The following is a 56344-nucleotide window of genomic DNA, read 5'->3' on the forward strand; positions in this document are numbered from 1 at the left end:
TGTGTTTCCACACAGAAACTTTTTTATTTCCAGCGCGCTCGTTCTCTTCATCGGTCAAGGCCATGTAGTCAATCAAACCGCGCTCTTTGCCGACCTTGGCCATCATATCATCGCAGGCATCAATGCACAGCGCGCAGGTGATGCATTCCAACTGCTGACCATCGCGAATATCGATCCCTACAGGGCAGACATTCACGCAGGCATTACAGTCGATGCAATCGCCCAACTGATCTGCGCCTTCTGCCTTGCGATGCTTACCACGCGGCTCGCCGCGCCAATCGCGATAAGCGACCGTGATTGTATGCTCGTCCATCATCGCAGCCTGAATACGGGGCCACGGGCACATGTAGATGCAAACCTGCTCACGCATGAAACCGCCAAACACAAAGGTTGTCGCGGTCAAAACGGCGATGGTTGTATAGGCAACGATATGGGCCTGCCCTGTCAGCAAATCGCCAAGCAAGGTCGGTGCATCGGTAAAATAGAACACCCAAGCCCCCCCCGTTGCGACCGCAATCGCCAACCAAACCGCCCATTTAAACACCCTTAGTCTGATTTTGCGCGCATCCCATTTGGCATTCCACAAACGCACGCGTGCGTTGCGATCACCCTCGATCCACCGCTCGACAGTGAAGAACAAATCCGTCCAGACCGTTTGCGGGCAGGAATAGCCGCACCAAACCCGACCAAGGGCGGAGGTAAAGAGGAACAACCCCAATCCCGCCATAATCAACAGGCCCGCCACGAAATAAAATTCATGGGGCCAGATCTCGATCCAGAAGAAGAAAAAACGGCGGTTGGCCAAGTCGACCAAAACCGCCTGATCGGGCAGGGAGGGGCCACGATCAAACCGTATCCATGGCGTGACATAATAAATCGCCAAGGTGATAGCCATAATCACCCATTTCAAATTGCGGAAATTGCCTTTCACACGGCGGGGAAAGACAGGCTCACGCGCAGCATATAGCTTTGGCGGCTCTGAAGAGGTGGTCATAGCTGACGCATCCTTGGATGATTCGATAATAGGTCTGGTCATTGTTCGCGCGGCCAAACTAGGGCCAAAACGGTGGTGCTTCTTTGACTTGAATCAAACAATGGGCCCAAGGGTCGGTGGCTGTCATCTGCCAGATAAATCGGGCTGCGATCCTTGACTTGGGCGCGTTTCGCGCTTTCTTGTTTTCATTAAGAAACCTCTCTCCACATTGTGCAGAGAGAGGTTTGAGGAGGAAGACGTCGGCCTCGTAGGAAACGCGCGAACAGGACCGAGGCCGACGCCGCACCACATTTCGCAAGGGAAACGTGGATCTTTGTGCCCGAGGGCGGCGGTTATTCACCGCCCCCAAGCGAATGGACATAAAGCGCAACCGAACGGATCTCGGCTTCGGACAGGCGCTCATTCCAGTTTGGCATCACACCAAATCGGGCATAGCGCACAGTCTCCTCGATCTTCTCGGCTGAGCCACCATAGAGCCAGATTGCATCAGTCAGATTGGGGGCGCCCATGAAACGATCCCCTAGGCCTTGATCCCCGTGGCAGGCAGCGCAGTTATTGAGGAACACCTCCTGTCCTGCGGCAGCAAGCCCCGCATCATGCTCTTGGTTCGAGATTGCCAGAACATGATTGACGACCTGACCGATTTCTTCATCGCTGAGCATGCCTTCAAAAGCAGTCATCGCTGAATAGCGCGCATCTGGGTCTGTCTCGTTGCGGATGCCGTGGGTAACAGTGTAGTGGATATCGTCAATACTCCCACCCCATAGCCAATCATCATCCAACAGGTTCGGGTATCCTGCGGCCTGAACGCCAGCTGCGCCCGATCCGTGACATTGCGCGCACCATGTGCGGAAGGTCGCCGCGCCACCTTGGATCGCGTAATTATAAAGATCAGGTGTGGCCTGCGGGGTGATGGCCGCAAGATCGACTGTCTCAAGCTCTTGACGCAGACCTGCATTCATCGCGTCAAATTCCGCAATGTCATCGACCACATTAGCGCGGGTCGAGAACCCAAGCAAACCTGGCGTTGCCTCTTTCAACAGCGGCCATGCGGGATAGGCTACAGTATAGGCCAAGCCCCAAACGATACAGGCGTAGAATGTCCACAACCACCAACGTGGCAGGGGGTTGTTGAACTCCTTGATCCCATCCCAAGAATGGCCCGTTGTTTCAGGGTCACCCGCTTGCAAGGTTGGGTCAACGTGATATGCGTTTTTATGGTCGGTCATTGCCGTGCCTCCTTGGTCGCAGGGCTGCGTGCGGCGGGCTTGTCATCATGGCGAAAGGGGATATTTGCCGTGTCTTCGTGCAGTTTGCGGCTTCCTGGGCGGAAGGTGAAAAATACCACCGCCACGAAAGAGACAAACATAAACACAGCGCCCCAAGAGCCTGCAAAAACCCGCATCAGGGTGTAGCTGTCATCAAGCATCAGATCAGCCCTCCCTTAACGGCTTTCGTCAGGCGTAAAGGTCGAGAAATCGACCAATGTGCCCAACATTTGCAGATATGCGACCAAAGCATCCATTTCGGTCACAGCGGGATTTCCATCAAAGTCGCGCTGCTGCGCGCCTGGATAGCGGGCGACAACACCCGCATCGCCATAGGTCGTAGCTTGTTCGATGAAATCGAGCTCGGCCATTTCCAATTGCTCATCCGTGTAAGGCACACCGACCAAGCGGTGGGTTTCCATCAGATCAACAACATGCTCAGGCGAGATGACACGATCAGATAGGAACCCATAAGCGGGCATGACGGATTCAGGCACAACCGACTGCGGATCGGTTAAGTGATCCACATGCCAAGCATCCGAATAACGGCCGCCCACACGGGCCAAATCTGGCCCCGTGCGCTTAGAGCCCCACTGGAACGGATGGTCATACATGGATTCAGCCGCAAGGCTGTAGTGACCATAACGCTCCACCTCATCGCGCATTGGACGGATCATCTGGCTGTGACAGACATAGCAGCCTTCACGCACATAGATTTCGCGACCCGTCAATTCGAGCGGTGAGTAGGGACGCATCCCATCCACTTCTTCAATTGTGTTCTCAAGATAGAACAAGGGGGCGATTTCCACGATACCGCCGATGGTGACGACCAGAAAGCTGAGCGTCAGCAGAAGCGTGGCATTGGTTTCAATTTTCTTGTGACCTTCAAGAGCCATTTCTCACGCCCTCCTTATTCTGCTGGTGCCATGGCAGGGGCTTGCTGCGTAGCAGCGCCTTTGCGCACGGTCATCCAGAGGTTGTAGGCCATGATGATCGCCCCAGTGAGATACATGACCCCACCCAAGCCGCGCACCACATACATTGGGAATTTGGCCGAAACCGTGTCTGCGAAAGAGTTCACAAGGAAGCCTTGCGCATCAACTTCACGCCACATCAGACCTTCCATGATCCCCGTGACCCACATCGAAGATGCGTAGAGAACGATCCCAATGGTCGCCAACCAATAGTGCCACGACACGGCCCGCAGGGAATACAGGGCCTGACGGTTCCACAGTTTGGGCACGAGATAGTAGAGCATCCCGAAGGTGATCATCCCGTTCCACCCCAAGGCACCAGAATGCACGTGACCAATCGTCCAGTCCGTGTAATGCGACAGCGAGTTCACCGCGCGGATCGACATCATTGGGCCTTCGAATGTGGACATTCCGTAGAAGGCAACCGAGCTGACCATCATCCGCAACACAGGGTCTGTGCGCAGCTTGTCCCAAGCACCCGACAAGGTCATCAGGCCGTTGATCATACCGCCCCAAGACGGCATCCAAAGAATGATTGAGAACACCATGCCAAGGGTAGACGCCCAGTCAGGCAGCGCGGTGTAATGCAAATGGTGAGGGCCTGCCCAGATATAAAGGAAGATCAGCGCCCAGAAGTGGATGATCGACAATTTATACGAGTAGACAGGGCGCTCGGCCTGTTTTGGAATGAAGTAATACATCATCCCCAAGAAGCCCGCCGTCAGGAAGAAGCCCACAGCATTGTGGCCATACCACCATTGCGTCATTGCGTTTTGCACGCCAGAGAACACCTGAACCGAGCGCGACCCAAAGATCGACACTGGGATCGCAAGGTTATTGACCACATGCAACATGGCCACGGTCACGATAAAGGACAGCAAGAACCAGTTGGCCACGTAAATATGCGGCTCACGGCGGCTGATCAGCGTGCCAACATACACGGCCAAGAACGCCACCCAAACGATGGTCAACCATAGGTCAACATACCATTCAGGTTCCGCATATTCTTGGCTTTGGGTTGCGCCAAGCAGATAGCCTGTCGCCGCCAGAACGATGAACAGCTGATAGCCCCAAAACACGAACCAAGCCAGACCGCCGCCCCAAAGCCGTGCGGCCGTGGTGCGTTGAACAATGTAAAATGACGCGGCCAAAAGCGCGTTACCCCCAAAGGCGAAGATCACCGCCGATGTGTGCAAGGGGCGCAAGCGGCCAAAGTTACCAAAGGGCTGAGCCCAATCGAAATTCAACTGCGGAAAGGCAAGCTGAAACGCGATATATGTGCCAGCGAGAAAACCGACCACGCCCCAGAATACTGTGGCGATGGTAGCGGCGCGCACTGGCCCGTCATTATATTCGTCCAAGGCTGGAGCAAGCTGTGGCTCGCCAGTGCGGCGCAATTGCCACAAAAACACCCCCGATGCGACCAGCATGACCAAAACGGCATGCACCATATAGGCTTCATCGCGGGCATATTGCGCAGCAATCGCGGCCAAAACCGCAACCAGACCAAGGATCAATAGCTTTGCATAATCAAGCATAGATCGTCCCTTCGTATCGCTCTTGAGGTGAATCAATCACCCGTAAAGCTGTTTCCTATTGCCCCTCAAATCGCCCATGCGGGGCGATCCCTCCTTGATCCATGTCAAGCGTTTCCGCGCTTTCTTTTGACCCAAGTCAAAGGCTGATGCGCTCTGCGCGGCCTAAGCTCGGCCCGTAACGATTCATCCCAAAAGGAGATGCGCCATGTCCGTCCAAACCTGTTTTCCCACAGTGATGACCGTTCTTGATCAGCCTGAAACTGTGGACAGCACCCTTGCCCCGATCTTGCCTTTCGCTCGCGCCACTGGCGCGCATTTGCGCGCCCTCAGCCTTGGGGTGGATGCAACTCAGGCAGGGTATTTTGTGGCGGGGGCCACCGCGGCGATCATGAGCGATGAAACCTTGCAACTCGCACGCGAAGACGCGCTCGAAATCAAATCGCGGGCCGAGGCCCTACTTGAAAAGGCTGATATCTCTTTTGAGGTTGAGGCAACCATCACCCAATCCGCGGGACTAGGCAGCGTTATTTCCGCGAATGCCCATTTTGCAGATTTGGTGATCCTTCCCCTCCCTTACGGGCCGAATATGGGTAGTGAGGCCCCTATGATTGCCGAAGCGGCCCTGTTTGATGGGGCGGCACCCGTTTTGGTTGTGCCAAATGGGGTGGATATTCCAAACCCTGCCCGCCGTATTGTCATTGCGTGGAACAACAGCGCCGAGGCGCTATCGGCGGTGCGCCATGCTTTGGGGTTGTTAAAGGCAGCGGATGAGGTGGATATCCTCGTCATCGATCCCGAGCGGGGTCACATGAGCCCCGCTGAACCTGGCGCAGATTTGGCAACATGGCTGAGCCGCCACGGGGTGCATGCCAATATCAGCCTTGTGCCGCGCCGATTGGGCCGCGTGAGCGATGAAATCGCACGGCATCTGACAGACACGAACGCAGATCTCCTTGTGATGGGGGCCTACAGCCATTCACGCCTGCGCGAGGCGATTTGGGGCGGGGCCACCCGTGACCTTTTGACCGAAGCCAAGCTGCCCATTCTCATGGCGCATTGAAATCAGAGGTATAGCGCGGCTAAGGCCGCGCTTGCCCTTTGGCCCAAAACCTCTGTGGATAGGCCTGCAAGACTGCGGGCATAATCCCCCCCATTGAGCGCCATGAGGGCGGCTTGACCCGTAAGGGGAAGCAAATTTACAAAAGCGGCAAAGGCACCATCACGAGCATCAGCGGCCAAAATAACCTCCGCCCCCTGATCCCAAAAGGCGTGATCATAGTGCAAAACGACCTTTTCCAAACTGCCCATCCGCAAACGTGACAGGGAGGCTTGAACCTCTGGCGGCAAGCTTGGGGCGAACTGCACCGCACCTGATTGCAACACCCCCAATGGCAATGTGACAATCGCAGCCTGCGCAGTCAGCGTCCCTGTGTTTGATCCAGCTGCCGTGACGATCTCTACGCCGCCCGTGCCATATCTGATTTGCACAATGGGGCTTGCGAGATGCAACCGCGCCCCATCCGTCTCAAAGCCTGCCAAGCTCTGATCATAGCCGCCTGAAATCATCACATCAGGCCCACCGAATTCTTCACCCTCATCCAGCGCAAGATCGGAGAGGTTGTCATAATCATCGGCGTAATCAAGATTGGCGATGCTGTGCCAGTGCAGCCATTCTGGCATATCCACAATACGGCCTTCCCTGTTGCGGGTCACAACCCCTTCCCAATCACTGCGCAATAGGGTCAGGCCAAGCGCGTGCGCAATCTCCGTGACTGGATTGGCATGGCTGCCGTGAATCCATGACGCCCCAAGATCGGCGGCAAAGCCAAGACTGCGATCCGTTATCACCCGTCCGCCAATGCGCGCGCGCGCCTCAAAGAGATCCACCGCAATGCCATCGCGCAACAGAAGTTCAGCCGCCGCCAATCCCGCAACGCCTGCACCGATGATGGCAACATGATCCACGCCCAAATCGCGGATTTGATCCGCAGCCCGCCTGCCCGATAAAATCGCCCCATGCACTGTTGAGGGGTAATCAGGTTCGGTCGCCTCACCCGCGAACACCAACCGCTCAGCAACAGGTTGCGCCAACTGCACGCGGTCTGCCCGAGTGCCATGCAAACCTAAATGCGAATAAGACCCCCGCGCAAAAGGATCAGACCACCACGCAGTGCGCAGCACGGCACGCGGGGTAGAGGCATAAGATTTTCCAAAAAGTAATGCGGGCGCAGCCAATGCTGACACAGCCCCAACAACAAGCTGCCGCCTGCGTCTTTGCATTGCGATCCCCCCAATCTTGCGCGGCTGGCCTGCGCGCGCGTGGGATGGATTAAATCGCGCAACGCCCTAGGATGGCAAGCCCCCATCATCATCATCGCCCGTCTCATCCAACAAGGCTTCGAAATCGGGGATGATGATGCGCCGCTTGCCGTCCAATTCGATGACACCGTCCTTGCGCAGGGCGGTCATTTGGCGGCTGACTGTCTCGATGGTTAAGCCCATATAATCCGCCATCGCCTCGCGCGTGAGTGGTAAATCAAAGCTCAACGGCCCGCCCAGAGAGGGCACATTTTTAAGACTAGCATCACGCCGCGCAATGATTGTCAGGAAAGAGGCGATTTTCTCGCGCGCGGTCTTGCGGCCCAAGAGCAGCATCCACTCCCGCGCGGCATCCAACTCATCCAATGTCATTTCCAACAAGCGTTGGCTGACATGAGGTGTGGTGGCAATCAATTGTTGAAACGGATTACGGCGGAAACAGCACAGCACAATATCAGTTGCCGCATGCACATCGTAAGACACCGTGTCACGATTCGGACGACCCAAGAAATCTGAAGGCAACAAAAGACCGACCATTTGGCGGCGGCCGTCCTCCATGGTTTGGGTCATTGACGCAACACCCGAGACAACCGATGCCACAAATTCCATCGGATCGCCTGCCCAAACAATCGGCTGCCCTGCCGTAAAGCCTTTATAATACTTGATTTCTTCCAAAAGCGTTAGTTCATCAGGCTCGCATCGCGCACAAACCGCTTTGTGGCGAATAGGACAATCAGCGCAGTCCTGTTTTGGGAGGGTCAGCGGTCTGTTTGGCATGGATGCCATCCGTCAGTTTAGCTCAAGTCAGTTTGGGTTGATCTAGGTCAATCCCAGTTTGGTCGGTTCGCCTTATGGTAGTCTGATGGACAATAACACGCAACTCCGCAAACTGGGTTTGTTCGACGCCAAAGTGCCGCGCTATACCAGTTACCCGCCCGCCACGAAATTTTCGAATGACGTGACTTCGGAAAGATTCGCATCATGGATCCAAGGGTTGCCCGAAGGTGCGCGCATTTCGGCCTATATCCATGTGCCATTTTGCAGACGCCTGTGTTGGTTCTGTGCCTGCCGCACACAAGGGGTGCGCTCGGACGAGCCGATCATTGCCTATCTGGAAAGCCTAAAACAAGAAATCACCAATCTCTCTGCACTCCTCCCAAAGGGGGTGAAACTGGCGCGATTGCATTGGGGCGGCGGCACGCCTACCTTGCTGAGCCCTGCACAGATGACAGATCTCGCAAGCCATTTGCAAACTGTGCTTCCTCTTGATGAGAACTATGAATTCTCGGTTGAGATTGATCCAAACGAAATAGATGACGCGCGCCTTGATGCATTGGTGGCTGCAGGAATGAATCGCGCTTCAATCGGGGTACAAGATTTTCATTCCGAAATTCAAAACACAATTGGCCGCCTGCAAACATATGATGTGACAAAGGCAGCGGTGGATGCCATCCGCGCGCGTGGGATTACTTCGCTGAATGCAGATATTCTATTCGGCCTGCCTCATCAGGATGCAAAGCGCATCGCAGAAACTGTTCAAATGCTGCTCTCGCTAAGCCCTGACCGCGTGGCGCTTTATGGCTATGCCCATGTGCCATGGATGTCCAAGCGTCAATCCATGATCCCAACCGATGCTTTACCGACACCCGAAGAACGGCTTGCCTTGTTCGATGTCGCGCGTGAATTGTTTATGTGGGATGGATATCAGGAAATCGGGATCGACCATTTCGCCCGACCCGATGACAGCTTGGGCCGTGCCGCGCGTGAAGGTCGTCTGCGGCGCAATTTCCAGGGTTACACAGATGACACCTGCGATACGCTGATTGGGTTAGGCGCTTCGGCTATTTCGCGCTTTCCACAAGGCTATGCGCAAAACGCCTCAAGCACCGCCGAATATCAAAAAGCCGTCCGTGCAGGCGCATTGGCCACAGGGCGTGGTCATGTCTTCAAAGGAGAAGATCGGCTCAGATCCCGACTGATCGAAGCCATCATGTGCGATTTCCAAATCGACCGCGCCGAAATTTTGGGGAATTTTGAAATCGCGCCCGCAAGTCTTGAGGCCCTGCTTCAAAGCACAGCGCGACAGTTTCCCAATATGGTGTCAGTCACGCAATCTGGTTTCTTTATTCATCCAGAGGGGCGCCCCCTGACCCGCATGATCGCGCGCGCTTTTGATGCTTATGAAATGCGCAGCGAAGGACATTCTTCAGCCATCTAATGGCTCAGAACAGCCTGCAGCAGCGATTGCGTATAAGGGTGGGCGGGTGCATCAAAGACCTGCGCCGCCTCACCCATCTCGACCACATCGCCTGATTTCATCACCAAAATCCGATGCGCTAAGGCGCGCACAACACGCAGATCATGGCTGATGAACAAATAGGCCAGCCCCTTTTTTGCTTGCAGATCGCGCAACAATTCCACGATTTGAACTTGCACGGTCATATCAAGTGCCGATGTTGGTTCGTCTAGAACGACAAGCTTTGGATTAAGCACCATCGCACGCGCAATTGCGATGCGCTGTCTTTGACCGCCCGAAAATTCATGCGGGTAACGATGCATCATGGCTGGATCAAGCCCCACCTCTCGCAACATCTCAGCCACGCGCTCTTGTCGCGCGGATTTGCTTTCAGGGTGATGAATGCTCAACCCCTCGGCAATGATTTGTTCAATCGTCATGCGCGGGCTAAGCGAGCCATAAGGGTCTTGGAACACAATCTGCATATCGCGGCGCAAGGGTTTCATTGCCGCGCTTTTCAAACCTTGAATGTCTTGCCCCTCTAGACGGATCGGCCCTTGTGACGAGATCAAGCGCATCAGCGCAAGCGCAAGCGTGGTTTTACCTGACCCCGACTCGCCCACGATGCCAATTGTCTCCCCCGCGCGGATTGAGAGAGTGGCGGCGTTGACCGCCTTCACATCCCCCACTTTGCGGCGCAGCAGCCCCGCAGTGATTGGAAACCAAACACGCAAGGCGTCACATGCGATCACTTCAGGCGCATCTTTCGCCACAGGGGCAGGCGCGCCCGTGGCCTCAGCCGCCAAAAGCTTTTGGGTATAAGGATGCTGAGGCGCCCCAAAAACATCCGCTGTTTTGCCCTGCTCAACAATTTCGCCCGCTTGCATCACGCAAACCCGATCCGCGATTTTGCGCACAACGCCGAGATCATGCGTGATGAACAAAAGGCTCATCCCTTCGGATTTTTTCAATTCGGCCAAAAGATCAAGGATTTGCGCCTGAATGGTGACATCAAGCGCAGTGGTGGGCTCATCTGCGATCAAAAGATCAGGCCCGTTGGCCAAGGCCATTGCAATCATCACGCGCTGCCGTTGTCCGCCTGACAATTGATGCGGATAGGCCCCGATCCGCGCCGCAGGATCAGGGATACCAACCTTTTCCAAAAGCGCGACACTGCGCGCCCGCGCCTCTGCACCGCTCAGGCCCTGATGCAGGCTCAGCGCCTCGCCCAGTTGCTTTTCAATGGTATGAAGGGGGTTCAGCGATGTCATCGGCTCTTGAAAGATAAAGCTTATGTCATTGCCCCGAACCGCGCGCAGCCGCGCCTCAGGCGCGCCGATCAGGCCTTCGCCGCGATAGCGCACCTCGCCCGATACTTCGGCCGCATCAGGCAAAAGCGATACAGTAGAAAGCGCGGTCAAAGATTTGCCTGATCCAGACTCGCCCACCAATGCAACAGTTTCCCCTGCCTCGATGTGAAAAGACACACCGCGCACCGCCTCGATCCGCCGCCCATCTTGCTGAAAGGTGATGCGTAGATTTTCGACCGACAGCAGGCTCATTGGAACGTCTTTCTGGGGTCGAACGCATCGCGCACCCCTTCGAAAATGAACACCAACAGCGACAGCATGATCGCAAAGGCAAAAAACGCCGTGAAGGCCAGCCATGGTGCTTGCAGGTTGTTTTTGGCCTGCAAGGTCATCTCGCCCAAAGACGGGGCGGATGAGGGCAAGCCAAAACCCAAGAAATCTAGCGCAGCCAGTGAACCAATCGTGCCCGTGACGATAAAGGGCAGCATGGTCAGCGTGGCCACCATCGCATTTGGCAACACATGGCGGAACATGATCACACGATCCGAGACGCCAAGCGCACGGGCCGCGCGCACATATTCGAAATTGCGGGCGCGCAAAAACTCGGCCCTGACAACCCCGACTAGGGATGTCCAACCGAATAAGACCATCAAAAACACCAAGAGCCAGAAATCCATGGTGAAAATCGCGGCAACGATGATGATGATATAAAGGCTTGGGGTCGCGCCCCAAATTTCGATCACACGCTGGAAAATAAGATCAATCACGCCGCCAAAATAGCCCTGCACCGCCCCCGCCGCGATTCCGATCACCGAGGCCAGCGCGGTGACGATCAGCGCGAATGTCACCGAAAGACGGAACCCGTAGATCACACGCGCCAAAACATCCCGTGCGGTGTCATCCGTGCCAAGCCAATGGTTCCCATCAGGCGGCGATGGGGCCGCGCGCCCGATATCGTTGACGGTATTGTAGCTATAGGGAATGGGCGGCCAGAGGAGCCAGCCCTTTGCAACCTCTACGCCATCAAACCGCCTTGTGGTTTGAACGGTTTCAATCACGCCTTCTGGATCATCCCAACAGGCGTCTAACCCGCCCGAGATAATCAGACATTGCACTTCAATATCACGATAAACCGCCTCGGTGCGGAAATCGCCGCCAAACTCTGTCTCAGGGTAAAAGTTAAAAATAGGCGTGTAATAGCCGCCCTGATATTGCACCAAAATCGGTTTATCATTGGCAATGATTTCAGCGAATAGGCTAATCCCGTAAAGCACAAGAAAGATCATCAATGACCAAAGCGCGCGGCGGTTGGCCTTGAAATTGCGCCAACGGCGCTGGTTAAGAGGGGAGAGCGTGATCATGCGCTCACACCTCCCGCGTTTCAAAATCAATGCGCGGGTCGATCCAAACATACATCAGATCCGACAAGATCCCCACGACCAGACCAATCAGCCCAAACACAAAAAGCGTTCCGAAAATAACGGGGTAATCACGGCTCACAGCCGCCTCAAAGCCCAAACGCCCCAAACCATCGAGGGAAAAAATAGTCTCGATGATCAGTGAGCCACCAAAAAACACCGACACAAAAACCGCGGGAAAGCCCGCGATGACAATCAGCATGGCATTGCGGAACACATGCCCATAAAGCACCCGCCCCTCCGACAGCCCTTTTGCCTTGGCTGTCATGACATATTGCTTTTTGATTTCATCCAAAAAGCTGTTCTTTGTCAAAAGCGTTAGCGTGGCAAAAGCTGCAATGGTCGAGGCGAGCACAGGTAGGGTGATGTGCCAAAAATAATCCCCGATCTTACCCAAGAGGCTCAGATCTTCCCAATTGTCCGAAGTCAGACCACGCAGCGGGAAAATCTGAAAATAACTGCCCCCCGCCAACAAAACCAACAGCAAAATCGCAAACAGAAACCCAGGGATCGCATAGGCCACGATGATCAACCCGCTTGTCCAAGTATCAAAGCGGCTGCCATCGCGCACCGCCTTACGGATGCCAAGGGGGATCGAGACCAAATAGGCAATGAGGGTCGACCACAGCCCCAAGGTGATGGAGACAGGCAATTTCTCGATCACCAAATCCACCACAGAGATTGAGCGGAAATAACTGTCGCCAAAATCAAAGCGCAGATAATCCCCCATCATAAGGAAAAACCTCTCCATCGCGGGGATGTCTTCGGCCACACATTCTGGCGCACGCAACGAAGGGGTGCCCGTAAACCCATCTTCGCAAACAAGGCGCGCGAAGTTAAATTCTAGCTTCAGCTGATCCAAAAATTGCGGCGGCAAGCCGCGCGCGCCTTGGTAATCGCTGCCGACCTGCTCCATCTGCGCGCCTGCGTCACCGCCGCCGCCAGAAATGCCTGCGAATACATCCCCTTCCCCCTCAAGCTGTGCGATCACCTGCTCAATCGGCCCGCCTGGCACGAATTGCACAAGGGCGAAATTGATCACCATGATCCCCAATAATGTCGGGATCATCAGCAAAAGACGTCTGAGGATATAGCTTGCCATAAAGTTTACAACACGCCCTGTTCTTTGAGCGCGGCTTCAGCCGCGGGATCAACCCACCAGAAATCGAGGAAGCCAAGATCATAGGGCGGCAGCGTGTCGGGATAGCGATAGATGTCATAATAGGCGACCCAATGGTTGGGGTTATACCATTGCGGCACGCGGAAAACATGGGCACGCAGCAAACGGTCAAGCGCCTGCACGGCGGGGGTCAACTCCTCCTGCGTTTCAGCATCGACCACTTTTTCGATCAAGGCATCGACACCCTCATCAGCCAAACCCATGACGTTAAAGAGTGACTCATCCGCCCCAAGCGACCCAAAATATTGGCGCAACCCTGATCCCGGCTCAAAGCCCATGGGGAAGTGATCCGTGATAATGTCAAAATCCGCATCTCGTTGCCGCTGCTGCAATTGCGCAGGGTCAACGCGGGTCAAAATGGCGTTCACCCCAATCGCCTGTAGGTTTTCGACATAGGGGTTGATGATCCGATCAAACAACGGACTGGCATTCAGGAATTCCACATCCAATGTCGCGCCATTCGCGTCACGCAGCATCCCGTCATCACCAACGACCCATCCCGCCTCCTCAAGCAAGGCAGAGGCACGGCGCGCGGCGCGGCGGTCGAGACTGCGATCAGGGTCAGAGGGCGGGGTGGCAAAGGCATCTTCGGTAAAGACCCGTGCAGGCAGTTGATCCCGCAATGGATCCAGCAGCGCCAACTCAGCCTCAGATGGCAGGCCATGCGCGGCCAAATAGGTGTTTTCCCAAAAACTCGTATTCGGCGCGTAAAGCCCATAGAACAAAGTCTGGTTTGTCCATTCAAAATTGAACATCAACGCAATCGCTTCGCGCACACGCGGGTCAGCGAATTTTTCACGCCGCAAATTCATCGCAAAACTTTGACCCGAAGTGATAGACCCATCATGCAATTCTTCGCGAATAATGATCCCATCATTCAGACGCGGGAAATCATAGCCTGTGGCCCAAGTTTGGCTGCTGGATTCTTGACGGAACAGGTAATTGCCCGCCTTGAACCCCTCAAAGGCGGCAATCGCATCGCCATAATATTCAATTCGGATGCTATCGAAATTGTTCCGCCCGCGATTGATGGGCAGATCATTTCCCCAATAGTCCCGATTGCGAACATAGACCACACGTTGACCCGGATTCGCTTCGCCCAAAACATAAGGGCCAGAGCCGATGAGGGGCGTGAGGCGGCTGTCTTCAAAGGCCAAACCTGATGCCTCATGGCTCGCACGGCTGAAAACGGGCAAGCCACCCGCCGCCTCAATCCGCCCCCGCAGCGGGCTTTCGGGATTGAAGGTGAATTTGATCTCGCGCGGGCCCAAAACCTCCGCACTTTCAATGGTCATGGGCAGAGATGCACGGAAGGATGGCAAACCCTCATCGCGCAGAATTTCGTAAGAGAACAGCACATCATCCGCGGTGACAGGCGTGCCATCTGAGAATTGCACCTCTGGCCTTAGGGTGAAAATCACATAGTCACGGCTCTCAGGAAACCGCATGGTTGCGCATAAAAGACAATAAGAGGCGCCGATTTCATCCGCCGTGCCTGTCAACATGGATTCAAAGAAAATCGAGGACAAAACCGCCGAATTACCCACGCGCGTGTAAGGGTGCAGCGAGTCAAACGTGCCTGAGGGCCACGAAAAGGACATCTCCCCACCCTGTGGCGCATCTGGGTTCACATAGTCGAGATGCTCAAAATCCGCCGCGTATTTTGGTGTTCCGAAGGTGGATATGGCGTGGGTTTCGATCAAGTCTTGCGCCAATGCCTGCGTGACACCCATGCCAATTATCACGGCCCCCATCAGGCCCGTTGCCAAGGATTTCGGCACCATCCGTCTCTCGTGCATCGCAACCTCCCGACCCTTATCTCTGCGTGCGCCCATGCAGGGCGATTTGTCATTTCCCAATAACTTAGCGATCACACAGCAAAGAACCAGACCCCATGAAGTTTGCGCGCGAATCTGTGAATGAAAAAAGCCGCCCCCTGACAGGGCGGCCTTCTGAAAAATACAATCTCTCGAGACGAGCTTAGTTGCCGATGGTCGCGAGATAGGCAATCAGGTTTGCACGGTCTTCGACCTTGCGCATCCCGTTATAGGCCATGGCAGTGCCAGGTGCATATTCGCGAGGTGCTTCCAAGAAACCATTGAGGTTCTCTGGTGTCCAATCGCCTTCCAAGGCGCGGAGGCCATCCGAATAGTTGAACCCGTCAACCGAATGCTTTGCGCGGCCAACAACGCCATAAAGATAGGGGCCTACACCGTTGGCGCCTTGCTCCAGCGAATGGCAGGCCTGACACTGGCGCCACAGGCCTTCACCCGCGCCCGCATCTGCGGCGGCGTATACATCGGCAAAGGCAACCTCAACCACCTCTTCGGCAGGTTCGGCGCTACCGGCATCGGCCACTTCAATCGGATAGCCGCTAACGTGTTCTTCACCATGGCTTGCAGTGCCAACGGAATATAGCCCGTCACTGGCCCAACCAGCGAGGAGAAGTGCAAGCAGGGCTGCGCAAAGCGATGCGCCTGCTTTCGTGATGGTCATTGTATCAAACATGTCGTTCCCGTTCTCTAGCCCGAGTTGAGGGCTATCTATCTTCTTCCAACATAAGATGGCAAGGTATAGGAAGCGCGACAGAACGCCCATCTGAAAGATTTATTATGACTGCCACCGCAAACCCACGCCGCATCGCCTTTCAAGGAGAGCTTGGTGCCTATTCTCACCAAGCCTGCCGCGAAGCACGCCCCGATTGGGATGTGCTGCCCTGTGCAAGCTTTGAGGAAACGATGGATGCGGTGCGCCAAGGCGATGCTCAAGCCGCGATGGTGCCCGTAGAAAACACGACTTATGGCCGTGTGGCCGATATTCATCGTCTGTTGCCTGAAAGTGGCCTTTATATCGTGGGCGAGGCCTTTGTGCGCGTTCACATCAATCTTTTGGGTGTCAAAGGCAGCCAGATTTCTGACGTAAAAGAGGCGTGGTCGCATCTGGTTCTTTTGCCGCAATGCTCGAAATTCTTAAAAGAAAACAACATTAAAGGCTGTGTAACCACCGACAATGCCCGCGCCGCGCGCGATGTTGCTGCATGGGACGACAAAGCCAAGGCCGCGCTTGCCTCGGAACTTGCTGCTGAAATCTATGATCTCGATATTTTGGCCCGTCATATCGAGGATCAAGACAGCAACCGCACACGATTCTTGATCATGGAGCCAAAGGCCGATCTACGCCCACGCGCGGAACATATGATGACCACCTTCGTTTTTCGCGTGCGCAACATCCCTGCGGCGCTTTACAAGGCCATGGGCGGCTTTGCGACCAATGGCGTGAACATGACCAAGCTTGAAAGCTATATGGTTGGGGGATCTTTTTCGGCGACACAATTTTATGCCGATATCGAAGGGCACCCCGATGATCGCGCCGTGCAATTGGCCTTGGAAGAGTTGGAATATTTCACCAGCGAGTTGCGAATCTTAGGCAGCTATCCCGCTGATCCTAGCCGCGATTACGGGGCCTAATCCGCCCTTGCATTGCCATCGCGCCTCGCGCAAGGTTTGCGCCGACACAAGATTTGCGCGAGCGCCCCTCACATGAACCCCCTTCGCGGCATTGCCCTGAAAATCGCGTCTGTATGCGTTTTCGTGGGGATGGCATCGTTGATCAAAGCCACCTCTGACCATGTGCCGCCGGGTCAGGCCGTCTTCTTTCGATCATTTTTTGCGCTGCCTGTGATCATCGCATGGCTGTGGATGCGACATGAATTGTCAAACGGCCTGCGCACAGTCTCGCCCTTGGGTCATGTTTGGCGTGGGGTTGTGGGCACCAGTGCGATGGGGCTTGGGTTCGCGGGGCTTGGCCTTTTGCCATTGCCCGAAGTAACCGCGATTGGATATGCCGCACCAATTTTGGTGGTTGTTTTTGCCGCCATGTTCTTGGGCGAAGATGTGCGGCTTTTTCGCCTGAGCATGGTGGGTTTGGGGATGCTTGGCGTGGTGATTGTTCTCTCTCCGCGCCTCAGCCTTGGCGGCGCTGACACCACCCATGCCGAGGCGCTTGGGGCAATGATTGTTTTGATGAGCGCGGTATGCGCCGCCCTTGCACAGGTGTTTGTGCGCAAAATGGTTGCAACCGAAGCCACATCGGCCATCGTTTTTTGGTTCTCAATTACGGCGACCTTAATGTCCCTTTTGACCCTACCATGGGGGTGGGTCATCCCTGCGCCCCGCGAAGCGATGCTCTTGATCTTGGCGGGCGTTTTAGGCGGCGTGGGTCAGATTCTGCTCACCTCAAGCTATCGCGAAGCCGATGCTTCCTTGATAGCGCCGTTTGAATATAGCTCGATGCTCTTGGCGCTTGGGGTGGGCTATATCATATTTGACGAAATCCCAAGCACGACCATGTTGGTGGGTGCGGCCATCATCATCACGGCAGGCATCGCCATCATACTAAGAGAACGGCAATTGGGGATAGAGCGCGCACGCCAACGTAAGGCCATGACGCCGCAAGGCTAAACCTAGCCCAAGGAAGCGCGATATTCCGCCTCGACCTCATTGCCACGGCGCACCAAATAACCCGTCATCCGTTGCAAAACGCGGCCCCGCGCAAGTTTCAAAGATTGGATCACAAGCCGCGCACTTAACGTGGTTGGCTTCAACTCCAAGGTCGCGCTGACACGCGACATTTGCGGATTGATGCCTTGAAAGCGCAGCTCATAGATCGTCTGCATTCCCCCGATTTGGCTTTCAATCACCATCACCTCTTCGTGGATGAAATTCGTGATTTGCGAAGAAACAGGGCGCGCGCGGCCGCGCAATTTGATCTCACCTGACCAGCCTGTGCCTTTGCGGGGCTGCAACCACCCGCCTTCCCGCACGAGCTTGGCGCCGCGTCCCGTCAAATCAGCTTCGATCTGCGTAAAATCGCAAAACCACTCGAACACCAGTTCAAGCGGGGCATCAATATCTTCGGTCGCTTTGAATTTCATAGCTGATCACCCCAATGCTATACGCCGATCTTTTACGCGCTGTGAAGGCAGGGCGTCTGGCCAAAGACCACCCCAATCGCGCACCGTTTGCAGCCTATATGAACCGATCTGCGAGCCAGTTTTCCAGCAAAAACCGCGCAATTGCACCTTTGCGCGGCGAAGATATTTCTGGGTGTGACCCACAAAAGACATCCATCGCTTCTTGGCGGCTTAACCATCGCGCATCATCCAATTCATTTGGATCAACCGTGATCTTTGTGCTTGTGGCGGTGGCTAGGCAGCCGAACATCAAAGAGTTGGGGTAAGGCCAAGGTTGATTGGCAACATAGCGCACTTCGGATGTGGTGATCCCCGCCTCTTCTAACACTTCGCGGCGCACGGCGGCCTCGATTGTCTCACCAGGTTCGACAAACCCTGCGAGTGCGGAATACATCCCTTCGGGCCAACCATGCGAACGCCCCAACAAAATTTGATCGCCATAGGTCACAAGCATGATCACCACGGGATCCGTGCGCGGGAAATGCGAGGCGCCACAGGCGGGGCATTTGCGCTGCCACCCGGCCTGCACCATCTGCGAAGGGTTGCCGCATTTGGCGCAATAGAGATGCGAACTGTGCCAATTCAACAAAGCACGGGCTGTTGCTGCCAATTCCGCTGCGCGTGGAGGCAGGGTGATCATAATGCTGCGCAATTCCAAAAACACTGCGCCCTCGGGCGCATCTGGATGAGCCTGCTCGGACAGATCAACAAAGGAGTTCAAGCTGACCCCTTCTGGCAATTCAGGGTCCCAATTGCTGAGCTCTTGCGCAAAATAGGCCACCCCATCCTCGGACAGCCCCAAAAACAACCGCGCCTCCTCTGCGAGATCTCGCAAAAGCGGTGCGTCTTTTGGCAAAAAGCACAAGGACGCCAGACCCGTTTCTGCATCGCGCTGACATAGCACCTTGCCGCGCCACAGAACCAAGATATGCGCCTTTGCGATTTGCCCCAATTGCACAGGATCATCCCGCAAATGCGCCGCACGATCTAAATTCGATCCACCAAAGGTGACGGCAGAGGCAGTTGGTAAAAGGGGCATGTGATGTGATCCTTGCTTCGCGCCCGAACCTTACAGAGACGTGAACGCGGTGCAACAAGAATGGGATTGCGCAGCACTACCCTTATGGTTGTATGATGCCCCCATCATAAGGGGATGAGATTTGGCTGCGGGACGGATCATCACAAGGACGGCGCGGTCCGCGCGTCTGAAGGTCACGCTTTTTGCGACCACCGATTTACACGCTCATCTTACAGAATATGATTATTTCCACGACACCCCCGACCCCACCCGCGGGCTTGATGCTTTAGCCCCGCTGATTGCACGATTGCGTGGCGCTTTTCCCAATTCTCTACTGCTTGATAATGGGGACACATTTCAAGGAACCCCGTTGGGGGATTTGGCCGCCCGTGAGTCAGGGCCGCACCCAATCGTTGCGGCAATGAATGCGCTGCAATACGACGCGATGGGGCTTGGCAATCACGACTTCAATTATGGGCTAGACTTCACCCAAGCCATCGCCAAGGGCGCGAATTTTCCAGTGGTCCTGTCAAATGTCGAAGGTATTGCTGCACCAGCGGGCCTTGCCAAGTCCCACATGCTCACCCGCAATTTCCGAGATGAAATGGGTCGCAGCCACGAAATTAAAATCGGGCTTTTGGCCTTGGTGCCGCCACAAATTCTGCAATGGGATCGCGCCCTTTTAAAAGGCCGCGTCACAGTCACCCCCATCGCCGAGCAAGCTGCCATCACTGCGCGCGCCCTTAAATCTGACGGGGCCGATATTGTTGTGGCCCTTTGCCATAGTGGAATCGACCGCAACGGCCATGATCCTTCAGGCGAAAATGCCGCCGCCGCGGTGACGCGCATTCCTGAAATTGACGCGCTGATCTTTGGCCATACGCATCGTCTCTTCCCCGATCCAAAATCAGCCGCAGCTGAACCCCTGCCCGCCTTAGACCATTACCGCGGGCGCATTCACGGCAAACCTGCCGTTCAACCTAAATTCTGGGGCCGTGGCATTGGACTGATCCATCTCACCCTCGCACAAGATGGCGATGCGTGGCGGGCGATAGAGGGCCATGCAGCACATCACATGCTGCGCCCAAAAGCGGTCGCAAAACCACCGCAAACCCCAATTCATGACCGCGTCATAGCCCATATTCGGCGCCCTCTTGGGCAAACTGAGACTCGGCTGACCAGTTATTTTTCGATGATCACACCTTGCGCGATTGGCACGCTTTTGGCCGATGCGCAGCGCAAGGCCGCAGCCCATGCTTTGACCGAGATCGGCGCAGAAGACCTGCCCCTGCTATCGGCGGTTGCACCTTATAAGGCGGGCGGACGGGCGGGCCCTGATCATTACATCGACATCCCCGCGGGTGATTTAACGCGCAAACATGCGGCGGAAATTTGCCTTTATCCCAACAGCCTTGAGGTGGTCGAGGTGACGGGTGCCGATATTGTCGAATGGCTTGAACGCAGTGCATCGGCCTTTGTGCAGATCAGAGGGCATGGCAGGCCCGAACTTATTGACCCGCGCGCAATGAGCTATAATTTCGACACGCTCTATGGCCTGAGCTATGAGATCAACCTCGCCCAACCCGCCCGTTTTGACCCCGAAGGTGTCCTAAAAAACCCACATGCAAGACGGATTGAGAACATAACCTATCAAGATGCGCCGCTGCGTTCAGAGATGCGGTTTCATGTCGCCACCAACTCCTATCGGGCGGGCGGGGGCGGTCATTTCACCGCGCCCGCGCGCGGCATAGCAAAATTAGGGGATATGACCCCCATGCCTATCGAAGAGATCCTCTGCGCCTATCTTAGCACGCAAAGCCCCCTTGCGGTTACGCCCAAGCCAGTTTGGCGCTTTACACCCCTAAACGGCGCGAAGGCTCTATTCAGCACATCCCCTACTGCGCGGGAGGTCGGCAAAGAGCGCGATTTGAATGGTCTGGCCTATTGTGGCGTCTCGGCCCAAGGGTTCGCACAATTTGAAATCACGCTGTAGCCTGCATTTTTTCTGCAGCCCTTGCACCAAGAGCTAAGATTGACTAATTGAGGGGTTGAGAGGTTGGCGCGGACAGGCTCCTCGCCAACCCGGTCAGATCCGGAAGGAAGCAGCCGTAACGAGTCCCGCTTGGGTCGTTGTCCAGCCTCTCACCTTTCCCCTGCAAATAAGTGTCACCTGAACCCTTGCGGCGATGCCCAAAACCAACCAAGCTGTGGCTTGGGTTACGGAGTTTCGGGGAATAGGCTGCAATGAATCGCTTTCGCTGCACCGATTTGGCATTGGTCGAAACGCTGCCTATGCGTTTTTATCCAAAACTGCGCGCAGGCCATGTTTTGAACAATGCAAGCGCCAAGTTTGAGCGCCACAGCCAGCATAATCCAAAAGGTCTGATGCCGCTTGGTGCCTATTCCTACAGCCATTCCGTGTTTAATGCGGGTTGGATTGGGCGATATTGCTCGATCAGCGAAAATGTCCGCGTCATGGGGGCCAGCCATCCGCATCACTGGGTGACAACCTCGCCTGTGCAATATCAACCCCGCAGGCGGCGGATGTTTGACCTGCCCCCCTTGCCTGACTCTGCTCGGTATGATGGCGCGGCACGGCCTGTGCGCATCGGGCACGATGTTTGGATTGGCCAAGATGTGCTGCTGCGTGATGGTATATCCATCGGCAATGGCGCGGTGATTGCAGCGGGTTCTGTGGTGACACGCGATGTGGCAGATTACATGATTGTTGGCGGCAACCCCGCCCGTGTCATCCGTCCCCGTTTTGCACCTGAGATTGCAACGCGACTTCTACGCAGCGCGTGGTGGGAGAGCACCCCCGAAACATTATCTGACCTGCCTTTTGATGACCCTTTGGCGTTTTTAGATGGGTTCGAGGCAAAATCCGCCCCACCTGAAATGCCCGATGACCGGCGCACCATATGGGACTGGTCGGGGATCACACCGCCCAAAGCGTGATGACCTTAGCTGCCCCCACCATAAAGGCCATTCACAAGTGAAGCCCAAATAAAATTCCCCGCCATCGCGAAGAACAGGGCCACGCAAAAATAGAGGGTCAGCCCATGCACCAAATAGCGCATCCGCCCCAAGGCCCCTTGACGCCATAACCAAATGCCCGCGGCGGTTGCGGGCAAATGGATCAACACGAAGATCGACACCACCGATAACGGGATGGCCCGAAACCCGCCCTCAACAAGAGCGGCCCATAGATGAACCAACGCGACAAAGACGCTGGCCAAGATCAAAAACAGGAATATCAAAAGCCGTGATCTATCGCTCATCGCGTCCCCGCTTGCTTTGCGCGCAGGAAGCGGTTGCCGCGCCGCTCATCTGCGCCTAGTTTGCTATTAACCCTGCAGGCAGGACGCCGTTCTGCCAAGCAAAAACCGTCAAGAGCCGTTGGAAACCCTATGACCCAAACCACCGATCAAGCCTATCAGGTGCTTGCGCGCAAATATCGCCCCGCAAGTTTCGCCGATTTGATCGGGCAAGAGGCCATGGTGCGGACACTGAAAAACGCGTTCGCCGCAGACCGCATCGCGCAAGCCTTCATTATGACAGGCATTCGCGGCACAGGGAAAACGACCACCGCACGAATTATTGCTAAAGGCCTAAACTGCATTGGCCCTGATGGTTCGGGCAAGCCCACGACTGAACCCTGCGGGCAATGCGAACCTTGCACCTCTATTGCCGAAGGGCGCCATGTCGATGTCATGGAAATGGACGCGGCTTCACGCACTGGCGTGAATGACATCCGCGAGATTATTGAAAGCGTCAATTATCGCTCTGCCAGCGCGCGCTATAAGATTTACATAATTGACGAGGTTCACATGCTGTCGACCAGCGCGTTCAACGCGCTGCTTAAGACATTGGAAGAACCGCCTGCCCATGTGAAATTCATCTTCGCGACCACAGAGATTCGCAAAGTGCCTGTCACCGTATTGTCGCGCTGCCAGCGGTTTGATTTGCGCCGCATCGAGCCCGAGGTGATGATCACGCATTTGCGCAAAATCTCGGATCTGGAAAAAGCCGAAATCACGGACGAAGCCTTGGCCCTGATCACGCGCGCGGCGGAAGGGTCTGTGCGCGATGCGCTCAGCCTTTTGGATCAGGCAATTTCCCATGGGGCAGGCGAGACCAGCGCGGAACAAGTGCGCGCGATGCTCGGCCTTGCAGATCGCGGGCGTGTCATGGATCTGTTTGAGATGATCATGCGCGGCGATGCCAAGGGGGCATTGGATGAATTGGCCACGCAATACGCTGATGGCGCTGACCCAATGGCAGTTCTGCGGGATTTGGCCGATATCACCCATTGGCTGTCGGTTGTGAAAATCTCGCCCGAAACCGCGGAAGACCCCTCTATTTCTCCTGATGAGCGCAGCCGCGGGATGGCGCTATCGGGGGATTTGCAAATGCGCGCCTTGTCGCGGATGTGGCAGATGCTGCTGAAGTCGCTTGAGGAAGTGGCCTTTGCCCCCAATGCGATGATGGCCGCCGAAATGGCCGTTATCCGCCTGACCCATGTGGCCGAATTGCCAAGCCCCGATGATTTGATCCGTAAGCTGCAATCCACAACACCGCCCCCTGCCGCACCGCCGCGCGGGCCAGCCCCCACACAAGGCGGATCGCATGGCGCACCCGCGCGAGGCTCAAGCCTTCCAAGCAGCACAGGCGGCGCAAATGGCGCGCCACAAGCGGCCCTTTCTGAGGCCCCAGAGGCCCTACTGGCCCGATACCCAACTTTTGAACATGTGGTCGCATTGATCGAAGAGATGCGCGACATCAAACTGTTGGTTGAGGTCAAGACCACTTTGCGCTTGGCCTCCTATCGCGCGGGGCGCATTGAATTTGAACCCACCGACCGCGCGCCCGAAGATTTGGGGCCGCGCCTTGGCCAGCGCTTGACGCAATGGACAGGGACAAGATGGGTGGTTTCGGTCGTCTCCTCGGGCGGCGCACCCACCATCGAAGAGCAAGCGAATGCGGAGCGTGCCGAGCTTGAAAAAGAGACCAAAGACCATCCGCTGATGCAGGCCGTCCTCTTGGCCTTTCCACACGCCAAAATTACAGATATCCGCAGTCACACAGATATTCAGGCCCATGCTGCGGTCGAGGCCTTGCCCGAGATCGAAGATGAATGGGATCCGTTCGAAGATGATTAACCACAAAGGATGATTGATATGCTCAAAGGCCTTGGCGGTCTTGGCGATATGACCAAGATGATGAAACAGGCGCAAGAAATGCAGACCCGCATGGCGGAAATGCAAGAAAACCTGCACACAATCCGTGTCACAGGGGAAGCAGGCGCAGGCCTCGTAAAGGCCACAGCCAGCGCCAAAGGCGAATTGGTGGGTTTGGATATAGATCCCTCCATCTTTAATGGGGATGACAAGGAAGTGGTCGAAGATTTGATCTTGGCCGCCATCAAAGATGCGCAAGCAAAAGCCTCTGATCGCAGTCAGGAAGAATTGCAAAAAATCACTGCTGAGCTTGGCCTGCCAGCAGGCATGAAGCTGCCCTTCTGATTTCGATGAGCGAAGGCGCGCGCCAAATAGAGGAATTGATCGCGCTGATGGCGCGCTTGCCTGGTCTTGGGCCACGCTCGGCACGGCGTGCGGTTTTGCACCTGATCAAAAAACGCGCAGGCCTGATGACACCCTTGGCGCAATCCTTGGCCGAAGTGGCCCGTGACGCGCGAGAATGCCTCTCTTGTGGCAATATCGGAACCGATGAGGTCTGCGCGATTTGCACCGACCCCAAGCGGGGCAATGGCCAAATCTGCGTGGTCGAGGATGTCGCCGATCTTTGGGCGATGGAACGCGGCCGCGCCTTTGGCGGACGTTATCATGTCTTGGGTGGCACGCTATCGGCACTAGACGATGTTGGCCCTGACGATCTGCGTATCCCGCGCCTTATTGAGCGGGTCGCTAGAGATGGAATTGAAGAAGTGATCCTTGCGCTGAATGCCACCGTTGATGGTCAAACCACCGCCCATTACATTGCAGGCGAACTCGCCCCAATGGCGCGCGAAGGACACGTGAAAATCACATCACTGGCGCAAGGTGTGCCCATCGGGGGTGAATTGGACTATCTTGACGATGGCACGATTTCCGCGGCCTTGAGCGCGCGGAAATCCTTTTAACCTAAATCCCAAACCTAAGCGGTCGTTCTACAGGTCAGGGCATATGCATGCCTCATGCGCATCCACGCGCCCCTCGACCATATGCGCAATCCCCCACACGCATCAGGTCGAGGGAAGTGGGATCAGAGCCCGTCAATGCAGACATATTTGGTATCAAGATAATCTTCGACACCTTGGCTGCCGCCCTCTTTGCCAAGACCTGATTCCTTGACGCCGCCAAAGGGGGCCTCAACCGTGGTGATCATGCCAGAATTGATCCCGACCATGCCATATTGCAAATCTCGATCAAGGCGCATCGCGCGCGCCAAATTGGAGGTGTAGGCATAAGCCGCAAGGCCAAAGCGGGTGTTATTGGCCATATCAATCCCGTCTTGATCTGTCTCAAATTTGAACACGGGCGCAACAGGGCCAAAGATTTCTTCCTGCGCAAATTCCATGTCGGCTTTGGCCCCTGTCAAAATCGTTGGCTGAAAGAATGTGCCGCCCAATTGATCCCGCATGCCGCCTGTGGCCACAGTGGCACCTTTGGCTTTGGCGTCTTCCACAAAGCCCTCGACCTTTTTCAACGCCGCTTGATTGATCAACGGCCCTTGGGTCACGCCCGCATCCATGCCATTTCCAAGTTTCAGCGCGCGGGTTTTCTCAACCAGTTTCGCCACGAATTCATCATGCACACCAGCCTGCACAAAAACACGATTGGCGCAAACGCAGGTCTGACCAGAATTGCGAAACTTAGAGGCCATTACCCCGTCAATCGCACGATCCAGATCAGCATCGTCAAAAACGATGAATGGAGCATTCCCCCCCAATTCCATGGAGACTTTCTTGACTGTATCAGCTGACTGGCGGATCAATAATTTGCCCACATTGGTCGAGCCCGTGAAGGTCACTTTGCGCAATTCAGGGCGGGCCATCATCGCCCCACCAATGGCGGGTGCATCCCCCGTGACGATGTTAATCACCCCTTTGGGATAGCCCACATCCTCGGCCAAAGCTGCCCAAGCCAAGCCTGAATAGGGGGTTTCTTCCGAAGGCTTCGCAACAACTGTGCAGCCAACCGCCAAAGCAGGCGCAAGTTTGCGGGCCAGCATCGAGGAGGGGAAATTCCAAGGCGTAATCATGCCCACAACACCCACGGGATGCTTTGTTACCAAAATACGGCGACCATTGACGCCTGCAGGAACGATCTCGCCTTTCACACGGCGGGCCTCCTCTGCATACCACCGCAGATATTGCGCACCGATGGCAATTTCGCCCTTCGCTTCAGCCAAAGGTTTACCCATCTCGCGGGTCAACAATTCGGCCAAACTGTCTTGGTTATCCATCAACGCATCGTGCAATTTCCACAAAAGCGCCAAGCGCCCCATCAAGTCCATCGCTGCAAAAGCAGGAAAAGCTGCATGGGCTGCATCAATCGCGCGCATGGTTTCTGATTGGCCAGATTTTGGAATTTGCCCAATCACCTCGCCCGTGGCGGGGTTTGTAACATCCAAGGTCGCACCATCATCGGCGCCCACCCATGCGCCTGCGATATAATTCGCCTCGCGCATCCAGTTTTTCCAATCTGCCATGCTCCTCGCTCCTTTCTTATTCAGGCTTGCGCCCCCATCTTGCGCGCCACATCCAACATGCGCGCAGAAAATCCCCATTCATTGTCATACCACCCAAAGACGCGCAGCATCCCGCCTTTGGAGCGTTTGATCTGATCCCCTTGCACGATCAAAGACTCGGGGCGCGCCCGAAGATCAGTCGAGACAACAGGCGCCTCGGTATAGCCTAAGATCGGCCCTTTGGCTGCGCGCAGGACATCGCGCGCCGCCTCAACCGATGGTCGCTGCTCGGTGATGACCGCCAAATCGATACAAGAGACACTTGCCGTTGGCACCCGAATAGCAGAGCCAGTGATCCGCCCCGCAAGATGGGGCAGCACAAGATCAATCAACTTTTCCGCACTGGTCGTTGTGGGCACCATCGACAAGGCCGCCGCGCGGGATCGCACCAAATCCCCCATCGGCATATCCACGGTGGGTTGGCTGCCCGTATAACAATGCACTGTCGTCATCAAAGCCGTCTCGACCCCAAACGCCTCATCGAGAACCCGCATCAGGGGGGCTGTGGCATTGGTGGTGCAAGATGCGTTCGACACAATGCGCGCTTCGGGCACTAAGGCCGCATCATTCGCCCCCAAGACCAGCGTCACATCAGCATCAAGGGAGGGGCCAGAAATCAGCACCCGTGCGGCACCTGCGCGCAAACCTGCCTCGGCAATCCGCCGATCCATGGCGCGCCCTGTGCATTCCATCAGAATATCCACCCCCGCAAGGGGCAGCGCCGCCAGATCAGGCTCGCAGGTAAATGCAATCGGGCGTCCATCAATCACCAATGTGCCATCACCGCAGGTCACCTCGCCCGCGTAAGGGCCAAAGACGCTGTCATATTCGAACAGGTAAGCGCAGGTCTTGAGAGGGGCGATGTCGTTGATGGCGACAATCTCAACCTCGGGCCAACCGCCCTTAAGCCACGCGCGCAGCACGGTGCGCCCAATGCGACCAAAGCCATTTATTGCCACACGAATGGGGGCGGTCATGATGCCGAATCTCCTGATTGCTGTGAGGGGGCGAGTGATGCATGCCCACCGCGAAGGTGCAAGCATGCATCAGCGGATTGGATCAAACAGCGCCTCACGCAAAGAACAATCGCGCCCCATATCGGCAGGGCAATCACGGGGCTCTAAATCGCGGGTCAGACAAATGCGCAATTCTGCGATGCGACCTGCGCGGCAGGTGGTGACAACACCAGCGTCACTGAAATCGGGGTTGGCTTCGCGGAGCGCGTCCTCCACCACTTCGGCTGGCAGGCGGACAGGCCGATTAAGTTGGGTCAAAACCGCAGGCACAGTCACCGCCGCATAAGCGCGGCGCGATAGGGCGAAGTAATCCTCAGCAGGCAGGCCAGAACAGACCCCATGCTTACGCCATTGGTGCCACGCAAGGCCTGAGCTTCCCATGATATCAACCATGCCTGCCGTCAACGCATCACTTGGGCCGCGCGCGGGTGTTGAGCAATAACTGGGCCACCCCTCCTCATATTGTGGCCAAAGCCCGTGCAAGGTGAACCCATGGCCTGCGCCCGACTCGCATTGCGCCGCGCCACGCTCATCCCCCTCAATCGCGCACCATGTTGAATTCCAACTGAGGGCTAAGACATAAAGGTCAAACACCCCCGCCTGATCTGCCCGCGCAGGGAGTGCCGCGCCACATAGTGCAAAGGCCAAAAGCCCCGCACGCATCAATCTGCACCCCATCTCGCGTTTCCCTCTTTCCTTGCGCCAATCGCTGTCTTATATAACGGGCAACTTCCCCGAAATCGAGGAATTGCGGCCCCCGCCGCAGCGTTGTTTCAGCGCCCGCCCGATTGCATCCGAAAAGGAGCTAAAAATGACAAAACCCATCATGGCAAAAGCCACCGCCGTTTGGTTGGTGGATAACACCACGCTCAGCTTTAAGCAGATCGGCGATTTCTGCGGGCTGCATGAATTGGAAGTGCAAGGGATTGCAGATGGTGACGTAGCCACAGGCGTCAAGGGTTTTGACCCGATTGCCAATAACCAGCTCGACCAAGACGAGATTGATCGTGGTGAGAAAGACCCTGCGCATAAGCTAAAGCTGAAGCATAACCCCGCAGCACTGGGCGAGGAAAAGCGCCGTGGCCCACGCTACACGCCCCTGTCCAAGCGTCAGGATCGTCCTGCTTCAATCCTTTGGTTGGTCAAATTCCACCCAGAGCTGTCCGATGGCCAGATTGGCAAATTGGTTGGCACCACCAAACCAACCATCCAAGCGATCCGCGAACGCACCCATTGGAACATTTCCAACATCCAACCAATCGACCCTGTTGCGCTTGGTCTGTGCAAGCAGTCTGAATTGGATGCCGCCGTGCAATCAGCCAACGCGAAACGCGCCAAAGAAGGTCTGGTTATGACCGATGATGAGCGCCGTAAATTGGTCTCGACCGATCAAAGCCTTGCAGGTGATCCAGAACCCAAAATGCCAAGCGCGATTTCGGGTCTTGAAACATTCAGCCTCTCAGGCAATGCGTCTGCCGCCGATGAGGACGGGGACGAAACAGAAAAGACCTATGATGCGGACAGCTTCTTTAACCTGCCAGACGATAAAGACGAAGACGACAAATAATCAGGCGTTATAACGCCTGCCCTCTGAAAACCGCGCGACCCCAAAGGTTGCGCGGTTTTTTAATGCAAAGGCACGCCAACAGGATCAAGCAGGCTGCGCCCACCATCCACGCAGAGAACTTGCCCTGTAACAAATCCCGCTCCATCCGAGGCAAAGAATTGGGCCGCACCCGCCACCTCGCGCGCCGAAGCAATGCGGCCAAGCGGTGTGTGGCTTTGGATGTCTTTGCGCTTCAATTCATCTTCTGCCAAACCCGCTTGAAGGCTCGCTGACATCACCGATCCAAAAGACACCGCATTCACACGAATACGATTTGGGGCGAGGGACAATGCCAAAGACCGCGTAGATTGCTCAAGCGCCGCTAACGACACCGAATAGCCCATCAAATCAGGATGGCTGCGCATCGCAGCGATGTTCGAGATATTCACAATCGCGCCGCGCGTCTCATCATCGCGGTCATCCCCTTCGGCCTGGGCAATCATCTTTTTTGCAACGGCTTGGCTCAGGCGCAGCGATGTAAACAGGTTTTGCTGCAACATTTGCTCAATGCTGGTATCGGCAGGATCAAACGGGTCCGTTGGAATGATCTGGCGGCACGCATTGACCAAAATATCGACCCGATCAAAGGCATCAATCGTGGCCGAGATCAAATTGGCCACTGTCAGCTTTTCGCTCAAATCTCCCGCAAAGGCGCGAATATTTGGCGCGCGCTCATCATCTGAGGCGCCACATTCATCAAAAAGCCGCTCCTCATCGCGATCTGTAAACACGACATTCGCGCCAAGGTCAGAAAAATGACGCGCAATCGCAAGGCCAATCCCATTGGCGGCCCCCGTCACAATCGCAGTTTTCCCTTGGATGGATAAAGACATTCCAAAAACCCCTTTGCCGATCATCGCGCGGATCGCGCAGCTTTCGGTTTCCCAGCTTGATAGAGCTTGTAGCCCTGCATCTCGGCCAACATGCGGCCCGTTGAAAAATTCGCCTTCAGCGCCGATTCATAAGGCAGGTGACGATTTGCGACCATCAAAAATTGTCCCGAAGGCTTAAGCAGGCGACTTCCCGCCGAAATAAACGCTTGCCCCAAGGCAGGATCAGCCGCGCGTGATGTATGAAAAGGCGGATTGCACAAAATCGCATCATAAAGTGCATCAGGCTTATATGCAGTCGCATCTGCCCAGAAAAAGCGCGCGCGCGGATCATCGACATTATGACGGGCGGCCTCAAGCGCCGCGTGATCGGCCTCAATCAAATCGAGGGTTTCAATACTATCCTGTTCATCCAGAATATGGGCGGCGATATATCCCCAACCCGCCCCAAGATCAGCAACGCGTCCCTTAAGTTTAGGGGCTAGTGCAATCAGTATTTCCGATCCTTGATCTGGCCCGTCCGCAGAGAAGCTGCCAATTGGCACGATATGGCCATCTTCGGTTTCCGTGGCGCTGCCAACCCATTCCGCGCAGGTTTGGGGCAGGACATCTGGGCGCGCGAACCAAATCAATTTGCCATGCGATTTTGAAAAAACTTCTACGCCGTCAAAGGTTGATTTTAGGGCCTTGAGGATCGATTCAATCCCGATGGTTTTCGCCCCGTCCACCATCAAAATGCCACCCTTGCGCAATGACATCAGTGATTGTGCGATCCGCGACAGGGTCAATTTTTTTGATTTATGGGCCGCAACCAAGGCCAGATCAAACGCGTCCACCGTATCGGCTGGCAGATCAGGATGCACTTCAATTCCACGGGCCACAACGCGGGCATAATCGGGGTAAAACCCTTGCACAGCCAACAAACGAGCCTGTCCGAACACATCAAGTTGCATATCGCCAGTGGCACCATAAATCAAAACCGCCGAAAGAGGCGGCAAGCTGAGCGCGTTTTGCTCAAGCGCGGAAATCCATCTGTCTGGGGTCATAAGCGGCGGCGGGACTGGGGATCAGTCCTCTTTCTCCATGGTGCATTGCAACGGATGCTGATTGCGGCGCGCGAATTCCATCACCTGCGCCACTTTCGTTTCGGCAATCTCATAAGAGAAGACACCCACAACGGCCACCCCTTTTTTGTGCACAGTCAGCATAATCTCGACCGCCTGCGCGTGAGAGATGCCGAAGAAGCGCTCAAGAACGTGAACGACAAACTCCATCGGGGTATAGTCATCATTCAACAGCAGTACCTTATACATCGGGGGCCGCTGCGTTTTTGGTTTTGTTTTGGATATAACGGTGGTGTCGTTTTCCTCAACAGGAGGTTTCGCCATCATCGTCAAGCCATCGCGCCGCATATCTACTCCAAAACTGGCCATCTGGTCTAAAACTGGCGTGCTCATGGTGCCATCGTCCATGTGCCTTTATATAAGCCGCAAGGTGATTCAGAAAAGGGGCCACAAGGCATCTGCCTACGGTCGTGCATAACCCAATGACAAAAAAGCTGCAAATAATCGGTTTGGACGCGGATGATACGCTTTGGCAGAATGAAGAATTTTACCGCGTAACCCAAGCGCGCTTTGCAGAACTTTTGGCGGATTGCTGCGCCGAAGACGATTTGCACAACCGCCTCTTGGCGGCAGAGCGGCGCAATATAGGCCATTACGGATTTGGCATTAAAGGGTTCATGCTCTCCATGATTGAAACCGCGATTGAAGTCACCGAAGGAAAAGTCAGCGGTGCAGTTATCGCGGAAATTTTGGCTGCGGGTCAGGACATGCTCCAACATCCCATCACCCTGCTGCCCCATGCCGACAGGGTGGTGCGCGATCTGTCGCAAAGCCACAAATTGGTGCTGATCACTAAGGGCGATCTTCTCGACCAAGAACGCAAATTGGCGCAATCAGGCTTGGGCGAATATTTTCATGGCGTTGAAATTGTCAGCGACAAGAAACCTGAAATTTACACCCGCGCTTTCGCGCGGCATGGCGCGAGTGCCGATGTGGCACTGATGGCGGGCAATTCCATGAAATCGGACGTCATACCCGCCCTTGAGGCAGGGGCGTTTGGGGTCTATGTGCCGTCAACCTATATCTGGGCGTTGGAGGAGGCAGAAGCGCCTCAAACCCACGCACGCTATCACAGCCTACCCGATTTGGGTGGGCTGCCTGCGCTGGTCAAAACCTTGGAACAGGCCTAAGGCGCAACTTCGAGAACGATTTTTCCGATATGGGCGGACGCCTCCATATGGGTATGGGCAGCGGCGGCCTCGGTCAGATCAAAGCTGCTATCCATCACGGGCGCAATTTGGCCAGTTTCGAGCAAGGGCCAAACATGAGCGCGCAACTCAGACGCAATTGCGGCTTTGGCGGCATCTGATTGGGGCCGTAAGGTCGACCCTGTCAGCGTCAAGCGCCGCGTCATCATCTGTGTAAAGTTCAGCTCAACCTTCGCGCCCTGCAAAAAGGCGATTTGCACAAGCCGCCCGTCATCCGCCAAAGCCCGAATATTGCGCGGCAGATATGGCCCGCCCACCATATCGAGAATGACATCAGCGCCCCCTTCGGCCCGCATGATCTCAACGAAATCTTCCGTGCGGTAATTGATCGCCCGCTCCGCCCCCAAGGCTTCGCAGGCTCTGCATTTTTCATCTTGGCCTGCGGTCACAAAAACCCGCACCCCAAAAGAACGCGCCAATTGAATGGCCGTTGTGCCAATCCCAGATGCGCCGCCATGCACCAAGAGCCGCTCACCCGCGCGCAAAGCGGCGCGTTGAAACAGATTTGACCACACGGTGAAAAACGTCTCACAAAGCGCAGCAGCAGCGCGCAGATCCATGCCGCTTGGCACGGGTAAAGCGTGGGATTGATGGGTCAGCGCATAATCTGCATACCCCCCGCCTGGCAAAAGTGCACAGACCTGATCCCCGATTTTCCACTCGGACACAGCCTCGCCCACCGCCACAACTGTGCCAGAGGCCTCAAGACCGGGAAGGTCAGAGGCCCCTTTTGGCGGATCATAGAGCCCCGCCCGTTGCAGCGCATCGGGTCGGTTTACCCCTGCATAGGCAATTTTGATCAAAATCTGTTCAGCCTCAGGACGGGGGCAAGGGCGGCTGCACAGCGTCAATACGTCTGGCCCGCCCGCCTCGCTGATTTCAACCGCGCGCATGGTTTTAGGCAGGGTCATGTAACTCTCCAGAACAGATTTCACTGTTGGTCTTTTGGACGAATATATCCTGGAAGGTCAATTCGTGCGACCCGCGCGGGCGGGCGAATCTTTCCAAGTAGCCAATTTGGCCCCGCCATAAGAGGCTTAAGCGCAGGGTTCTCATTGACAGATTTCTTTAGCTTTTCGATTTGCATCACATCATCGATGCGGCGATCCAAAAACGCCCATGTCGCAGCGTGATCTGGCGATTGATCCCCCAACCAGTAAAGCACAGTAGCCGAATACACCCCCGCCAATGTCGCACGCTTGGAATACCAATTGAAATCATTGGCGCGATCCCCAAGCCCCTCCCAAATGCTGTCAGCGGTTTCCCAGACGGCTTTGGCGCCATCTGCGGCATGGATGGGCAGGGCAAACAAGGTGGTGCCGCGGCGCACGGCCTCTTTGTGGTCGGCGACCGCCTCAAGGCGCAGGCGCACCCCATAAGCCACGCGATCACGATAGCGCATTTCAGACAAGTCAGCATTGCGCAAGGCGCGCAACAAATCTGCATCCCCCTGCCGATGAAAGGCCAATGCCAAATCAACCGCTCCCCGAGGGAAAAGCGCGCGACCCGTTTCTGTGTCTACATCGCAATCGCTCAACGCAGCGCAAAGGGCCGCATCAGACCACCCATCAAACGGCACATGATCCAATGCTGCGGTGACAATGCGCGCTTTCAGCTCGGTCGTGGCTTGGCTTTCCATCGCATCACTCCATTTTTCTGCGTTGCTTTACAACTTAGCAGATTCTTGCTAGATGGCCACTTCCTGCAACTTTGAAACTCTAACTTAGAAAGGTGGTGACACCACATGCAGGTGAGTGTTCGCGACAACAATGTTGATCAAGCATTGCGCGCTCTGAAGAAGAAACTTCAGCGCGAGGGCGTTTTCCGTGAAATGAAGCTTAAGCAACATTTCGAAAAGCCTTCCGTCAAGAAAGCACGCGAGAAAGCGGAAGCAATCCGCCGCGCGCGCAAACTGGCGCGGAAAAAAGCGCAGCGTGAGGGTCTGCTCTAAGCAGAACCTTCGCAAATGCGAAGTTTTCTTCAAAAAAGATATCCCCCGTCCTTTTGGCACGGGGGTTTTCTTTTGCGCTATGCTCAGAGGGTGAAGGGGTCACCCTTCGTCATCATCATCCCAAATTTCATAGGTTCGGATGCCATCATAGCGCGCCAAATTTTCCATGGTCTTTTCGGGAAACCATGTAACTGGCAAACCGGAAAACTGCGGTAATTCGCTAAGCAATTCCGAGATTGAGCGCGAACAATTTGCCTTGGGGACAGGGCCAATTTCCTGAATGCGCTGCGCCACGAATCGCGCCTGTTCTGGCGGCAAAAGAACCTCTTGCGCCACGACATGATGAGTCTCGCGCGCATGCCACTGCAAATAAAACCCATAGAGCGTGGGATTCATTCCAAAGAGCACATCATTGCGTTCAGGTGCGGCTGGGTGGAACCAACCGCCGGCAGGATCAAACAGCAATCGCTGTGTCCCGTCATCGACAACAAGGGCGCTATGCGCACCCGTGCCTGTTTCACTGCGCAGCATTGTCAAAAGTGTGATGCGCGTTGGCCCTGGCTCGCGATAGCTTGCTGTCGCAATGTCTTGATCACTGGCCCAAATCGATGGATTCGCGCAGCCCGTAAGGGCCAGCGCGAGACACAAAACTGTAAGAGACGAACGCCACCCCATCGGTGTTCGGCTTCAAACTTAGCGGGCGAAAAGGGCCAAGAAGATCACAACAGCGATCGAAACAGCAGCAACGCGCATGCTCCACGTCATGAAACCATCAAAGGTTTTCTCCTGCTCGCTGATATCCATCGAGCCGTGCTTATGTTCGTTCTTTGCCATGGTCGTCTCCATTGATCTGGTCGCTTTGACGATGCGCATACCGAATTTCATGCGCCCTGTCACGCGACACTGTGACACGATCTGTGTAAAAATCTTACAAGGCGACAAGGAAGCAGGGCGGGGCCCTCAACTGCGCAACTGCCACACCCATGCACCGCGCGCGTCCATTTCACGGGCAACCTCGCCCAGATGATAGAGATGGTTGAGATGGGCCACGGCCTCGACCATCGCCAGCCCATAAGTCGCCTCATCAATCTGGCGTTTGAACAAGGGCGCAAAGCAATCAACCGCTGTGCGGGGTTCCGCGCGCAAATGTTCACGCAATCGGGCAAGCGCACCGTGATGATTGTCCGATAATTGCGCCAATCGTGCAGGCAACCCGTGATAGGGCAGCTTGTGACCTGGCAAAACAAGATGATCTTCGCGCGCCATGGTTTCAAACCTTGCGCAGCTTTCTAGCCATTCGGCCACGGGATCTGCCATCGGTTCTGTCGGATACACCCCAAGATTGGGCGATATCGATGGCAAAAGCTGATCCCCCGCCAAAACAAGCGGCACATCTTGGCACCATAGGGTGGCATGATCTGGCGCGTGACCTTGGCCCAAATGCACGACCCAATCACGCCCGCCAAGACGATGCACCGCCCCTTCCTCCAACCGCGTAAAGCCCAAGGGTAAAGGATAAACTGTGTCACAGAAATTAAAGGGGCGGTTATCAAGGCGCTTGCTCAAAAGCGCCTCATCCATGCCCGCCGCACGCCAAAAAGACACCGCTTCTGGGCTCGGTGTTGGCTCCTCGTCTAAGGTCAGCATCCTTGCCGTCAGCCATGCGGTGCGGGTCATCAATAACTCCGCGCCTTGCGCCATAAACCAACCCGCAAGCCCGACATGATCGGGGTGGTGATGGGTGACAACCACCCGCAAGATAGGATCACCGCGCAGATCATCTTTTATAATCGCGGCCCATTCACGGCGATTGAGTTTTGTATCAAGCCCTGTGTCGATCACAGTCCAGCCATTTGGTTCGCGCAAGGCATAGACATTCACATGATCCAAGCCCAAGGGCATGGATAACCGTATCCACAGGATGCCATCCGCTATTTCCCGCGCAGTGCCTTTTGCAGGTGGGGTCTCGTGTGGATAGTGGATCATGTTACACCTTTTTGCAGCGCGGCTTGGCTTCACAGCGCGCCCAAGCTATATCGGGCCGCGCAAACACCAGTGCCGTCCTAGGCGATGAACCCCAATGTCACAAGTGCCACCCACCCCAGACCGCCCCTCCCGTTTGTCCCCTGATGAGCAGGGGATCGCGCGGGCCTGTGGCTTGTTAGAACAGGGGGAATTGGTCGCGCTGCCCACGGAAACTGTCTACGGGCTTGGCGCAGACGCACGCAATGACCAAGCCTGTGCCAAAATCTTTGAGGCAAAAGGGCGACCTACATTCAACCCGCTGATCGTGCATTTGGCTGACCTCGCACAGGTCGCGCAAATTGCAGAGGTGACCGATACCGCACGGGTCTTGGCAGATCGCTTTTGGCCCGGCCCTTTGACCTTGGTCTTGCGCCTGCGCCCTGATCACGGGCTATCCCCCTTGGTCAGTGCAGGTCTGCCGACTGTGGCAATTCGCATCCCAAACCACCCTGTGGCCCAAAATATCTTGCGCCGCTTTGGTGGTCCAATTGCGGCACCATCTGCCAATAGATCAGGGCGCTTGTCCCCCACATCGACCGAACATGTGGCGCGGTCGTTGGGCAATCGCATCGCGGCTATCGTAGATGGTGGGCCTTGCCCCGTAGGCCTTGAGTCAAGCATCGTGGACGCAAGTCAGAAGCCCGCGAAACTCCTGCGCGAGGGCGGCATTGCGCGCGAAGACATTAGCGCGCTCACGGGGGCGCTTGTGTCTGACCTCACGCCTGGACGCGTAGCTGCACCCGGTCAGATGAGCAGCCATTACGCCCCCAATGCACCGCTGCGCATCAATCAGGATCTCAGCGACCCAACACGGCTACGCATTGCCTTTGGCCCGATTGGGGATGCAGATTTCACCCTCTCGGAAAAGGGCGATTTGCGCGAAGCGGCTGCGGCACTGTTTTCGATCCTGCATCACGCCGATGCGGAACTGGCATTGCACGGCAAAACTGGGATTGATGTCGCGCCTGTCCCACAAAAGGGATTGGGCCTTGCAATCAATGATCGGCTGATGCGGGCTGCCGCCCCGCGAGATTAAGCGCGCCCTGCCTGCGCGGACAACAAAATCGGATCAATGCCCAATTTTGCAAGGGCAGCTTCCCATTTGCGCGGCATATCAACATTGAAAACCAGATCAGGCGCGGCCTCGCAAATCAGCCACGCATTCTGCGCAATCTCACTTTCCAACTGGCCCCGACCCCAGCCCGCATAGCCCAAGGCGACAATCGCCTGATCTGGGCCTTCGCCTTGCGCAATATCGTCTAGGATATCGAGGGTCGCGGTCATGGCAAATGTGTCATCCACCTCTAGGCGTCCCGCATGACCTGCGTCACCTTGCGCATAAGAGGTTTCATGCAGAACAAATCCACGCCCCTGTTCAACGGGGCCACCAAAGCAGATTGGTAAATCAGGCAAAGATCCCGAGCCATTGGCAATGCCCAATTGCTCGAACATCTCAGACAAGGTCAATTCGGCTAAAGGTTTGTTAATGATCAACCCCATAGCCTGTTCGTCATCATGCGCGCAGAGGAACACCACCGCATGAGCAAAACGCGGATCCCCCATTCCAGGCATAGCGACCAAAAGTTTACCCGTTAAAGTCTCGATCGCACTGTCGATATTTTCAATTTCATTCATATGTCCAAAATGCGCGGAGCCTGTCGCAAGGGCAAGGGGCGACCGCGCGGAATTTGCCGCATCTTCGCCGAAACGTGACTTTTCATTCATGGCGTCTGCCGCTAACCAATGAGGCTATGATGAATGGATCCACCCCATGCAATGCCGCCGCGCGCGCCCTCACTTTGGGCGCTTTTGCGTTTTGCATGGCCTGCGGGATAACGGGCGCCGCGTCAGGCCAAACTGTTGCCTTGAACGGTGATGATGTCGTCACGGCACGGTTTCTGTCGGGATGGCGCATGGAAAATGGCCATCACATGGCCGCCGTAGAAATTAGCCTAGCCCAAGGGTGGAAAACCTATTGGCGCAGCCCTGGGGATGGGGGCCTCGCACCTGAATTGCGGATCGAAAGCAACACTCAAATTGCAGCGGCTTGGATGCATTTTCCCCGCCCCGAAGTGATCTTCACGGCGGGCACGCTCAATATTGGGTATCATGATCACGTGGTCTTTCCGATTGAGCTTGCAATGCCCCGCGGCCTTGGCCCCATGCCCCTTTCGGCAGAGTTGAGCATTGGTGTTTGTGACGAAATTTGCATGCCAATCACCCTTGAGCTTGAGGGTATTTTACCAGATCGCGGCGCTCGTGATCCGATGATCCTGCAGGCGTTGGCAGATCAACCCACCCCCGCCGCAGAAGCGGGCGTTGGCCCTGCCCGATGTGCAATCAGGCCAATTTCAGATGGGTTGCAAGTGTCGGTAGAGGTCACCGCCCCCGATTTAGGCGCGCCTGAAACGATGATGTTAGAGCTGCCCCTCCCAGATGTCTGGATGTCGCCGCCCGCCTTTCAGCGCAATGCGGGGCAGATCACCGCAACGGCGGATTTGGTGCCCCCGCAAGGCCTGCCCTTTTCGATGGAGCGCTCAGACCTGCGCATCACACTTGTCGGCTCTCATCGCGCGATCGAGATTGAGGGCTGCGTGGCGCATTAGGTCTTGCGATTTTGATAAGCGACCCCTGCGGCAAGCCCCAAAACCAAGATCAGCACGCCAAGGCTAAAGACAAGGAACGCCGTCAGGGCACTCGCGGGTAGGAGTGCGGCCCCCCATCCCCAAGCCCCGCCCGTCAAGATTGGGCCGCCCATGACCAAACCCCACCACAGAACCACCCCCAAAGAGGCAAGCCAAAGTGTAGCGCCTGCTTGACCAATCCGCCCGCGATGGCCCAAGCCGCGGCGCAAACTGCGCACACGCTTTCCAATATCAGCTTGTATTGCCAAAACCGCTGGCACCAAGAGCAAAACAACAAACATCCCAAAGCCCAAACCATAAACCAACGTAATCACAGTGGGTTTGAGGAACTGCGCCTGTGACGATGTTTCAAACAACAAGGGCGCAAGACCCAGAACCGTGGTGAGGGTGGTCAAAAGAATGGGTCGCAAACGATCACAGGCAGCATCAATAACGGCAGGGATCAGCCCACGGTCTTTTGCATATTCATCCACAGTGGAAACCAAAACAATCGAGTCATTGATGATGATACCCGTCATCCCGATCAGACCCACAACCGTAAACATCGACAAAGGCACATCCCAATGCCAATGGCCAAATATCGCCCCCGTCAGGCCAAACGGGATCACGCATAGCACGACAAGCGGGCGTAGCCAGCTTGCGAAAATCCACGCCAAAACGATGTAAATGCCAACCATACAGGCCAAGAACCCCGCAAGGGCATCGTCCAAGAAAGCGCGCTCCTGCTCGGCCAAGCCCGAAAGGGTCGTGGTCACCCCAAATTGCGCCTCAATATTTGGCAAGATTTGATCACGCAATTGCGCCATGATTTCCTCAGCACGGGCCGGGTCATCTTCGGATAAATCCCCCGTCACTGACACCACGCGCTGTCCGTTTTCGCGGCGGATTGTGGAAAAGCCCGTCCGCGTCTCAACCGAAACAATATCGGCCAAGGGCACATAACTGCCGCCATCCGCCCGCAACAACATGCGATCCAGAAAATCAGCGGTTAACTCGCCTTCCGGCAATTCCACCCGCACGGTGGCCGTGCGCAACCCATCGGGAAAGCTTGCCGCTTCAACCCCACCCAAGCGATTGCGCAATATCCGCCCCAAAGCCTCAATTTCAAATCCCAAGGCCTCACCGCGCGGGGTCAGAGATAAACTTACCTCCTGCCGATCATAGGGCAGATCATCGGCCAAACCCGATACCTCGCCAAAGGGCAAAAGCGCGGTTTTGACGGCCTCGGCCGCAGCCTTGAGAACCTCGGTTTCCGCCCCCGTGACTTGAACATCAATCGCATCGCCACCTGGCCCACCGCGCCATCCGCGAAAGCTGATCTCTTCCACCATCGGATTTTGCCGCACTTCATTTTGTAAGTCCGCAACAAAAGCAAAGGAGGAATAGGGGCGCAGGTCAGGGTCAATCAACTCGATGGAAATTGACCCCAAAAGATCGCTGTCTTTCCCATCGGCAGATGCAAGACTGCCGCCCGTATTCCCACCAATTTCGGCCAAGACGTAAGAGGTTGGGTTGCGGCCATGCTCAGCCTCATACCGGCTTGCAACGGCCTCAACCGCGCGTTGCATTTCAGCCAACATGGCAAGGCTATCCTCACGCCCTGCCCCATCAAGCATGGCAAAATTCCCTGAAACGGAGCTCAGCTCAGGCGCATTGAAAAAGCGCCACGTGACATCACCGCGCAAGAAACTGGCAGCTTGGGTGGCCAAAAGCAGCAGCATCACGGCCACAACAGGATAGCGTGCTTTGACGGCAAAATCGATGAAGGGGCGGAAATAACGCCCGCGCAGCCTCTCGAACCAGTGGTTCACAAAACGTGAGGGGCGATCATACCAAGCATCCTTCGCATTCGCCGCCAAAGCATGCGCCATATGATTGGGAAGGATTAGGAAACATTCCACCAAACTGGCCGTCAGCACCACGATAACAGTAAAGGGAATATCAGCGATCAAATCCCCAAACCTGCCGCCAATGGCAGCAAGTCCTGCAAATGCCAAAACAGTGGTGAGGGTCGCGGCAAAAACAGGCGCTGCCATGCGCCGCGCGGCTGTTTCGGCGGCAGTGATAGGGTCTTCCCCAAGGGCACGATGGCGGTAGTCGGCATGTTCGCCCACCACAATCGCATCATCCACAACAATCCCCAAAGTGATGATCAAAGCAAAAAGCGAAATCATATTCAGGGTGATCCCAACGGCATACATCAGCGCAATTGCGGCCAACATCGCCACGGGGATGCCCGCTGCCACCCAAAATGCGGTGCGGGCATTGAGAAACAAAAACAACAAGCCAAGAACCAAGGCCAACCCTGTCGCGCCATTGGACAACAGAATTTCTAAACGCCCCGAAATAAACTCTGCGCGCGTGCGGATCAGATCAATCTGCACATCTTGCGGCAAGGTCGCCTCCATTTGTGTGGCGATCTCTTCGACCGTTGCCTGTATGGAAATCGCATCACCCTTATCCGAGCGATCCACCCGCACCGTCATTGCTGGGTTACCATCCACGAAGTATGCACTTTCGCGGTCAACCGCCAATTCCATCACCCGCGCCACATCCCCAATCGAGACTGTGCGCCCATTAGGCTCACGAATAAGGGCAATTGCCGCAATCTCCTCTGCACTGCGCTTGGCTGATCCTGCCCGCACCCGTGCATTGGCCCCATCAACCGCCCCTGCAGGCGCGGTATCGACTTCGGCCGCAATGGCCGCCGCAATATCAGCCATCGTGAGATCATATTGAATCAACCGCACAGTTGGCACTTCGATCAAAATCTGCGGGGCAGCGACCCCGCGAATGGTTGTGCGTGTCACCCCCTGATCAAAGAGGCGCGCCACGAATTCATCTGCGAAGCGACCCAATTGGGCGGGAGCCACGGGCCCTGTAATCACCACATCGGTCACGCGATCACGCCATGTGCCGCGCCGCACCTCTGGCGTATCGGCATCTTGGGGTAGGTCGGTGACACTATCGACTGCCTGCTGCACATCATCCGCTGCGCGCGCCATGTCCCAGCTGGGCTCAAATTCCAAACGAATATTGGCCACACCTTCACGCGCGGTGGCCTCGGATGAGACAACACCATCAACCGCCAAAAGAACAGGTTCCAAGACGCCCACGATGGCGGCATCTACATCCTCAGCCCCTGCCCCATCCCATCGGGCCGAGATGTCGATATCATCCACCACAACATCGGGAAAAAACTGCGCGCGCATATTGGGCAGGGCAAATAAGCCTGCCACGATCAATGCAACCAAAACCAAATTGGCCGCCGTGCGGTGACGCGTGAAATAAGATAATATGCCCGAGGCCTGTGGCGGAAGGCTACGCATGGTTAGCCCCCCATTCGTTCTTCAAGCCGCGCCACCACCCCGCTTGGCACACGGGGTTGGTTTAATTGATCCAAGAGCCGCGATTTCACATCATCAGGGATAAAGCTGTTGCCTTCAACATAGGCGATCAGCCGCGCACGGCGTTCAGGGTCAAGCTCTAGCTCCTCGTTTTGAACCACCTCAGGAAGGCTGCCATCGGCTGTAGGGCGCAGAGGGTCAACCTTGATCCCCGCCCCCAAGACGGGGGTTCGGGCGGCCACAATCTCACGGCCTGCCAAGTGATCCGCGCGGAAAATCACATCATCCCCTTGGCGGCGCAGGAGCGTCACTTCGGCTTCTTCAAGGCGATCTTCATCCCCCAAAACAAGCACATGCGCGCCATCGGCCAAGGCCGTGGCAGGCGCAATCATGACGCCCTCAAGCGCGGGCTCGGTCACATGGACAGTGACAAAATCCCCCGCTTGCAAGCCCGCAGGGCGCAGCACATCGGCAAAGAGCAACCGTCCCGTTTGCCCTTCACCCACCGCCCCGCTTTCCCGCGTCAGGCGTGCAGGCAGGGTCAAAACTTGCTCACCCAGATCAATGCGCAACTCCACATCAACTTGCGGCAGGCGGCCATCTTCGCCAACAAGGCGCGCATATTGCGCGGTCGATAGACGAAAGGCGACTTCAAGCTGATCAGGATCAAGCAGGCGGCCAAATTGCTCATTCGCGCTCAACAGTCGCCCTTCGGCCAAATCAACCTCGGATAAAACCCCAGAAAATCCCGCGCGAATTTCAGTATCAGCCAAACGCCGCTCTGCATCCGCAAGCGCCTGTCTGCGGGCCAATGTGGCTTGGCTAGCGGAAGCCACGGCCAATTCCGCCGCCTCAACCGCGGCCAAACTGCCGACACCGCGATCCGCAAGATCACGCGCCCGCTCTAGCGCGCGGCGGCGCAATTCTTCCTGTGCTTCAGCATCCTGTAGATCTGCCGCGGCGGTGTCGCGCGCCCATTCTGCCTCGGCAGGATCAATCCGCACCAAAAGCGCGCCTTCCTCAACACGCCCCCCCTCGCGGAAATTGGGCGCAAGTTCGACCACACGCCCCCCGATGGCCGCCCGCAATTCTAGACTGCGCCGCGGCAAAATCTCGCCAAACGCAGTCAGTTCAGGACGCAAGCTTTGCGGGGTCAGGGTCAGAACTTCGGCGGCAAAAACCCGCTCTCGGGCAGGCGGGCGACTGCCCTGATCGCCCATGCGTTCCTGCAAAGATGACCAGATCAGCCCGACCGCCAAAGATAACAGTCCGAAGGTCACAGCGCTTAGGAATAACCCCGTCAATGCACGATTGAAAAATCTCATAAATGTATCGCCTCAGCAGGGAAGGTTACCATAAGAATAGACCACGAAACTGCGATGGAAATAGCGCGGCATAGTGACCCCACACAGGAGGATACGCGCGGCATGGCTATTTCCGGCGCCGATGTTCCTCAAGGCGGGGCAAGATTTCAACAAAATTGCAGGGGCGATGGCGATAATCGAGCTGCCATTTTAGAATTTCATCCCACGCATCGGCACAGGCCCCCGAACTGCCTGGCAAGGCAAAGAGATATGTGCCTTGGCAGACCCCGCCCGTTGCCCGAGATTGAACTGCTGATGTGCCGATTTTTTGCATCGATACCATGGTGAAAACGGTGCCAAAGGCCTCGATTTCTTTTTCGTAGACATCGCGATGCGCCTCCACCGTGACATCGCGCCCTGTAAGACCCGTGCCACCCGTGGTCAGGATCACGTCAACCACAGGATCCGCGCACCACGCGCGCAGTTTTTCTGCGATCTCAGTGCGCTCATCTCGTAAAATCTCGCGGTAGATCAAATGATGGCCCGCCGCTTTGATCCGCCCTTCCAAAAGGTCGCCAGATTTATCTTGCGTCAAATCCCGCGTGTCAGAAACGGCCAGAACCGCAATGCCAATGGGGATAAAGTCGCGCGTCTCATCAATGCGGCTCATCTCGCGCCCCCAAGGCTCGCTTTCAGTTTCAACAAATCCGCCCATGCCTCGCGCTTGAGCAAAGGCAAGTTCATCAATCGCGCGGGCGAATAAATTGGGAAAGCAGCGCAGCGATGCGCGCCTGCCTCAAGCATATGATCCGATTCACGCAGACGCTGCACACCCGTTTGTGACAGGGCTGAAACGCAAGATGCGTTTCCAAGCAGCACCACCGCCTTCGGCGCACATAATGCGATATGGCGCAGCAAGAAAGGGCGCAGCACCTGATGCTCGGCCTCTGTGATTGGGCGATCTTGCGGCATCCGCCACGGAGAAACATAGGTGAAATAGAGCGCCTCGCTCTGACCCTCTGCCGACCGCGAAAGACCGATCGCTCCAAACATCGCATCAAAGAGTTTGCCCGCCTCATCGCTAAAACCCTGCCCCGCCTCATCATCGGCACGGCTTGGGGCTTCGGCAATGACCATCACATCGGCCTGAGGATTGCCCTGCGAGAAAACCATATTCCGCGCGCCTTTGCGCAGATCAAGCCCATGGAAATCCGCCATTGCAGCCCGCAATGCGTCTAAGGAAAGTGCCGCCTGTGCTAGGGCATCTGCGGCTTTGGCCAAATCTGAAACAGTGGCCGCCTTCGGTGCGGGTGTTGGTGCAGGCTTAGACTGCGCCACCTTTGGTGAAACGGGCGCAGGCTTCACCTCGGGCTCAAGGTCAAATCGGTTGATCGGCGCTTCTTCAATCGCATCGCTCACACCCAAATCCACCTGCCAACTGAGCGCGGCAAGCGCATCGGTATAGGTCATCTGATCAAGGTCATGGCGCATGGTCACAATGCTACTGCCAGTGCGCCGCGAGGTAAATGGGCCATAACAGCCTCTATCGGATGGGTTGTGTCCGCCCCCAAAGACAGCCTATAAGCGGCGCAGTCAAATAGGAAGACAGATCAGGGGGAGCCCGATGTCGTTTCGCCAAAACCACCTCTTAGGTATCGAAACACTTGCCCCCGATGAAATCGTTACAATTCTTGATCTTGCCGATCGCTACGCCGAACTCGAGCGCGGCGATAACAAGCATGGTGATGCCTTAAAGGGGCTGACCCAGATCAATATGTTTTTCGAGGCCTCCACCCGCACGCAAGCCAGTTTTGAATTGGCAGGCAAACGTCTTGGCGCGGATGTGATGAACATGGCGATGGCGGCGTCTAGCCTCAAAAAGGGTGAAACGCTCATTGATACGGCGCTGACGCTTAACGCGATGCATCCTGATCTTTTGGTTGTGCGACACCCGCATTCGGGCGCCGTGAACCTCTTGGCGGAAAAGGTAAATTGCGCGGTTCTGAATGCGGGCGATGGCAAGCATGAACACCCAACCCAAGCCCTGTTAGATGCGCTGACCATTCGCCGCGCAAAGGGGCGCTTGCACCGCCTGAACATTGCGATATGCGGCGACATTGCCCATAGCCGCGTGGCGCGCTCAAACATTCTGCTGCTTGGCAAAATGGAGAACCGCATTCGCCTAATTGCCCCCCCCACCTTGATGCCCGCAGGGGTCAGCGAATGGGGCGTGGAAATGTATGACGATATGCAAGCAGGGCTTGCAGGCTGTGATGTGGTGATGATGCTGCGTCTTCAAAAAGAACGCATGGACGGCGCCTTCATCCCCTCAGAACGGGAATATTATCACCGCTTCGGGCTGGACGCAGAAAAGCTGAGCGCCGCCAAGGATGATGCGATTGTCATGCACCCGGGCCCAATGAATCGCGGGGTCGAGATTGACGGAACCATTGCCGATGACATCAATCGCTCAGTGATCCAAGAGCAGGTTGAAATGGGCGTTGCCGTGCGTATGGCAGCAATGGATTTGCTGGCGCAAAACTTGCGTGCCAGACGAGCCGAAAAGGGGGCGCAGGCATGAATATCCTATTCAAAAATGCGCGCCTCATAGACCCAGAGGCAGGCACCGAGGATTTGGGCTGGCTTCTCGTCAAAGATGGAATGATTGCCGCGCGCGGAGCGGGTGACACGACCCAAAACGCAGAGCGCGTCATTGACTGCGCCGAAGCCTGCCTTGCCCCCGGTCTGGTCGATATTGGCGTCAAAATCGGCGAGCCTGGTGAACGGCATAAGGAAAGTTTCCGCAGCGCAGGCGCGGCTGCCGCCGCAGGTGGCGTGACCACCATCGTCACGCGTGCTGACACCACCCCCCCGATTGATACGCCTGAAACATTGGAATTCGTGCGCCGCCGCGCGCAAGATGCAAGCCCCGTGCGTATTCTCCCAATGGCTGCCCTGACAAAGGGCCGTGAGGGGCGCGAGATGACGGAATTGGGCTTTCTCTTGGATGCAGGGGCTGTGGCCTTCAGCGATGGCGACCTCGTTCTGCGCGACAGCAAGGTTCTCAGCCGCTGCATGGTGTATGCCCGCAGTCTTGGCGCGCTCATTGTGGGCCATCCACAAGACCCTATTTTGTCAGAAGGGGCGGCTGTAACCTCTGGCAAATTCGCCTCTCTTAAAGGCTTGCCCGCAGTGTCGCCTATGGCAGAACGTATGGGGTTGGAGCGCGATCTTGCATTGGTTGAAATGACGGGCGTGGCCTATCACGCAGATCAGATCTCCACCGCGAAATCCTTACCCGCGCTGCGCCGCGCGAAAGAGGCAGGGCTGAATGTTACGGCAGGTATTTCAATCCACCATTTGACGCTCAACGAATTTGACGTAGGCGATTACCGCACCTTTTTTAAGGTCAAGCCACCCTTGCGCGCCGAGGAAGACCGCGTGGCGATGGTTGAGGCGCTGCGGGAAGGGCTTATTGATATTATTTGCTCCATGCACACGCCACAGGATGAAGAAAGCAAACGGCTGCCTTATGAAGCGGCGGCCAGTGGCGCAGTGGGGCTTGAAACCCTGTTGCCCGCCGCGTTGCGGCTGCATCACGGGGCGGGTCTGAGCCTGCCTGACCTCTTCAAAGCCTTGTCGTTGAACCCCGCCCGCCGCTTTCATGTCCCAGGTGGCAGCTTGGCCGAAGGTGCTGTGGCTGATCTCATTTTGTTTGATCCAAATCGACCCTTTGTTCTGGATCGCTTCGCTTTGCACTCAAAATCCAAGAACACGCCCTTTGATGGCGCACGGCTGCAAGGGATGGTTTTGGCAAGTTTCGTCAACGGCCAATGCATTTATGAACGGAACGCATCGTGATCGAATTTAACTTGATCCAATTGGGCCTCGTTGGGATCGGTGCCTACCTGTTGGGCTCGGTTCCATTTGGACTGGTCATGGCGCGTCTGTTCAATTTGGGCGATTTGCGCAGCATTGGGTCGGGCAATATTGGCGCAACCAATGTCCTGCGCACAGGCCATAAACTGGCGGCTTTCCTGACCTTGGTTCTTGATGCAGGAAAAGGTGCAATTGCCGTTTTGGTGGCACGTGCCCTGTTTGGCGATTTAGCTGCACAAGTCGCAGGGGGCGCGGCATTTCTCGGGCATTGCTACCCTGTGTTTATCGGTTTCAAGGGAGGCAAGGGGGTGGCAACCTTTCTTGGCACGCTCCTCGCACTTGCTTGGCCTGCAGGTATTGCAGCTTGTGCCACATGGGCGATTGTCGCCGCGCTGTTTCGCATTTCGTCCCTATCCGCGCTGATCGCAGCAGTATTGTCACCCGTATTCGTGGCAATCTTGGGCTATCCGCAGACCGCAGTCGTCACGGTCATCTTGGCTGCGCTGATTTTCAACAGACACCACGCGAATATCAAAAGACTGCTCTCTGGAACCGAGCCGAAAATTGGCCAGAAATCCTAATCAGTATTTATACTCTTCATAGATCCGCGTCAGATCACCGCCCCATTCGCCGTGATAGCGTTCCAACAATTCATCGGCGGGGGTTTTGCCGCTCTCTAGGCTTTCTTTCAACGCATTCAGAAAATGTGTCTCATCAGGCACAAGCCCACCCGCGCCCGCGCGCGCGCGGGTTTTTAACCCCGCCTCAGAGAGCGCCACAACTTCACGCGCCAGATCATGCATCTTTATCCCATGAGTGTCAGCCTGAAGCCCATCTACGGATGCCGCAACGCGCAGCGCATCGCGCGTCTCAGCGTCCCATCCCTTCACCAAATCCCATGCGGCGTCTAATGCGGTCTGATCATACATCAAACCCACCCAAAACGCGGGCAAGGCACATAGCCTGCGCCACGGGCCACCATCGGCACCGCGCATTTCGATGAATTTCTTGACCCGTGCCTCAGGGAAAATTGTGGTCAAATGATCCGCCCAATCAGAGAGGGTCGGAACTTCACCTGGAAGGGCAGGCAATTGACCTTTGAGAAAATCGCGGAAGGATTGACCAAGCGCGTCAATGTAGACCCCATCGCGATATACAAAATACATCGGCACATCGAGCGCATATTGCACCCATGCCTCAAAGCCAAAACCCTGCTCAAACACAAAGGGCAGCATCCCCGTGCGCGCGGCATCGAGGTCACGCCAAACACGGGCGCGCCATGATTTATGCCCATTTGGCTTGCCATCAATAAAGGGCGAATTCGCAAACAGTGCAGTCGCGACAGGTTGCAACGCCAAAGCCACGCGCAGCTTTTGCACCATATCCGCCTCAGAGGAGAAATCGAGGTTCACCTGAACCGTGCTGGTGCGATACATCATGGTTTTACCCATGCTGCCCACGCGATCCATATAGCCTGTCATCAGGCGATAGCGCCCTTTTGGCATCATCGGCATATCCTCATGCCGCCAAATCGGGGCCGCACCTAGACCGATGAATTCAACCCCGATCTTATCGGCGACATCACGCACCTCGCGGAGGTGTTGGTTCACCTCGTCACAGGTCTGGTGGATTGTCTCGAGAGGCGCACCTGAAAGTTCAAGCTGCCCGCCCGGCTCAAGGCTGACATTCGCGCCATCCTTGGTCAGGCCGATGATGTGCGCGCCCTCCATCACGGGCGCCCATCCGAATTTATCGCGCAACCCCTCAAGCACCGCTTTGATTGAGCGGGGGCCATCATAGGGCAGCGGGTTTAGCGTGTCGCGGCAATAGCCGAATTTTTCATGCTCTGTGCCAATGCGCCATTGACCCCGCGGCTTGCACCCTGCGGCCAAATACTCGGCCAATTGGCTTTCGCGTTCAATAGGGCCACCGCCTTGCTGAGGTATCGACATGGGCGCTGCTCCCGCCTGAATTATGATTGCACACCAATGCGGAACTGGCCCGCCTGACCATCCGTGTCAAGGCCACGCGTCCACAGAATTTGCGTGCCTAGGCGTTTCTTATCGCGCGCGGAAATCAGCGCGGCCATTGAAATTTTGGGCAGGGCAGAAAACCCATCAAACAAAACCTCTGCGCCACTTGCCTCAAGGGGAATGGTCAAAACACTGTCGCGGGTTTTCAAAACCCATGCAGGATCTTTGTCCCTCTCAACCCGCAAGCCAAGGCTTTCTAAATCATCCAAATCCACTGCACCGCCCCAAATTGGGCCCATATAGGCGATGCGCCCTTCAACAAGGCTGACCACCCCCACGCCTTGCCCAGACGATGCAAACCGCGCGCGGCGCCATGCGACAAAGCCCGTTGTGGTTGCCACGGCAACCACCATCCACCCAACCATACCCAAAATTGGGCTCGGGCGCGTGATCAACCACAGGCCAAAGCCAACTGCGCAGAGGGCTGCGATCACCTCCGCGTATCGCACAAAGGCGTGGCGCAATTCAGGTCGGATCATGCCAATCCCCCAAATGCGATTGAAACAGCGTCAGCAGGGCTACGGCAGCGGTATCCGCGCGCAAAATGCGTGGGCCAAGGCTGACTGGGGTCACAAAAGGCAGGCGCGACAAGCTTGCGCGCTCTCGCGGGGAAAACCCGCCCTCAGGGCCAATCAATAGCGCCCATTTCTGACTATGTTGCGGCCCTGCAAAAGCCACCGCAACACCCACCCGCGCCTCATCCGCCCAAATAATCTGACGATCCTCAGGCCATTGCGCCAATAGACGATCAAGGCGCATCAGATCACTGACCTCAGGCACGAAGGTGCCGCCACATTGCTCTGCCGCCTCTATTGCGTGGGCTTGCAAGCGATCCTGCCTGATCCGCTCGGAATTGGTGAACTCGGTCTGAACGGGGATGATCCGCGCTGCCCCCATCTCGGTCGCTTTTTCCACGATAAAATCGGTGCGCGCTTTTTTGATTGGCGCGAAAATCAGCCATAGGTCAGGCGGCAGCTGAACCGCGCGGGTTTGTTCGCGGCACAAAAGCCGTCCTGCGCGCTTATTTGCTTCGACAACTTCGGCAAGAAACTCACCGTCACGGCCATTAAACACCAAAATCTCGGCCCCAATGGAAAGCCGCATCACAGCAAAAAGATAATTCGCCTGATCACGCTCGAGAGAGAGTGTTTGCGCTTTGGCAAGCGGCTGGTCTAGGTAAAGGCGTATCTTGGCGGCTTGAGACATAAGGGGATCATATGAGCGCAGATAACCAAATGCCAGAGGGTCGCGTGCGCGATGCCTATCAGGGCAATTGGGTCGATCATCTCGCCCCTGCCGCAACACGGCCCTATCTGCGATTGTCGCGGGCAGATCGCCCAATTGGCACATGGTTATTGCTTTTGCCGTGCTGGTGGGGCTTGGCGCTTTCTGTTGCGGCTGACCCTGCGGGTGGCACAGTCTACGATCTCTGGATTGCACTAGGATGCGCTATTGGCGCGTTTCTCATGCGCGGTGCAGGCTGCACATGGAATGACATCACCGACCGCCATATTGATGCGGGCGTTGCCCGCACCCAATCGCGCCCTTTGCCATCAGGTCAGGTGACAGTGCGCGGGGCACTGGTTTGGGCGGTTGTGCAGGCACTCATCTCTTTTGGCATTCTGCTCACCTTTGAGGCAGCCGCAATTTGGTTGGGCATTCTGGCTCTGTTGCCTGTAGCGATTTATCCTTTTGCCAAGCGTTTCACATGGTGGCCGCAGGTGTTTTTGGGCATTGCCTTTAACTGGGGGGCGCTTTTGGCTTGGGCGGCGCATCAAGGCAGTCTATCGCTTGCCCCCATCCTTCTTTATCTCGCAGGAATTGCTTGGACCCTGTTCTATGACACGATTTATGCCCATCAAGACAAAGAAGATGACGCGCTGATGGGCGTGAAATCGACCGCACGCCTTTTTGGAGAGAATTCGGCGCAGTGGCTTTGGGGCTTCTTGATCCTCAGCGCGGGCCTTGCGGCAGCGGCTGTGATGGTTGTCCTATCAGGGTCGGCGCTGATTTTGGGTCTTTGCGGCGTTGTGGGTTTTGCCGCCCATATGATCTGGCAGATGCAGCACTTGGACATCAACAATGTCGACCGCTGCCTGTCACTGTTTCGCAGCAATCGCGATGCTGGGCTGATCTTTGGGCTATTTCTTGCCGCTGCAGCATGGCTGTGATTGATCCTCGGGCGATTAATCTCTAAGCCATCCGCAGGGGATAAATTCGGATCACATTTCCAATATGAAAATTTCGCTCTCTCTTGCAGCAGTTTTAACTTTTTTGGTCGCAGGCCTGTTGTCTTACCTCGTGGCAATCGCCGCGGCGATCTCTATCGAAAATCGTTCGGTTACGGCGGTTGAGGATCGGCTGGAGCAATCTGGCGTGAGTTGGGTCGAGTTGCGCGGGGACGGGCTGCAAGTTCACATTTCAGGCGAGGCCCCCAATGAGGCCGCACGGTTTCGCGCGCTGACACTTGCCGCGGCAGTCGTGGATGATGACCGGCTGATTGATGAAATCACCGTTGCCGACCCCGCAGGCATTTCAACCCCAGATTTCCTGCTCGAGATGTTGCGCAACAGTGACGGCATTTCGATGATTGGACTGATCCCAACCGATGCCGATGGCGAAACCATTGCCGCGCGCATCGCCGATATCACCAATGGGGTCGAAGTCGCCAATCTCGTGGAAAGCGTTGACTATCCTATTCCGCAAGGTTGGGATGCCGCACTTGAATACGGGCTGCGCGCCTTGCGCTTGCTTCCACGTTCAAAAATCTCGGTGATGCAGGGCAAGGTGACTGTCACGGCCGTTGCCGATAGCGTGGCGGAGCGTGACAGCGCAATATCCCGCTTAAACAGTTACCCTCAGGCAGGGTTGGATGTGGTTATCGACATCTCCGCCCCCCGTCCCGTTATTACACCCTTTGCCTTTCGTATGATCCGCGAGGACGATGTGGCCACCCTTGAGGTTTGCTCCGCAGATACGGAGGCGAATGCGGCGCGGATTATCACCGCGGCTGAGGCTGCAGGCCTTGCCACAGGTGAAAGCTGTGATGTGGGCCTTGGCGTGCCATCTACAGAATGGGCGCGGGCCATTGAGGTAGCAGTTGCCGCTCTGGCAGAACTGGGGGATGGGACGCTCACCTTCTCAGACGCCGATGTCAGCCTTGTGGCGAAAGAAGGCACATCGCAGCGTCTTTTTGATAGGGTGGTGGGTGAATTAGACCGCAACCTCCCCAATCTGTTCTCATTGCAGGCCATCCTACCGCCCCCGCCCCAAGATAGCGGCGCGTTAGAAGCACCAGAATTCACCGCAAGCCTTTCTGAAACAGGGGCCGTTCAGGTGCGCGGTCGCTTACCCGATGAAAACCTGCAAGCCGCGAACCAAGCTTTCGCGCAGGCGCTTTTCGGCAGCGAAAATGTCTATTTCGCCACGAATTTGGACGAAGCCTTGCCCGAAGGATGGTCAGTCCGCAGTCTTGCAGGCTTAGAGGCGCTGTCCTTTTTGCATGACGGCGATTTGCTGATCACCCCTGCAAAACTGACATTGTCTGGCCGTGTTGCAGATCGAGATCATATCGAACTGGCCTCACGCCTCCTCTCAGATAAACTTGACGGTGCAGATTTCGAGATCAACGTGACCGTGGATGCAAGCCTTGCGCCTGAACCCGAATTGCTGTCACCTGAAACCTGCCTTTCGCGGATCAATGATCTATTGGCAGAGACGAAAATCACCTTTGATCCTGGGTCGATTGAAATCAACGAAAGCACAGGCGCAATCCTAGATCGCTTGGCTGAGATCCTGCCAGATTGCCGCCATGTCGATATGGAAATCGGCGGTCATACCGACAGTCAAGGGCGCGAGGAAATGAACCTCACATTGAGCCAAGCCCGCGCTGATGCGGTCTTAAACGGCCTTCTGGCGCGGCGGGTTCTGGTGTCGAACCTATCGGCGCGTGGCTATGGAGAGGCCAACCCAATCGCGGATAATGACACCGAAGAGGGCCGCGAGCAAAACCGTCGTATCGAGTTTAAACTGATTGATCGAACCGCAGCCGAAAATGACACGCCCGAGGAGGCGGCAGATGCCGAAGCCCCTGTAGGCGAGGAGGCCCAACAATGAACCGCACTGAATTCATTATCGCCATTACGATCATTTTGATCATCGCCTTTGCCCTTGGTTGGTTCGCAAATTGGCTTGTGCATCGCCTGACGCGCGTATCTGATGCAGATGTGAATGAGTTGGAAAGCCTCGCCGCTTCGCTGCACGAAGCCGAAGAATTGCGCGACCAAGCCATCACTTATATCGAACAGCGCGAAAGCGAATTGACCACGCAGCTTTCCCAAACCGAAGCCGAGTTGCGCGCCGCGATGGAAGGGTTGCGTGAAGCCCGCAGCGAAAACGACCATCTGCGCAGTAAGTTGGAGAAATCTTAATCTAAGATTTTACCCATTGGGCAAGCGCGGCCTCATCTTCGTCTTTGGCCTCTACCCAATCCGCGCGCCCATCGTGGCGCGCTTCTTTTTTCCAGAATGGCGCACGGGACTTCAGATAATCCATGAGGAAATCAGCGCTTTCAAATGCTGCTTTGCGATGGGGCGAAGCGGTCGCGACCATCATGATCTGGTCTGACGGCACAAGTTTGCCATAGCGGTGGATGATCAAGACACGGATCAACGGCCAACGCGCTTGCGCCTCGGCGGCGATTGCACCGAGTGCTTTTTCAGTCATGCCTGCATAATGCTCTATTTCCATGTGAGCGAGGCTTTGATCGGGCAAATCGCGCACCAGACCTGTGAAACTGACGACAGCGCCCGCACCCGTTGCGGCTGCGGCGAAATTCGACATCTCAGCGCCCAAATCAAACGGCGCAGACTGGACGCGGACATCTACCGCCATGGCCCTAACCCCCCGTCATTGGTGGGAAGAAAGCAATCTCGCGCGCGCCCTGAACGGGATGATCCAAATCGACCAATTCCTGATCAACCGCCGCGCGCACAGAGGATAGATCCGAAAAAACCAAGTCATGCGCGTCAGATTTACCGCGCAGCTCAGCAATCAAATCGGCGATTGTTGCCGCATCGGTGTTGATCATCTCGCGATCCGCGCCAATGCGTTCGCGCAACCATGCGAAATATCTTAGTTCAATCATCCCGTCAGCCTTTCTGGTCACTGAGGAATGGCAAGGCTTTGAGGAAGTAATCAAACCCTGTGACAAAGGTCAAAACGGCTGCAAGCCACAACATCCCCATGCCGCCCCACGCCAAAGCATCGCGCAGCACATGCAAGCCAAAGGTGCCAAATGAATGGTCATTGTGCATATTATGCTCTGCAATCGCCCATAAGAACATCAAGACAATCGCAACCATCTGCACCATGGTTTTCCATTTGGCGAGTTTTGTAACCTTAAGTCGCCCTGCATCCGCGCCCAAGAATTCGCGCAGGCCCGAGACGAAGACCTCGCGAAACAAGATAAGAACAACAGGTGTGATCAGGGCCACGGATAGATCAAACAGTCCGACCAAGATTGCCAAGGCGATCACCACCATGGCCTTATCCGCAATCGGATCAAGCATAGCACCGAAACGGGAAACTTGCGCCCATTTGCGGGCCAAATATCCATCCAGATAATCGGTGGTGGCCGCGCCAATAAACAGGATCAATGCCACCCAATCGGCAATCGGACGCGGAAAGATTGCAAACACCACACCGACCGCAATCGCGGCCAACAGGCGCAGCACCGTCAGAATATTTGGAAGTGTCCATGTCATAGGTTTGATCTTATCCGCTCACGCCCCGTCATGGAAGAAGGCATAGATGGTTTCTGCCATCCGATCTGAGATTCCTTCTACCGCCTTAAGATCTGCCAAATCTGCGCGCGACACGGCCTTGGCACTTCCAAAATGGGCCAAAAGCGCCCGCTTGCGGGTGGCGCCAATGCCGGGAACCTCATCCAGCGGGGTCGCGCCAATCGCCTTTGATCGTTTGTCGCGATGCGCCCCAATTGCAAAGCGATGCGCCTCATCGCGCAGGCGTTGGATAAAATAGAGCACAGGGTCATTGCGCTTAAGCGCAAAGGGACGCGCTCCATAGCGGTGGAACTCTTCCTTGCCCGCATCACGATCAACACCTTTGGCGACACCGATAAAGGGCACATCGTCAACACCTAGATCCCCCATGATCTCGGCAACAGCACTGATCTGCCCTGCCCCACCATCGATAAGCAATAAGTCAGGCCAAGCATCCGATTTGCGGTCAGGGTCTTCCTTAAGGAGGCGCTGAAAGCGGCGCGTTAGAACCTCTTTCATCATGCCAAAATCATCCCCGGGGGTAAGGTCGTCTCCGCGGATGTTGAATTTGCGATACTGGCTTTTGAGAAAGCCCTCTGGCCCCGCAACAATCA

58 protein-coding genes and 1 other RNA gene (2 of these 59 running past the window's edge) are annotated in these 56344 nt (G+C 56.0%); 21 read left to right on the top strand and 38 right to left on the bottom strand.

Features of this window, described 5'->3' with window-relative positions; all coding sequences use genetic code 11:
* The 5 genes from ccoG to ccoN form a co-directional block, all read right to left on the bottom strand.
* Nucleotides 1-994 carry the 5' portion of a cytochrome c oxidase accessory protein CcoG gene (gene ccoG, locus RYZ18_RS09720; protein WP_317656519.1) on the bottom strand. The gene continues 437 nt to the left of window position 1, outside the view, so only the first 994 of its 1431 coding nucleotides appear in the window; its start codon is at nt 992-994; the stop codon falls past the left edge of the window.
* Nucleotides 995-1326: 332 nt separating this feature from the next.
* A complete protein-coding gene (gene ccoP, locus RYZ18_RS09725; protein ID WP_317656520.1) occupies nt 1327-2223 on the bottom strand; it encodes a cytochrome-c oxidase, cbb3-type subunit III in 897 nt (298 codons plus the stop codon).
* A complete protein-coding gene (locus RYZ18_RS09730; protein ID WP_317656522.1) occupies nt 2220-2423 on the bottom strand; it encodes a cbb3-type cytochrome c oxidase subunit 3 in 204 nt (67 codons plus the stop codon). The genes ccoP and RYZ18_RS09730 overlap by 4 nt, the downstream gene beginning before the upstream one ends.
* Before the next feature lie 15 nt (nt 2424-2438).
* Complete coding sequence (gene ccoO / locus RYZ18_RS09735) at nt 2439-3158, bottom strand: cytochrome-c oxidase, cbb3-type subunit II (RefSeq protein WP_317656523.1); 720 nt, start codon at nt 3156-3158, stop codon at nt 2439-2441.
* Nucleotides 3159-3172: 14 nt separating this feature from the next.
* Nucleotides 3173-4774 (bottom strand): cytochrome-c oxidase, cbb3-type subunit I, encoded by a 1602-nt coding sequence (gene ccoN, locus RYZ18_RS09740; RefSeq protein WP_317656524.1) that lies wholly within the window; start codon nt 4772-4774, stop codon nt 3173-3175.
* Between the two features lie 205 nt (nt 4775-4979).
* Here ccoN and RYZ18_RS09745 point away from each other — a divergent pair, with 205 nt between their 5' ends.
* Nucleotides 4980-5834, top strand: a complete 855-nt coding sequence (locus tag RYZ18_RS09745) for a universal stress protein (RefSeq protein WP_317656525.1) — start codon at nt 4980-4982, stop codon at nt 5832-5834.
* 2 nt (nt 5835-5836) lie between these two features.
* Here the strand turns inward: RYZ18_RS09745 and RYZ18_RS09750 are convergent, their stop codons facing one another.
* Together RYZ18_RS09750 and fnrL are read right to left on the bottom strand one after the other, a co-directional pair.
* On the bottom strand, nt 5837-7054 hold the full coding sequence (locus tag RYZ18_RS09750; RefSeq protein WP_317656526.1) for a flavin monoamine oxidase family protein: 1218 nt from the start codon (nt 7052-7054) through the stop codon (nt 5837-5839).
* A 66-nt stretch (nt 7055-7120) separates the two neighbouring features.
* Nucleotides 7121-7870 carry a transcriptional regulator FnrL gene (gene fnrL / locus RYZ18_RS09755; RefSeq protein ID WP_317656527.1) on the bottom strand — a complete coding sequence of 250 codons (750 nt, stop codon included), beginning with the start codon at nt 7868-7870 and terminating at the stop codon, nt 7121-7123.
* Between the two features lie 85 nt (nt 7871-7955).
* On the opposite strand from fnrL, the gene hemN reads away from it, so the two are divergent.
* Complete coding sequence (hemN, locus tag RYZ18_RS09760; RefSeq protein WP_317656528.1) at nt 7956-9311, top strand: oxygen-independent coproporphyrinogen III oxidase; 1356 nt, start codon at nt 7956-7958, stop codon at nt 9309-9311.
* Here hemN and RYZ18_RS09765 read toward each other — a convergent pair.
* From RYZ18_RS09765 to RYZ18_RS09785, 5 genes are all read right to left on the bottom strand, one after another.
* The gene (locus RYZ18_RS09765; RefSeq protein WP_317656529.1) at nt 9308-10891 is read right to left on the bottom strand and encodes an ABC transporter ATP-binding protein; all 1584 of its coding nucleotides are present in this window, start codon (nt 10889-10891) and stop codon (nt 9308-9310) included. The genes hemN and RYZ18_RS09765 overlap by 4 nt on opposite strands.
* Complete coding sequence (locus RYZ18_RS09770; RefSeq protein WP_317656703.1) at nt 10888-11997, bottom strand: ABC transporter permease; 1110 nt, start codon at nt 11995-11997, stop codon at nt 10888-10890. The genes RYZ18_RS09765 and RYZ18_RS09770 overlap by 4 nt, the downstream gene beginning before the upstream one ends.
* 7 nt (nt 11998-12004) lie before the next feature.
* Nucleotides 12005-13159 (bottom strand): microcin C ABC transporter permease YejB, encoded by a 1155-nt coding sequence (locus RYZ18_RS09775; protein WP_317656530.1) that lies wholly within the window; start codon nt 13157-13159, stop codon nt 12005-12007.
* A 5-nt stretch (nt 13160-13164) separates the two neighbouring features.
* Nucleotides 13165-15072 carry an extracellular solute-binding protein gene (locus RYZ18_RS09780; protein ID WP_411567105.1) on the bottom strand — a complete coding sequence of 636 codons (1908 nt, stop codon included), beginning with the start codon at nt 15070-15072 and terminating at the stop codon, nt 13165-13167.
* 145 nt (nt 15073-15217) lie between these two features.
* Nucleotides 15218-15745, bottom strand: a complete 528-nt coding sequence (locus tag RYZ18_RS09785; protein WP_317656533.1) for a c-type cytochrome — start codon at nt 15743-15745, stop codon at nt 15218-15220.
* Nucleotides 15746-15849: 104 nt separating this feature from the next.
* On the opposite strand from RYZ18_RS09785, the gene RYZ18_RS09790 reads away from it, so the two are divergent.
* Both RYZ18_RS09790 and RYZ18_RS09795 read left to right on the top strand, forming a co-directional pair.
* Nucleotides 15850-16704, top strand: a complete 855-nt coding sequence (locus RYZ18_RS09790; RefSeq protein WP_317656534.1) for a prephenate dehydratase — start codon at nt 15850-15852, stop codon at nt 16702-16704.
* 72 nt (nt 16705-16776) lie between these two features.
* Nucleotides 16777-17697 carry a DMT family transporter gene (locus RYZ18_RS09795; protein ID WP_317656535.1) on the top strand — a complete coding sequence of 307 codons (921 nt, stop codon included), beginning with the start codon at nt 16777-16779 and terminating at the stop codon, nt 17695-17697.
* A gap of 2 nt (nt 17698-17699) precedes the next feature.
* On the opposite strand, the gene RYZ18_RS09800 is transcribed toward RYZ18_RS09795, so the two are convergent.
* Together RYZ18_RS09800 and nudC are read right to left on the bottom strand one after the other, a co-directional pair.
* Complete coding sequence (locus RYZ18_RS09800) at nt 17700-18170, bottom strand: hypothetical protein (RefSeq protein WP_317656537.1); 471 nt, start codon at nt 18168-18170, stop codon at nt 17700-17702.
* A 94-nt stretch (nt 18171-18264) separates the two neighbouring features.
* Complete coding sequence (gene nudC / locus RYZ18_RS09805) at nt 18265-19248, bottom strand: NAD(+) diphosphatase (RefSeq protein ID WP_317656539.1); 984 nt, start codon at nt 19246-19248, stop codon at nt 18265-18267.
* Between the two features lie 121 nt (nt 19249-19369).
* On the opposite strand from nudC, the gene RYZ18_RS09810 reads away from it, so the two are divergent.
* From RYZ18_RS09810 to RYZ18_RS09820, 3 genes are all read left to right on the top strand, one after another.
* The gene (locus RYZ18_RS09810; protein ID WP_317656540.1) at nt 19370-21220 is read left to right on the top strand and encodes a bifunctional 2',3'-cyclic-nucleotide 2'-phosphodiesterase/3'-nucleotidase; all 1851 of its coding nucleotides are present in this window, start codon (nt 19370-19372) and stop codon (nt 21218-21220) included.
* Between the two features lie 56 nt (nt 21221-21276).
* An RNA gene (gene ffs / locus RYZ18_RS09815) (signal recognition particle sRNA small type) lies at nt 21277-21375 on the top strand.
* 96 nt (nt 21376-21471) lie between these two features.
* Nucleotides 21472-22185 (top strand): CatB-related O-acetyltransferase, encoded by a 714-nt coding sequence (locus tag RYZ18_RS09820; RefSeq protein ID WP_317656542.1) that lies wholly within the window; start codon nt 21472-21474, stop codon nt 22183-22185.
* 5 nt (nt 22186-22190) lie between these two features.
* Here the strand turns inward: RYZ18_RS09820 and RYZ18_RS09825 are convergent, their stop codons facing one another.
* The gene (locus tag RYZ18_RS09825; protein WP_317656543.1) at nt 22191-22508 is read right to left on the bottom strand and encodes a hypothetical protein; all 318 of its coding nucleotides are present in this window, start codon (nt 22506-22508) and stop codon (nt 22191-22193) included.
* 72 nt (nt 22509-22580) lie between these two features.
* Here RYZ18_RS09825 and RYZ18_RS09830 point away from each other — a divergent pair, with 72 nt between their 5' ends.
* Genes RYZ18_RS09830 through recR form a run of 3 tightly spaced genes read left to right on the top strand, consistent with a single transcriptional unit; the run spans nt 22581 to nt 25369 of the window.
* Nucleotides 22581-24389: a DNA polymerase III subunit gamma/tau gene (locus tag RYZ18_RS09830; RefSeq protein ID WP_317656704.1), complete on the top strand. Its 1809-nt coding sequence runs from the start codon at nt 22581-22583 to the stop codon at nt 24387-24389.
* 18 nt (nt 24390-24407) lie between these two features.
* Entirely contained in the window at nt 24408-24752 is a 345-nt protein-coding gene (locus RYZ18_RS09835) for a YbaB/EbfC family nucleoid-associated protein (protein ID WP_317656544.1), read from the top strand.
* A gap of 5 nt (nt 24753-24757) precedes the next feature.
* Complete coding sequence (gene recR, locus RYZ18_RS09840) at nt 24758-25369, top strand: recombination mediator RecR (RefSeq protein ID WP_317656545.1); 612 nt, start codon at nt 24758-24760, stop codon at nt 25367-25369.
* A 122-nt stretch (nt 25370-25491) separates the two neighbouring features.
* Here the strand turns inward: recR and RYZ18_RS09845 are convergent, their stop codons facing one another.
* The 3 genes from RYZ18_RS09845 to RYZ18_RS09855 form a co-directional block, all read right to left on the bottom strand.
* Nucleotides 25492-26940: an NAD-dependent succinate-semialdehyde dehydrogenase gene (locus tag RYZ18_RS09845; RefSeq protein WP_317656546.1), complete on the bottom strand. Its 1449-nt coding sequence runs from the start codon at nt 26938-26940 to the stop codon at nt 25492-25494.
* 20 nt (nt 26941-26960) lie between these two features.
* Nucleotides 26961-27956: a type I glyceraldehyde-3-phosphate dehydrogenase gene (locus RYZ18_RS09850; protein ID WP_317656547.1), complete on the bottom strand. Its 996-nt coding sequence runs from the start codon at nt 27954-27956 to the stop codon at nt 26961-26963.
* 69 nt (nt 27957-28025) lie between these two features.
* A complete protein-coding gene (locus RYZ18_RS09855) occupies nt 28026-28673 on the bottom strand; it encodes a ribonuclease T2 family protein (protein ID WP_411567106.1) in 648 nt (215 codons plus the stop codon).
* Nucleotides 28674-28806: 133 nt separating this feature from the next.
* Between RYZ18_RS09855 and RYZ18_RS09860 the strand changes: the two genes are divergently transcribed.
* Nucleotides 28807-29562 (top strand): DUF1013 domain-containing protein, encoded by a 756-nt coding sequence (locus tag RYZ18_RS09860; RefSeq protein ID WP_317656548.1) that lies wholly within the window; start codon nt 28807-28809, stop codon nt 29560-29562.
* A gap of 59 nt (nt 29563-29621) precedes the next feature.
* Here the strand turns inward: RYZ18_RS09860 and RYZ18_RS09865 are convergent, their stop codons facing one another.
* Genes RYZ18_RS09865 through clpS form a run of 3 tightly spaced genes read right to left on the bottom strand, consistent with a single transcriptional unit; the run spans nt 29622 to nt 31822 of the window.
* Entirely contained in the window at nt 29622-30434 is an 813-nt protein-coding gene (locus RYZ18_RS09865) for an SDR family NAD(P)-dependent oxidoreductase (protein WP_317656550.1), read from the bottom strand.
* A 20-nt stretch (nt 30435-30454) separates the two neighbouring features.
* Nucleotides 30455-31477, bottom strand: a complete 1023-nt coding sequence (locus RYZ18_RS09870) for a class I SAM-dependent methyltransferase (protein WP_317656551.1) — start codon at nt 31475-31477, stop codon at nt 30455-30457.
* A 21-nt stretch (nt 31478-31498) separates the two neighbouring features.
* The gene (gene clpS / locus RYZ18_RS09875; protein ID WP_317656706.1) at nt 31499-31822 is read right to left on the bottom strand and encodes an ATP-dependent Clp protease adapter ClpS; all 324 of its coding nucleotides are present in this window, start codon (nt 31820-31822) and stop codon (nt 31499-31501) included.
* Nucleotides 31823-31977: 155 nt separating this feature from the next.
* Here clpS and RYZ18_RS09880 point away from each other — a divergent pair, with 155 nt between their 5' ends.
* The gene (locus tag RYZ18_RS09880; RefSeq protein ID WP_317656553.1) at nt 31978-32685 is read left to right on the top strand and encodes an HAD family hydrolase; all 708 of its coding nucleotides are present in this window, start codon (nt 31978-31980) and stop codon (nt 32683-32685) included.
* On the opposite strand, the gene RYZ18_RS09885 is transcribed toward RYZ18_RS09880, so the two are convergent.
* Entirely contained in the window at nt 32682-33668 is a 987-nt protein-coding gene (locus RYZ18_RS09885; protein ID WP_317656707.1) for an NAD(P)H-quinone oxidoreductase, read from the bottom strand. The genes RYZ18_RS09880 and RYZ18_RS09885 overlap by 4 nt on opposite strands.
* 26 nt (nt 33669-33694) lie before the next feature.
* Complete coding sequence (locus RYZ18_RS09890) at nt 33695-34402, bottom strand: COQ9 family protein (RefSeq protein ID WP_317656555.1); 708 nt, start codon at nt 34400-34402, stop codon at nt 33695-33697.
* Nucleotides 34403-34507: 105 nt separating this feature from the next.
* Between RYZ18_RS09890 and rpsU the strand changes: the two genes are divergently transcribed.
* Complete coding sequence (gene rpsU / locus RYZ18_RS09895) at nt 34508-34714, top strand: 30S ribosomal protein S21 (protein WP_009806335.1); 207 nt, start codon at nt 34508-34510, stop codon at nt 34712-34714.
* Between the two features lie 99 nt (nt 34715-34813).
* On the opposite strand, the gene RYZ18_RS09900 is transcribed toward rpsU, so the two are convergent.
* The 3 genes from RYZ18_RS09900 to RYZ18_RS09910 form a co-directional block, all read right to left on the bottom strand.
* Nucleotides 34814-35389, bottom strand: a complete 576-nt coding sequence (locus tag RYZ18_RS09900; RefSeq protein WP_317656556.1) for a hypothetical protein — start codon at nt 35387-35389, stop codon at nt 34814-34816.
* 18 nt (nt 35390-35407) lie between these two features.
* Entirely contained in the window at nt 35408-35548 is a 141-nt protein-coding gene (locus tag RYZ18_RS09905; RefSeq protein ID WP_317656558.1) for an aa3-type cytochrome c oxidase subunit IV, read from the bottom strand.
* 126 nt (nt 35549-35674) lie between these two features.
* Nucleotides 35675-36700, bottom strand: a complete 1026-nt coding sequence (locus tag RYZ18_RS09910) for an MBL fold metallo-hydrolase (RefSeq protein WP_317656560.1) — start codon at nt 36698-36700, stop codon at nt 35675-35677.
* A gap of 94 nt (nt 36701-36794) precedes the next feature.
* On the opposite strand from RYZ18_RS09910, the gene RYZ18_RS09915 reads away from it, so the two are divergent.
* Entirely contained in the window at nt 36795-37775 is a 981-nt protein-coding gene (locus tag RYZ18_RS09915; RefSeq protein ID WP_317656562.1) for an L-threonylcarbamoyladenylate synthase, read from the top strand.
* On the opposite strand, the gene RYZ18_RS09920 is transcribed toward RYZ18_RS09915, so the two are convergent.
* Entirely contained in the window at nt 37772-38374 is a 603-nt protein-coding gene (locus tag RYZ18_RS09920) for a YqgE/AlgH family protein (protein ID WP_317656708.1), read from the bottom strand. The two genes, RYZ18_RS09915 and RYZ18_RS09920, sit on opposite strands and share 4 nt — an antisense overlap.
* A 119-nt stretch (nt 38375-38493) precedes the next feature.
* Between RYZ18_RS09920 and RYZ18_RS09925 the strand changes: the two genes are divergently transcribed.
* Complete coding sequence (locus RYZ18_RS09925) at nt 38494-39345, top strand: protein-disulfide reductase DsbD domain-containing protein (protein WP_317656564.1); 852 nt, start codon at nt 38494-38496, stop codon at nt 39343-39345.
* On the opposite strand, the gene RYZ18_RS09930 is transcribed toward RYZ18_RS09925, so the two are convergent.
* The 4 genes from RYZ18_RS09930 to RYZ18_RS09945 form a co-directional block, all read right to left on the bottom strand.
* On the bottom strand, nt 39342-42713 hold the full coding sequence (locus RYZ18_RS09930; protein ID WP_317656566.1) for an efflux RND transporter permease subunit: 3372 nt from the start codon (nt 42711-42713) through the stop codon (nt 39342-39344). The two genes, RYZ18_RS09925 and RYZ18_RS09930, sit on opposite strands and share 4 nt — an antisense overlap.
* A gap of 2 nt (nt 42714-42715) precedes the next feature.
* The gene (locus RYZ18_RS09935; RefSeq protein ID WP_317656568.1) at nt 42716-44056 is read right to left on the bottom strand and encodes an efflux RND transporter periplasmic adaptor subunit; all 1341 of its coding nucleotides are present in this window, start codon (nt 44054-44056) and stop codon (nt 42716-42718) included.
* 106 nt (nt 44057-44162) lie between these two features.
* Nucleotides 44163-44705, bottom strand: a complete 543-nt coding sequence (gene moaB, locus RYZ18_RS09940; protein WP_317656569.1) for a molybdenum cofactor biosynthesis protein B — start codon at nt 44703-44705, stop codon at nt 44163-44165.
* Complete coding sequence (locus RYZ18_RS09945) at nt 44702-45526, bottom strand: uracil-DNA glycosylase (RefSeq protein ID WP_317656570.1); 825 nt, start codon at nt 45524-45526, stop codon at nt 44702-44704. Before RYZ18_RS09945 ends, moaB begins: the two co-directional genes overlap by 4 nt.
* Nucleotides 45527-45659: 133 nt before the next feature.
* Between RYZ18_RS09945 and RYZ18_RS09950 the strand changes: the two genes are divergently transcribed.
* From RYZ18_RS09950 to plsY, 3 genes are read left to right on the top strand one after another with little or no spacing between them, the layout of a single operon-like run.
* Entirely contained in the window at nt 45660-46616 is a 957-nt protein-coding gene (locus RYZ18_RS09950) for an aspartate carbamoyltransferase catalytic subunit (RefSeq protein ID WP_317656572.1), read from the top strand.
* A complete protein-coding gene (gene pyrC / locus RYZ18_RS09955; protein ID WP_317656574.1) occupies nt 46613-47896 on the top strand; it encodes a dihydroorotase in 1284 nt (427 codons plus the stop codon). Before RYZ18_RS09950 ends, pyrC begins: the two co-directional genes overlap by 4 nt.
* A complete protein-coding gene (plsY, locus tag RYZ18_RS09960) occupies nt 47890-48495 on the top strand; it encodes a glycerol-3-phosphate 1-O-acyltransferase PlsY (RefSeq protein WP_317656709.1) in 606 nt (201 codons plus the stop codon). The genes pyrC and plsY overlap by 7 nt, the downstream gene beginning before the upstream one ends.
* On the opposite strand, the gene RYZ18_RS09965 is transcribed toward plsY, so the two are convergent.
* Genes RYZ18_RS09965 through RYZ18_RS09975 form a run of 3 tightly spaced genes read right to left on the bottom strand, consistent with a single transcriptional unit; the run spans nt 48496 to nt 51153 of the window.
* The gene (locus RYZ18_RS09965) at nt 48496-49866 is read right to left on the bottom strand and encodes a glutamate--cysteine ligase (protein ID WP_317656575.1); all 1371 of its coding nucleotides are present in this window, start codon (nt 49864-49866) and stop codon (nt 48496-48498) included.
* 20 nt (nt 49867-49886) lie between these two features.
* Nucleotides 49887-50426, bottom strand: coding sequence for a hypothetical protein (locus tag RYZ18_RS09970; RefSeq protein WP_317656576.1), 540 nt, complete (start codon nt 50424-50426; stop codon nt 49887-49889).
* Nucleotides 50413-51153 carry a 16S rRNA (uracil(1498)-N(3))-methyltransferase gene (locus RYZ18_RS09975; protein WP_317656577.1) on the bottom strand — a complete coding sequence of 247 codons (741 nt, stop codon included), beginning with the start codon at nt 51151-51153 and terminating at the stop codon, nt 50413-50415. The genes RYZ18_RS09970 and RYZ18_RS09975 overlap by 14 nt, the downstream gene beginning before the upstream one ends.
* An 11-nt stretch (nt 51154-51164) precedes the next feature.
* Between RYZ18_RS09975 and ubiA the strand changes: the two genes are divergently transcribed.
* From ubiA to RYZ18_RS09990, 3 genes are all read left to right on the top strand, one after another.
* Complete coding sequence (gene ubiA / locus RYZ18_RS09980; RefSeq protein ID WP_317656578.1) at nt 51165-52118, top strand: 4-hydroxybenzoate octaprenyltransferase; 954 nt, start codon at nt 51165-51167, stop codon at nt 52116-52118.
* A 64-nt stretch (nt 52119-52182) separates the two neighbouring features.
* Entirely contained in the window at nt 52183-54063 is a 1881-nt protein-coding gene (locus tag RYZ18_RS09985) for an OmpA family protein (RefSeq protein WP_317656580.1), read from the top strand.
* Nucleotides 54060-54377: a hypothetical protein gene (locus RYZ18_RS09990; RefSeq protein WP_317656582.1), complete on the top strand. Its 318-nt coding sequence runs from the start codon at nt 54060-54062 to the stop codon at nt 54375-54377. Before RYZ18_RS09985 ends, RYZ18_RS09990 begins: the two co-directional genes overlap by 4 nt.
* 1 nt (nt 54378) lies before the next feature.
* Here RYZ18_RS09990 and RYZ18_RS09995 read toward each other — a convergent pair whose 3' ends face one another.
* The 4 genes in view from RYZ18_RS09995 to uvrC are tightly spaced (at most 18 nt apart) and all read right to left on the bottom strand, a layout consistent with a single transcriptional unit that may run on beyond the window.
* A complete protein-coding gene (locus tag RYZ18_RS09995; RefSeq protein WP_317656584.1) occupies nt 54379-54840 on the bottom strand; it encodes a molybdenum cofactor biosynthesis protein MoaE in 462 nt (153 codons plus the stop codon).
* 4 nt (nt 54841-54844) lie between these two features.
* The gene (gene moaD, locus RYZ18_RS10000) at nt 54845-55093 is read right to left on the bottom strand and encodes a molybdopterin converting factor subunit 1 (RefSeq protein WP_317656585.1); all 249 of its coding nucleotides are present in this window, start codon (nt 55091-55093) and stop codon (nt 54845-54847) included.
* A gap of 4 nt (nt 55094-55097) precedes the next feature.
* Nucleotides 55098-55712, bottom strand: coding sequence for a CDP-diacylglycerol--glycerol-3-phosphate 3-phosphatidyltransferase (gene pgsA, locus RYZ18_RS10005; RefSeq protein WP_317656587.1), 615 nt, complete (start codon nt 55710-55712; stop codon nt 55098-55100).
* A gap of 18 nt (nt 55713-55730) precedes the next feature.
* Nucleotides 55731-56344: the 3' end of an excinuclease ABC subunit UvrC gene (gene uvrC, locus RYZ18_RS10010; protein ID WP_411567110.1), read on the bottom strand. Its footprint extends 1273 nt past the window's final position; 614 of the gene's 1887 nt are visible here — the last part of the coding sequence; its start codon lies beyond the right edge, outside the window; its stop codon occupies nt 55731-55733.

The organism is Roseovarius sp. 10, from assembly GCF_033100315.1.
In the GTDB taxonomy this organism is placed as follows: domain Bacteria; phylum Pseudomonadota; class Alphaproteobacteria; order Rhodobacterales; family Rhodobacteraceae; genus M30B80.

Coding starts and splice junctions, on each gene's coding strand:
- ccoP (WP_317656520.1), bottom strand. CDS start 2,223: ATGACCGACCATAAAAACGCATATCACGTTGACCCAACCTTGCAAGCG.
- RYZ18_RS09730 (WP_317656522.1), bottom strand. CDS start 2,423: ATGCTTGATGACAGCTACACCCTGATGCGGGTTTTTGCAGGCTCTTGG.
- ccoO (WP_317656523.1), bottom strand. CDS start 3,158: ATGGCTCTTGAAGGTCACAAGAAAATTGAAACCAATGCCACGCTTCTG.
- ccoN (WP_317656524.1), bottom strand. CDS start 4,774: ATGCTTGATTATGCAAAGCTATTGATCCTTGGTCTGGTTGCGGTTTTG.
- RYZ18_RS09745 (WP_317656525.1), top strand. CDS start 4,980: ATGTCCGTCCAAACCTGTTTTCCCACAGTGATGACCGTTCTTGATCAG.
- RYZ18_RS09750 (WP_317656526.1), bottom strand. CDS start 7,054: ATGCAAAGACGCAGGCGGCAGCTTGTTGTTGGGGCTGTGTCAGCATTG.
- fnrL (WP_317656527.1), bottom strand. CDS start 7,870: ATGCCAAACAGACCGCTGACCCTCCCAAAACAGGACTGCGCTGATTGT.
- hemN (WP_317656528.1), top strand. CDS start 7,956: ATGGACAATAACACGCAACTCCGCAAACTGGGTTTGTTCGACGCCAAA.
- RYZ18_RS09765 (WP_317656529.1), bottom strand. CDS start 10,891: ATGAGCCTGCTGTCGGTCGAAAATCTACGCATCACCTTTCAGCAAGAT.
- RYZ18_RS09775 (WP_317656530.1), bottom strand. CDS start 13,159: ATGGCAAGCTATATCCTCAGACGTCTTTTGCTGATGATCCCGACATTA.
- RYZ18_RS09780 (WP_411567105.1), bottom strand. CDS start 15,072: ATGGGCGCACGCAGAGATAAGGGTCGGGAGGTTGCGATGCACGAGAGA.
- RYZ18_RS09785 (WP_317656533.1), bottom strand. CDS start 15,745: ATGTTTGATACAATGACCATCACGAAAGCAGGCGCATCGCTTTGCGCA.
- RYZ18_RS09790 (WP_317656534.1), top strand. CDS start 15,850: ATGACTGCCACCGCAAACCCACGCCGCATCGCCTTTCAAGGAGAGCTT.
- RYZ18_RS09795 (WP_317656535.1), top strand. CDS start 16,777: ATGAACCCCCTTCGCGGCATTGCCCTGAAAATCGCGTCTGTATGCGTT.
- RYZ18_RS09800 (WP_317656537.1), bottom strand. CDS start 18,170: ATGAAATTCAAAGCGACCGAAGATATTGATGCCCCGCTTGAACTGGTG.
- nudC (WP_317656539.1), bottom strand. CDS start 19,248: ATGCCCCTTTTACCAACTGCCTCTGCCGTCACCTTTGGTGGATCGAAT.
- RYZ18_RS09820 (WP_317656542.1), top strand. CDS start 21,472: ATGAATCGCTTTCGCTGCACCGATTTGGCATTGGTCGAAACGCTGCCT.
- RYZ18_RS09825 (WP_317656543.1), bottom strand. CDS start 22,508: ATGAGCGATAGATCACGGCTTTTGATATTCCTGTTTTTGATCTTGGCC.
- RYZ18_RS09835 (WP_317656544.1), top strand. CDS start 24,408: ATGCTCAAAGGCCTTGGCGGTCTTGGCGATATGACCAAGATGATGAAA.
- recR (WP_317656545.1), top strand. CDS start 24,758: ATGAGCGAAGGCGCGCGCCAAATAGAGGAATTGATCGCGCTGATGGCG.
- RYZ18_RS09845 (WP_317656546.1), bottom strand. CDS start 26,940: ATGGCAGATTGGAAAAACTGGATGCGCGAGGCGAATTATATCGCAGGC.
- RYZ18_RS09850 (WP_317656547.1), bottom strand. CDS start 27,956: ATGACCGCCCCCATTCGTGTGGCAATAAATGGCTTTGGTCGCATTGGG.
- RYZ18_RS09855 (WP_411567106.1), bottom strand. CDS start 28,673: ATGGGGTGCAGATTGATGCGTGCGGGGCTTTTGGCCTTTGCACTATGT.
- RYZ18_RS09860 (WP_317656548.1), top strand. CDS start 28,807: ATGACAAAACCCATCATGGCAAAAGCCACCGCCGTTTGGTTGGTGGAT.
- RYZ18_RS09865 (WP_317656550.1), bottom strand. CDS start 30,434: ATGTCTTTATCCATCCAAGGGAAAACTGCGATTGTGACGGGGGCCGCC.
- RYZ18_RS09870 (WP_317656551.1), bottom strand. CDS start 31,477: ATGACCCCAGACAGATGGATTTCCGCGCTTGAGCAAAACGCGCTCAGC.
- clpS (WP_317656706.1), bottom strand. CDS start 31,822: ATGATGGCGAAACCTCCTGTTGAGGAAAACGACACCACCGTTATATCC.
- RYZ18_RS09880 (WP_317656553.1), top strand. CDS start 31,978: ATGACAAAAAAGCTGCAAATAATCGGTTTGGACGCGGATGATACGCTT.
- RYZ18_RS09890 (WP_317656555.1), bottom strand. CDS start 34,402: ATGGAAAGCCAAGCCACGACCGAGCTGAAAGCGCGCATTGTCACCGCA.
- rpsU (WP_009806335.1), top strand. CDS start 34,508: ATGCAGGTGAGTGTTCGCGACAACAATGTTGATCAAGCATTGCGCGCT.
- RYZ18_RS09900 (WP_317656556.1), bottom strand. CDS start 35,389: ATGGGGTGGCGTTCGTCTCTTACAGTTTTGTGTCTCGCGCTGGCCCTT.
- RYZ18_RS09905 (WP_317656558.1), bottom strand. CDS start 35,548: ATGGCAAAGAACGAACATAAGCACGGCTCGATGGATATCAGCGAGCAG.
- RYZ18_RS09910 (WP_317656560.1), bottom strand. CDS start 36,700: ATGATCCACTATCCACACGAGACCCCACCTGCAAAAGGCACTGCGCGG.
- RYZ18_RS09915 (WP_317656562.1), top strand. CDS start 36,795: ATGTCACAAGTGCCACCCACCCCAGACCGCCCCTCCCGTTTGTCCCCT.
- RYZ18_RS09920 (WP_317656708.1), bottom strand. CDS start 38,374: ATGAATGAAATTGAAAATATCGACAGTGCGATCGAGACTTTAACGGGT.
- RYZ18_RS09925 (WP_317656564.1), top strand. CDS start 38,494: ATGAATGGATCCACCCCATGCAATGCCGCCGCGCGCGCCCTCACTTTG.
- RYZ18_RS09930 (WP_317656566.1), bottom strand. CDS start 42,713: ATGCGTAGCCTTCCGCCACAGGCCTCGGGCATATTATCTTATTTCACG.
- RYZ18_RS09935 (WP_317656568.1), bottom strand. CDS start 44,056: ATGAGATTTTTCAATCGTGCATTGACGGGGTTATTCCTAAGCGCTGTG.
- moaB (WP_317656569.1), bottom strand. CDS start 44,705: ATGAGCCGCATTGATGAGACGCGCGACTTTATCCCCATTGGCATTGCG.
- RYZ18_RS09945 (WP_317656570.1), bottom strand. CDS start 45,526: ATGCGCCATGACCTTGATCAGATGACCTATACCGATGCGCTTGCCGCG.
- RYZ18_RS09950 (WP_317656572.1), top strand. CDS start 45,660: ATGTCGTTTCGCCAAAACCACCTCTTAGGTATCGAAACACTTGCCCCC.
- pyrC (WP_317656574.1), top strand. CDS start 46,613: ATGAATATCCTATTCAAAAATGCGCGCCTCATAGACCCAGAGGCAGGC.
- RYZ18_RS09965 (WP_317656575.1), bottom strand. CDS start 49,866: ATGTCGATACCTCAGCAAGGCGGTGGCCCTATTGAACGCGAAAGCCAA.
- RYZ18_RS09970 (WP_317656576.1), bottom strand. CDS start 50,426: ATGATCCGACCTGAATTGCGCCACGCCTTTGTGCGATACGCGGAGGTG.
- RYZ18_RS09975 (WP_317656577.1), bottom strand. CDS start 51,153: ATGTCTCAAGCCGCCAAGATACGCCTTTACCTAGACCAGCCGCTTGCC.
- ubiA (WP_317656578.1), top strand. CDS start 51,165: ATGAGCGCAGATAACCAAATGCCAGAGGGTCGCGTGCGCGATGCCTAT.
- RYZ18_RS09985 (WP_317656580.1), top strand. CDS start 52,183: ATGAAAATTTCGCTCTCTCTTGCAGCAGTTTTAACTTTTTTGGTCGCA.
- RYZ18_RS09990 (WP_317656582.1), top strand. CDS start 54,060: ATGAACCGCACTGAATTCATTATCGCCATTACGATCATTTTGATCATC.
- RYZ18_RS09995 (WP_317656584.1), bottom strand. CDS start 54,840: ATGGCGGTAGATGTCCGCGTCCAGTCTGCGCCGTTTGATTTGGGCGCT.
- moaD (WP_317656585.1), bottom strand. CDS start 55,093: ATGATTGAACTAAGATATTTCGCATGGTTGCGCGAACGCATTGGCGCG.
- pgsA (WP_317656587.1), bottom strand. CDS start 55,712: ATGACATGGACACTTCCAAATATTCTGACGGTGCTGCGCCTGTTGGCC.